Source organism: Frateuria sp., from assembly GCF_035944355.1.
GTDB lineage: Bacteria > Pseudomonadota > Gammaproteobacteria > Xanthomonadales > Rhodanobacteraceae > Frateuria_A.
The window spans coordinates 171,918-227,266 of sequence record NZ_DASZBH010000012.1; the positions used below are offsets into that span (position 1 = coordinate 171,918).

Below are 55,349 nucleotides of genomic sequence, written 5' to 3' on the forward strand. Positions count from 1 at the left end.
TGCCGGGTGGCGCTGCCCAGCGGCTGGTGAGCTCGATGGACATCCCCGGCCAGTGGTGGACCCTGTTCCGCTCGGAGCCGTTGAACGCGCTGATCGAGGAAGCACTGCGCCGCAACGCGGACGTGGAAGCGGCGCACGAAGCTCTGCGTGCGGCCTGGGAGAGCGTCTACGCACAGCGTGGCGCCTATTTCCCGCAGGTCGAGGGCAGCGTCGAGTCGACACGCCAGCACATCGCCAGCGACCTGGCCAGCCCGGCACAGTCCGGCGCCAGCCTGTACAGCCTCACGACAGCCCAGGTGAGCGTGTCCTATGCCCTGGACCTGTGGGGCGGCACGCGGCGCCAGGTGGAATCGGCCGTGGCGGCGGCGAACGTGCAACGCTTCCAGCTGGAGGCGACCTACCTCACCCTGACCAGCAACCTGGCCAACGCGGCCATCGAGGAAGCCTCGCTGCGGGCACAGATGCAGGCCACGCAGGAGATCATCCAGGCGCAGTCGAAGATCCTGGCGACCGTGCAGCGGCAGTACGCCCTGGGCGACCTGCCCGAGGCCGCCGTGGCGGCGCAGGTAACCGCGCTGGAACAGAGCCGCGCCGCCCTGCCGCCGCTGCAGAAACAGCTCGCCCAGCAGCGCGATCTGCTGGCCGCATTGAGCGGGCGTACACCCGACCAGGGTATCGACGCGCGCTTTACTCTGGACGACCTGCACCTGCCCAGCGAACTGCCGCTCAGCTTGCCTGCACGGCTGGTCGAGCAACGCCCCGACGTGCGCGCGGCGGAGGCGCAGCTGCATGCGGCCAGCGCCGAGGTGGGCGTTGCCGTCGCTGCGCGCCTGCCCAACGTGCAGATCGATGCCAGCTTCGGTCGCGCTGCGGAGGGAGCCGGCGAGCTGTTCAAGGCCGGCAGCGGCTTCTGGAACCTGGGTGCGGGCGTCACCCAGCCGCTATTCGATGCCAATTCGCTTCGGCACCGGCAGCGGGCCGCCGAAGCCGGTTACCGCCAGGCCGCCGCGCAATACCGTAGCGCCGTGCTGGCTGCCGTGCAGAACGTGGCGGACGTGCTGCAAGCGGTACAGGCCGACGCCCATGCGCTGGCCGCAACCCAACGCGCCGAACAGGCGGCCGCGCGCAGCCTGGATATCGCCCGGCGCCAGCTCGCACTAGGCGACCTCGGCGAGAGCGCGCTGCTCGAAGCGCAGCTCGCGTGGCAGCAGTCGCGCATCGCCCTGGTGCAGGCCCGGGCCGAGCGCTACAGCGACACCGTAGCGCTGTTCCAGGCGCTGGGCGGCGGCTGGTGGCATCGCGACGACACGACGGCGTCGACTGGAGGGAAGTGAAAACGGGAGCGGCATCGTGGCCGGCTGATGCTTGGCATCAGCCCGCTTAGGCGTCCTCAGTCCGCCTCCAGCCTGTCGTCGCCCACCGCCCGCGGCGATTGCCGGGCGTAGCGGCGCGCCAGCATCGCGCACACCATCAGCTGCAACTGGTGGAAGATCATCAGCGGCAGCAGCAGCGCGCCCAGGCCGCCGGCCTGCCCGGCGAACAGGATCTTCGCCATCGGCACGCCGCTGGCGAGACTCTTCTTGGAACCGCAGAACACCAGCGTGATGCGGTCGGCGCGGGCGAAGCCGAGCAGCCGCCCGATCATGCTGGTCGCCAGCAGCGCCAGCGCCAGCAGCAGCGCGCCGACGCCCAGCATGGCCAGCAGCGCCAGCGGCGCCGTGGCGCGCCACAAGCCCTCGACCACCGCCTCGCCGAAGGCCGCGTAGACCACCAGCAGGATGGTGCCACGGTCGGTCAGGCCCAGCAGCGGGCGATGCCGGTCGACCCAGCCGCCGATCCACGGCCGCAGCAGATGGCCGGCGGCGAACGGCACCAGCAGCAGCTTGACGATCTTCCAAACCCCGCCCGCGGCTGGCGCGTGCGTCACGCCGGTGGCGAGCAGCGCCTCCACCAGCAGCGGCGTGAGCACGATGCCGATCAGGCTGGAGAGCGAGGCGCTGACCACCGCCGCCGGCACGTTGCCGCCGGCGATGGAAGTGAAGGCGATGGAGGACTGCACGGTCGAGGGCAGCGTGCAGACGAACAGCATACCCAGCGCCAGCGGCGGCGTCAGCAGCCTGTCCGCCAGCGGATGCAGCAGCCAGCCCAGCAACGGGAACAGCATGAAGGTGCTGGCGAACACCGCCAGGTGCAGCCGCCAGTGCGTCATCCCGCGCACGATCGCCTCGCGCGAGAGCTTGGCGCCATGCAGGAAGAACAGCAGCATGATCGCCGCGTCGGTCAGCCGGTCCAGCCACAGCGCGGCCTCGCCCCGGCAGGGCAGCACGCTGGCCAGGCCGACCGTGCCGATCAGGGCGAGGATGAAGCCGTCCGGCAACAGCGGGCGCAGGGAGAAAGAGGGCATGGCGGGGCAAGGGAAGCGAGGCGCCGGATGGCGCGCGATTGTAGTGGCGCGTGCGTCGACGTTGGGCTCTCAGTCGTCGCTGCGGCCCGCACGGCAGCGCCGCCTCCACCACAGCCAGCCCGCGACCAGCGCCGCCACGACGGCCAGCATCCACATGCCGTGCTGGCTGCGGCCGATCCACATGGCCAGCCACTCGCGGTTGTTGGCGCCCGCGTAGCCTAGGTACACCCACACCGGCACGCTGATCAGCGCGGCCAGTCCATCGAGCAGCAGGAAGCGCAGGAACGATACGCGGTGCGTGGCGCCGGCGGTGACGTACACCGCCGTGCGCATGCCCGGCAGGAAGCGCGCCAGGAACAGCAGGCGGTTGCCGTAGCGGGCGAACTTCTCCTGCACCTTCGCGTAGCGCGCCGGCGTGAGCAGCCGCGCCACCAGCGGCCATTGCATGATGCGCGCGCCATGGCGATGGCCGAGCAGGAACATCGCCGCGTCGCCCACCAGCACGCCGACCAGCGCGATTCCAGCCATCGCGTGCACGTTGGCGTAGCCCAGCCCGGCGATCACGCCGCCGGCGATCAGGGTGATGTCCTCCGGCAGCGGCGCGCCGGCGCCACACAGCAGCAGCGCGGCGAACACTGCCGCGTAGCCGCTTTCGGCGAACAGCAGGATCAGCCGCTCAAGCAACTGCATTCGTGAGCCTGGCCTGGCACGCGCGCCGAGGGATGAGGGCGCAAGCGCGCGGTAAGGCGAACCATCGGTCAGCCCTGCGCGGCGGAAGGGCGGCGCGCCGCCAGCAGCTCGCGCAGCTCGGCCTTCTCAGCCTGGCTCAGCGTGCCTTCGCGGTGCTTGGCGGCGAGCGCCTCGCGGCGCAGCGCGGCGGCCTGGTCCTCCATCCGCGCCAGGGCATCGAGGAATTCCGCGCGTTGCGCTTCCGGCTCGCCCACCGCGGTGGCCGCCATCAGCTTCTGCAGCGAAACGTATTCGGTGCGTTCGGCGAAATGCTCCACCAGCGTGGCGGGGTGGATGCCCGGGCGCGCGCGCGCGATGTCGAGCAGTTCGGCCAGCAGGCCGACGCCGGGCCGGTCCAGGCGCAGGAAGCGGTAGGGCGGTTCGACCTGGTCGGCCAGCCCGGGCTGCGCCAGCAGCAGCGCGATCGCGCTGCGCACCAGCGAGCGCTGCACCGCCACCGGCCGCTGCACGGCCCGATGCGTGGCCGGTTCGGCCGGCACGTTGGCGCGGGCGCCGGTGCGCTTTTCCAGCTCGTCGGCCATCAGGTCGCGGAAGGCGCCGTCGGGCAGGCGCGCGATCAGCGGCCGCGCACGCTCGGCCAGCCGCGCGCGGCCGTCGAGGCTGGCGGTGTCGACGTCGCGCGCCAGTTCGCCGAAGAAATAGTCCGACAGCGGCGTGGCAGCCTTCAGCCGCTGCTCGAAGCCATCCTTGCCTTCCTTGCGCACCAGCGTGTCCGGATCCTCGCCGTCGGGCAGGAACAGGAAGTAGGCCTGGCGCCCATCGCGCAGGCGCGGCAGCGCCGCCTCCAGCGCCTTCCAGGCGGCGGCGCGGCCGGCGCGGTCGCCGTCGAAGCAGAACACCACGTCGGGCGCGGCGCGGAACAGCACCTCGGTGTGCTCGGGCGTGGTCGCGGTGCCCAGCGTGGCCACCGCGATCGGCAGGCCCGCCTGGTGCAGCGCGATCACGTCCATGTAGCCCTCGACCACCACGATGCGCTGCAGGCTCGCGTTGGCCTGCTTGACCTGCCACAGCGCGAACAATTCGCGGCCCTTGTGGAACAGCGGGGTCTCGGGCGAGTTGAGGTATTTGGGGCCGTCACTTTTGCGCGCGTCCTGCGCGCCAGAATCGAAAACCGGCGATCCCTCGCCGGGCTTTGCAAGGACTCTCCCACCGAAAGCGATGACCCTTCCCCGGCGGTCGAGGATGGGGAACATCAGCCGCTCGCGGAAGCGGTCGTAGCGATGGCCGCGCTCGCCGGTCGCCACCATGCCCGCCTCGGTCAACAGCTGCATGCGCCGGTCGCTGCCGCCCAGCGCCTTGATCAGCCCGTCGTAGCCGGCCGGCGCCCAGCCCAGGCGGAAGTGAGCGATGGTGTCGGCGTCCAGGCCGCGTTTCGCGCAGTAGGCCTGCGCCTCGGCGCTCCTGGGCAATTCGTTCTCGTACCAGCGCGCGGCGCCGTCGAGCAGTGCGTAGAGGTCGCTCTTGTCCTCGCGCGGCGCCGCCTCGCGGCCGCCCTCGCGCGGCACGGTCAGGCCGACCGACTGCGCCAGTTCTTCTACCGCGTCGGGAAACTCCAGCCGCTCGTAATCCATCAGGAACTTCACTGCGCTGCCGTGCGCGCCGCAGCCGAAGCAGTGGAAGAACTGTTTGGTCGGACTGACGTAGAACGAGGGCGTGCGTTCGTTGTGGAACGGACAGCAGGCGGTCCACTCGCGCCCGGCCTTCTTCAAGGGCACGCGCCGCTCGATCACGTCGACGATGTCGACCCGGGCAAGCAGTTCGTCGATGAAGCTGTCGGGGATACGGCCGCGCATGCGGCTAGTTTAGAGGTTGCGGGATGTCGGCGGCGCCGGAGGGTGCGGCTGGCGTTCGGCTGGACCGGCAAATGCGCCTGAGATCACCGCCAGGCATTCTCCCGCGACCGCCGCTGCCGGGGAAAAACGTGATGCCGGAAGCCGCTCCCGACGCTCGGTTCCCGTCCCGCCCGGGGCGCGGCGCCGTCGATCCATAACCTCGGTCCGGCGGCGTTCGACCAGGGTGTGCGACCGACGCGATCTGCACCACGCGTGTGATTGCGCACGGCCTCGGAGCGGGGTGCTCGGCTAGCCCTGACCCGGAAACGACGCTCGCGGCCGGCCAATCCGCAGGGCGCCGTGCCGGCGCGCCGGGGGAACGGCGCGCGCTACAGGATGTGGAACACGCCGATGACCGCCAGCAGGGCGATAAGGAACAGGATCAGGAAGATCGCGAACAGCACCTTGGCGATGGTCCCGGTGAGGCCCGAGATGCCGCCGAAACCGAGCCAGCCGGTGACCAGCGAGATGATGGCGAAGATGATGGCCCACTTGAGCATGCGGCTTCTCCCTGGTCGTGCGGCCGGGGCGGAGGCCTCCGGTCCGGCGATGCCGGGCCGTTGTAGGCGATCGGGCGTGAAAGCTGCGCATCAGCTCGCTGTGCGCTGCGTGACGTTCGTCTGCCGTTCCCTTTCCGGAGGGGCGGTGCGATGAGCGGGCTGCGGGAAACGGCTGCGGGCCGTGCTTCGATCCTCTCCCTGGGATGGAGAGGAAAGCGGAGGCGTCCGGCGCTCAGCCGCCCAGACGCGCCTTGATGCGCGCGGAGACCTGCGCCATGTCGGCGCGGCCGGCCGCCTGCTGCTTGACCGAAGCGACCACCTTGCCCATGTCGCGCGGCGAGCTGGCCCCGGTCTGCGCGATGGCGGCGTCGATCAGCGCATCGACCTCGGCCTCGGACAGCTTGGCCGGCAGGTAGGCTTCGATCACTTTCATCTCGGCGCGCTCCACGTCGGCCAGGTCGACGCGGCCGGCGGCGTCGTACTGCACGATCGAATCGCGCCGCTGCTTGAGCATCTTCTCCAGCACCGCGAGCGTCTGGGCGTCGTCGAGCTCGATACGCTCGTCCACCTCGCGCTGCTTGATCGCGGCCAGCATGAGCCGGATCACCGCCAGCCGCTCCTTCTCGCCACCGCGCATGGCGGCCTTCATGTCGTCGCTGATCCGCTGCTTGAGGCTCATGGTCTCATCTCCGGAAATGCGAAAGGCCGGCGTTGCCTCTGCGGCAACACCGGCCCTTGGGATGTGGCGGCCGTGCCGCCTGGAAGATCTCCTTGCCGCGCGCTGCGCTGCGGCGAGGTGGATCAGTACATCCGGGTCTTGCGCGAAACGTCGCGCGAGAGGCGGCGCAGGTGGCGCTTCACCGCAGCGGCACGCTTGCGCTTGCGCTCCTGGGTCGGCTTCTCGTAGAACTCGCGCTTGCGGGTCTCGGCGAGGACGCCGGCCTTTTCGCAGGTACGCTTGAAACGGCGCAGGGCAAGCTCGAACGGCTCGTTCTCGCGAACTTTTACGCTGGGCATGAAAACTCCGGGTGGTAAACTGGCCCGCCAACCTGGCGCGCCTTCAGAATAGGGCGAGCCGCGAAGTATAGCGTGCATACCAGCCAACTTTCAAACCCGCTCGGCAAGCCCGTTCTCGGCGTGGAAACCTCCTGCGACGAGACCGGCGTGGCGCTGCTGCGCTGGGAGCCCGATGAGCCCGGCCGCGGCCTGCTCGCGCACACGCTCTACAGCCAGATCAAGCTGCACGCCGACTACGGCGGCGTGGTGCCGGAGCTGGCCAGCCGCGACCACGTGCGCAAGCTGCTGCCGCTGGTACGCGAGGCGCTGGCACAGGCGGGCCTGACCCCGGCCGATCTCGGCGGCGTGGCCTATACCGCCGGGCCCGGCCTGGTCGGTGCGCTGCTGGTCGGTGCCGCCGCGGCGCGGGCAATGGCCTGGGCGCTCAACGTTCCGGCGATCGGCGTGCACCACATGGAAGGCCACCTGCTGGCGCCGCTACTGGAGGCCGATCCGCCCGAGCCGCCGTTCGTGGCGCTGCTGGTTTCCGGCGGCCACTCCATGCTGGTCGAGGTGGCCGCGATCGGCCGCTACCGCATCCTCGGCGACACCCTGGACGACGCGGCCGGGGAGGCCTTCGACAAGACCGCCAAGCTGATGGGCCTGCCTTATCCGGGCGGGCCGGCGCTGGCCAAGCTGGCCGAGCAGGGCAGGCCGGGTGCGTTCCGCTTCTCGCGCCCGATGACCGACCGGCCGGGACTGGACTTCAGCTTCTCGGGCCTGAAGACCCAGGTGCTGCTCGCCTGGCAGCACTCCGACCAGTCCGACCAGACCCGCGCCGACATCGCGCGCGGATTCGAGGAAGCCATCGTCGAGACGCTGGTGATCAAGTGCCGCCGCGCGCTGGAGGCCAGCGGTACGCAGCGGCTGGTGATCGCCGGCGGCGTCGGCGCCAACCGGCGCCTGCGCGACACGCTGGCGGCAGCCGGCCAGAAGGATGGATTCCGCACGTACTTCCCGCGGCTTCAGTTCTGCACCGACAACGGCGCCATGATCGCGCTGGCCGGCGCGATCCGGCTGGCGGCGGGGCAGGGCCAGGACGAGGCGGTGCGCGTGTCGCCGCGGTGGGACCTGCAATCCCTGCCGGGAATAGGGAATCGGGAATAGGGAATCGTTCAAAGCCGTTATCCTGCTTGCCAGGGCGAAGCGCCTTTACGATTCCCCATTCACCATTTCCTATTTGCCCTCATGGACATCGTTTTCATCGAAGACCTGCGCATCGACGCAGTGATCGGCATCTACGACTGGGAGCGGCGGGTGCGCCAGACGCTCGCCTTCGACATCGAGATGGCCTTCGACAACACCGTACCGGCGGCCAGCGACGACATCGCCCATACGCTCAATTACAAGGACGTGTCCAAGCGGCTGATCGAGTACGTCGGCGGTTCCAGCTTCGGCCTGGTGGAGACGCTGGCCGAGCGCTGCGCGGCGATCATCCGCGTGGAGTTCGGCGTGGCCTGGGTGCGGCTGAAACTCTCCAAGCCGGGCGCCGTGCGCGGCGCGCGCGCGGTGGGCGTGCGCATCGAGCGCGGCACGCGGCCGTGACGCGCGCCTATCTCAGCCTCGGTTCCAACCTGCAGCCACACCGCTATCTGCGCGCCGCGCTGGGCGAGCTGAAGGCCCGCTTCGGCGAGCTGACCGTATCGCCTACCTACCGCAGCCGCGCGGTTGGCTTCGACGGTCCGGATTTCCTCAACCTGGCGGTCGGGCTGGATACCGACCTGTCGCCCGAGGCGCTGAACGACTGGCTGCACGCGCTGGAGGATCGCCACGGCCGCCGCCGTGACGTGCCGCGCTATGCCGACCGCACGCTGGACGTGGATCTGGTGCTCTACGGCGACGCGGTGATCGAGGGGCCAGGCCACCTGCAGGTGCCGCGCGACGAACTGCGCCACGCCTTCGTGCTGCGGCCGCTGGCCGACATCGCGCCCGACGCCCGCCACCCGCGCGACGGCCGCCGCATGGCCGATCTGTGGGCCGCGTTCGCGCAGGAAAGCGAGCCGCTCACGCCCGAGCCGCTGCCCTGGCCGTAGCCGCTGCGCCACTGTCGCCGTGCCGATGCGGATGCTAGAAAGGCGCCTCGTATCCATGGATCGAGGGGGAAGGCTTATGGCAGGCAAGTTTGCGCGCAGCTGGTCGTTGATGAAGGCGAGCGCGGCGATGCTGCGCTCGGACAAGGCGCTGTTGGCTTTCCCTTTGCTGTCGGGCATCTGCTCGCTGGTGGTGGCGGCCAGTTTCTTGGTGCCGGTGGCGCTGGCGGTGCTGGCCGACGACACCCATCTGGCCGGGCAGGACCATCGCTGGTCGCCGGTCACCTGGCTGGTGTTCTTCGCCTTCTACCTGGTGCAGTACTTCGTCATCGTGTTCTTCAACACGGCGCTGGCCGGCTGTGCGCTGCGGCACCTGCGCGGCGAGCCGACCAGCCTGTCCGACGGCCTTGCCCTGGCGCGCTCGCGCTGGACCAGCATCCTGGGCTATGCCTTGATCGCCGCCACGGTGGGCCTGTTCCTGCGCGCCTTGCAGGAGCGGCTGGGTCTGATCGGGCGGCTGGTGGCCGGCCTGCTCGGCCTGGCGTGGACGGTGGCGACCTTCCTGGTGGTGCCCGTGCTGGCCAGCCAGGACATCGGACCGGTCGATGCGGTCAAGCGCAGCGTGGAGCTGCTCAAGCGCACCTGGGGCGAGAACCTGATCGGCAACGTCGGCCTGGGCGCCGCGTTCGGGCTGATGACCTTCCTCGCCTTACTGATCGGCGTCGTGCTGATCGGCGGCGCGGTGGCGTTGCATTCGCTGCCGGCGCTGGTGGTGGCGGTGGTTGTGGTGGTGGTCGCCATGGTGCTGCTCAGCCTGGTGCAGGCCTCGCTGCAGGGCATCTATGCGGCGGCGCTGTACCGCTATGCCGAGGTCGGCCAGGCGGGCGCCGGTTTCGACCAGGCGCTGCTGGAAAACGCTTTCCGCACCAAGAAGTGACGGCTAGACCGCCAGCGTACGGCCGCCGTCCACGCGGATGATCTGACCGGTGACGAAAGGCGCGTCGCGCAGCAGCCACAGCACAGCGGAGGCGACGTCCTCCGGCGTGCCGGCGCGCCCGAGAGGCGTGCGCGCCAGCAGCGCGGCGCGATCGTCGTAGTCCTTGCCCTCGGCCGGCCATAGCACCGCGCCGGGGGCGACGCCGTTGATGCGTACCTCCGGCGCCAGGTCTTGCGCCAGCGTGCGCGTCATCGCGGCCAAGGCGGCCTTGGCCATGACGTACACCGGATGGCCGGCAAGGGCGCGCTCGGCATAGATGTCGACCAGGTTGACGATCGCGCCGCGCGCCGCGCGCAGCGCGGGCAAGGCTGCCTGGACGAGAAAGAACGGCGCCTGCGCGTTGGAGGCGAACAGTTCGTTCCAGTGCGTCGGCGTGACGCTGCCGATGGGCGTGGGATAGAAGGCCGAGGCATTGTTGACCAGCGCATCGAGCCGGCCGTAGTGCGCCAGCACGTCCTCGATCAGCGCGGGCAGGCGCTCGATCGCGGCCAGGTCGGCCTGCACGCCGAGCGTGCTGCCGGGGCGTTCGCGTTCCAGTTCCGCGCGCAGCGATGCCGCCTCGCCGGCGGAATGGCGGTGATGCAGCGCGATGTCATAGCCGGCTGCGTGCAGGGTGCGAGCGATGGTCGCGCCGACGCGGCGGGCGGCGCCGGTGACCAGGGCGACGGGGCGGGCGGGCTCGGTGCTCATGCGGCGAGCTTGCCGCAAAGCGGGCGGGACGTCACCGATCCAGCGGCGACACGCCCGCGTCGGTTTCCTGCGCAGAGTCGGCCGGCGTCGCCAGCGGCTCGGTCTGCACCAGGCTGCCGCTGCCGAACAGCTCGATCGCCGTGCGTGCCACGTTGCGAGTGTCGTACCAGGCGTAGGCGCCCACGCCGGCGGCGCCGACCACCGGCAGCCAGCGCGAGATGCCGGCGCCCACCGCGCGCTGCGACAGGCTGATGCCGATGCGCCGCGCCACCCGCTCGGCCACCGTGGCGGAAAGCTGGCGGAACAGCAGCCGGTCGCCCAGGCGTACCACCAGGTCGCGGAAGGCCTGCGCGGCGGTGTGGCGGAACAGACACCAGAGCATCTGCTCGCGGCCGAGGCTGGCGTGCTGCCCGTAGGCCGCGGCGATGTCGCTGACCATCTGTGCCTGGATGCGCCAGATCGCCACCAGCTCGGGCAGCACCGTCAGCCATCCCAGCGGACCCGGCGGCAAGGCCAGCGAGCCGGCGGTCAGCGCCGCCTTGCGTGCGGCCTGGCGGGCCAGCTCCTGCGCCTTCGCTTCGGGGTGGAGACCGCGATGGACCTGGCTATCCGGAATCTGGCTGGCGAAATCGAGGATCGCCGTTGCGATCCGGCCATGATCGGCGGTTGCGGGCACGGCGGGAATCTGGATCGGCGGCTTGGCCATGGTCGGTCCTTCCAAGCGGAGAGCGCCAGTGTGGATGGGCGGACGTGAATGGGCCGGAAGGCAGCGCCCATGACTTTTGGTGCAGACCGAACGCAATGTTATAATATACTATTACAGATCTCTTTTCGCCCGACGGAGCCACGATGAACCACACCCTGCTCGCCGCCAGTCTTGCCTTGGCATTGGCCGCTCCGGCCTTCGCCGACGACACGGCGACAGCGCCCACCGCTCCCCCGCAGGTGCGCCAGCTGGGCACGGTCGACGTCAGTGCCGCGCTGGACCAGTCGCGCAACGCGCTGTCGCCCGATACCGGCTCCAGCCAGTACGTGATCGATGAGAAGGCGATCCAGCAATTGCCGCTGGGCGCGTCCACGCCGCTCAACCAGGTCGTGCTGCAGGCGCCTGGCGTGGTGCAGGATTCCTACGGCGGTTTGCACGTGCGCGGCGACCACGCCAACCTGCAGTACCGCATCAATGGCGTGATCATCCCCGAATCGATCGCCGGCTTCGGACAGGCGCTGGATGCGCGCACCGTGCAGACGGTGAAGCTGCTCGATGGTGCCCTGCCGGCGCAATACGGCCTGCGCACCGCCGCCGTGGTGGACATCACCACCAAGAGTGGCCACCAGCTCGGCGACGGCGGCAGCGTCGGCGTCACCGGCGGCTCGTTCGGCATGCTCAACCCGAACGCCTCGCTGTGGGGCAGCAACGACCGCTGGAGCTACTTCTTCACCGCCAACTACCTGCAGAGCGACGTGGGCGTGGAGAACCCCACTTCCAGCCGCAAGCCGATCCACGACCGGACCAATCAGGTGAAGGGTTTCGGTGACGTTTCCTATCTGATCGACAACGACACGCGCCTGAGCCTGCTGTTCGGGGTCAGCAACAACCGCTTCCAGATCCCGAACAATCCCGGGCAGTCGCCACAGTTCGGCTACCTGGACACCGTGTCCTTCGACTCCGCCCGGCTCGATGAGCGACAGCGCGAGAACACCCGCTTCGGCGTGCTTTCGCTGCAGGGCAAGCTGGGCGCCACCGACTACCAGGTGTCGCTGGGCCAGCGCTATTCCAGCCTCCGGTTCACCCCCGACATCGCCGGCGACCTGATGTTCAACGGCGTCGCCTCGACCATCGACCGCAGCAACCGCGCCAGCACCCTGCAGGCCGACTTCGCCACGCCGCTGGGCGACAGCCACACCCTGCGCTACGGCGTCTACGGCAGCTTCGAGCGCGCGCCGAGCCGCAATGACGCCTATGTGTTCCCGACCGACGCCACCGGCAACCAGGCGAGCACGACGCCGATCCTCATCGCGGACGGCAACCGACTGACCGCCAGGACGTGGTCGGCCTACCTGCAGGACGAGTGGAGCATCGGCGACAAGCTGACGGTGAACTACGGCCTGCGTGGCGACCGCTACCATGCGTTCCGCACCGAGAGCCAGCTCAGCCCGCGCCTGGGCCTGGTGTACCAGGCGACCGACAGCACCGTGCTGCACGCCGGCTACTCCCGCTACTTCACGCCGCCGGCGACCGAGGCGATCACTACGGCAAATATCGAGAGGTTCGATGGAACGACCAACGCCTTGCCGCACGCCGGCGACAACACGCCGCTGAGCGAGCGCAGCGATTATTTCGATGTCGGCGTGCAGCAGCGATTGGGCCCACTGACCCTGGGCCTGGACACCTATTACCGCAAGGTGCGGCGCCTGCAGGACGAAGGCCAGTTCGGCGCCGCGCTGGTGTATTCCACCTTCAACTACGCAAAAGGGCGGATCAAGGGCGTGGAGTTCACCGCCAACTACGACAGCGGCCCGTTCAGCGCCTACTTCAACCTGGCAGCCAGCCAGGCGATCGGCACCCACGTCATCACCAGCCAGTACAATTTCGACCCTAGCGATCTGGCCTACCTTGCCGACCACTACATCTTCCTCGACCACGACCAGGCGTATTCCTCCTCCGGCGGCCTGAGCTACGCGCTCTCGGACAAGACCCACGTGGGCGCCGACTACCTGTTCGGCAGCGGCCTGCGCAAGGACGGGAGCGTGCCCAACGGCGCCTCGCTGCCGGACTACTTCCAGCTCAACCTGAGCCTTTCGCACGACTTCAGCTTGGGTCACCTGGGCGACCTGCACACCCAGCTGGCGGTCATCAACGCACTGGACCGCACTTACGAGCTACGCGACGGCAGCGGTATCGGCGTGGGCGCGCCGCAGTTCGGCCCGCGGCGCGGGGTGTATCTGAGCCTGCAGAAGGATTTCTGAGCGGGAGCGCCTTCCCGCGCATGAGCCGAGGCCAGCGTGGCGTCCAAAACGGGATGCCCACGCCGCATCGGCTACCCTGTGCACCTTTTGCACTAGCCGCGACCCATGGCCTCCCGACTCCCTGATCCCGGCGCCGACGAGCGCGCGCATTCCGAACGCCTGCTGCAGCTGCTGCGCACGCAGATCGCCTCGCAGGGACCGATGCCGTTCGCGCAGTACATGGAGCGCTGCCTCTACGCACCGGGCCTGGGGTACTACAGCGCGGGCAAGACCAAGTTCGGCGCGGCGGGCGATTTCGTCACGGCGCCGGAACTCGGTGGCCTGTTCGCCCGCTGCGTGGTCAACGCGGTGCAGCCGGTCATGGCGATGCTGGGCGAGCAGGCGGATTTCCTCGAGCTCGGCGGCGGCAGCGGCGCGTTCGCCGAGGCCGCGCTGCTCGCCTTCGCCGAGGCCGGCGTGCTGCCGCGCCGCTACCTGATCCTGGAACCCAGCGCCGACCTGCGCGAACGCCAGCGCGAACGGCTCGCCGCCGCCCTGCCGGCCGGGCTCAACGCGCGCGTGGCCTGGCTGGACCGCCCGCCGGAGGATGGCTGGCGCGGCGTGCTGTTCGCCAACGAGGTCGTCGACGCCTTGCCGACCACGCGCTTCACCCTGCGCGCCGGCGAGGTCTACGAGGAACACGTGGCGCTGGATGGCGAAGGCCGGCTGATGCGCACCGACCGTCCGGCCGATGTGCTGGTCACCGGCGCCGTGCGCCACCTGGAGCGCGACCTCGGCCGGCCGTTCGAGGACGGTTACCGCTCCGAGGTGCTGCCGCAACTGCCGTACTGGATCCAGGCGGTGGCCGGCTCGCTCGAGGCGGGCGTGATGCTGTTCGTCGACTACGGCTACGTGCGCCGCGAGTACTACCTCGCCGAACGCCGGGACGGCACGCTGATGGCGCACTACCGACACCACGCGCATGCCGACCCACTCTATCTGCCCGGGCTCAACGACCTGACCGCCTCGGTCGATTTCACCGCGCTGGCGGAGGCTGGCAACAGCGCCGGTTTCGGAGTGGCGGCGTACCTGCCGCAGGCGCAGTTCCTGCTGGCCAGCGGTCTGCAAGGCGTGTTCGAGCAGGCGCACGCGCAAGCGGCCGACGATTTCGCCCGCCACCGGCTGGCGCAGGAAGTGCGCCGGCTGACGATGCCCGAACAGATGGGCGAACGCTTCCAGGCCATGCTGTTCGCGCGCGGCCTGGAGGTGCTGCCGCTGGCCGCCGAATTGCTGGCCGCCGATCGGGGCGGGCGGCTCTGACGTCGATCCCTCACGCACGCGAGGGATCGACCGCAAACGCTACGCGTCCGAATCCGGCCAGCCCTGCGCATGCCGGCGGGCCAGCGCGGCCAGGCTCGCCACCTGTTCGGGCGAATCGTTGAGCGCAGGGATGTAGCGCAACTCCTTGCCACCGGCGGCGAGGAAGAAATCGCGGTTCTGCATGGCGATTTCCTCCAGCGTTTCCAGGCAGTCCACCGCGAAGCCGGGGCAGGCCACGTCCAGCCGCCGGACGCCCTCGGTGGCGAGCTGGCGCACGGTGGCGTCCGTGTAGGGCTGCAACCACGGCTCGCGGCCCACGCGCGACTGGAAGCTGAGCAGCAACTGGCTCGGGTCCAGCCCCAGCCGCGTGCGCAGGCGGTGCGCGGTGGCCTGGCACTGGTCCAGATAGGGATCGCCCAGCCGCACGTAGCGCTCGGGGATGCCGTGGAAGGACAGCAGCAGCTTTTCCCCGCGGCCGTGCTCGTCCCACCAGCGCTCGATGCGCCGGGCCAGCGCCTCGATATGCGCCGGGTCGTCGTGGTAGTCGTTGACCAGCCGCACTTCGGGTGGCCAGCGCAGGCGTTTGAGTGCATCGGCGACGGCGTCGATCACCGATCCGGTGGAGGTGGCCGAGTATTGCGGATACAGCGGGACCACCAGCAGGCGCCGGACGCCCGCCGCCTGCAGCCGTTCGATCTGCGCCTGCACGGAAGGCGCGCCATAGCGCATCGCCAGCGCCACCTGCGCCTGTCCGTCCAGTTCGGTCGCAAGCGCCTGGGTCAGCGCCTCGCTGAGCACGCGCAGCGGCGAACCGGCCGAGGTCCAGATGCGCGCGTACGCATGCGCCGAACGGCGCGGGCGTATCGCCAGGATGACCCTGAGGATCGGCCACCAGAGCCAACGTGGATAGTCGATCACGCGCCGGTCGGACAGGAACTCGGCCAGGTAACTGCGCAGTGCGCGCGGCGTGGGCGCCTCGGGTGTGCCCAGGTTCACCAGCAGCACGCCGGTGGCCGGGGCGCCAGCCTGAACGCCGCGGTCAGGGGCGGTGCCGGCAGGGCCGGTATAGTGGCTGGGCTGTGGCATCGAACGGACCGGTGGCGCGCGGGCAGGCGGTGGAGTCTGCCACAAGCCGTCGGTACACCCTCACATCCCTGTGGAAGGAGCACCCCATGTTCAAGGCATTGCGTCGTTGCTCGCTGCTCGCACTGGCCCTGCTGCTGCCGGCGATGGCCGTGCATGCCGAGGACCCGCCGCTGGTGCGCTCGCAGAACGCCGTGCGCGTGCTGCGCGAGGTCATGCAGGCGCCGGACAAGGCGATCCCGCAGGACCTGCTGAAGAACGCCAAGGCGATCGCGGTGATTCCCGACATGGTCAAGGCAGGGTTGATCTTCGGTGGCCGGCGGGGCGAGGGGCTGATCTCGGTGAAGGGTCCGGACGGCGCCTGGTCCAACCCGAGCTTCATCACGCTCACCGGCGGCAGCGTGGGCTTCCAGGCGGGCGTGTCCTCGACCGACGTGATCCTGGTGTTCCGCACTCAGCGCGGGGTGGACTCGATCGTCAACGGCAAGTTCACCATGGGCGCCGACGCGGCCGTCGCGGCCGGCCCGGTCGGTCGTACTGCGACTGCCGCCACGGATGAGCAGATGAAGGCGGAGATCTACTCCTACTCGCGCTCGCGCGGCTTGTTCGCCGGCGTGGCGCTGGACGGCTCGGTGCTACGCATCGACTACGACGCCAACGCCGCCATCTATGGCGCGGGCGTCACGCCGCGGCGCATCTTCGAAGGCGGCGTCGCCAATGTGCCGGGGCCGGTGGTGGACTTCCGCGACCAGCTTGAGGAGTACACTTCGCGTTGATCCGCATTGCCGGCATGTTGGGCGGCAACGCTACGTTTTCGGCTCAGTCCGTCAGAGGTTCGCAGTCATGGGTCTGGACAGTTTTTGGCATTGGATCATCCTGCTGGTGGTGGTGCTGGTGATCTTCGGCACCAGCAAGCTCTCCAAGATCGGCCCTGATCTTGGCAACGCCGTGCGCGGCTTCAAGAAGGCCATGCAGGGTGACGACGAGGAGGAAGAGGCCAAGCGCAAGTCGCAGGAGCAGCTGCGCGCCGACCCGCCCGCGCCGGAGGGCGCCGCCAGCAAGGCGCGCGACACCAGCCAGACCAAGTAAGCGCGCGGTGGCGCGGCGATGATCGAGATCAGCTTCGGCAAGCTGCTGTTGCTTGCGCTCATTGCGCTGCTCGTGCTCGGGCCGGAGAAGCTGCCCGGCGCGGCGCGCACTGCCGGAGCGCTGGTGCGGCGCGTGCGCAACAGCTGGGAAAGCGTGCGCGCGGAGGTCACCCGCGAACTGGAGATCGAGGAGATCAAGCGCGCCGCGCGCGAGGCGGCCACGCGCGCCGAGGCGGCGCAGGAGCAGATGAATGCCACCGCCCGCGAAGTGCGCGAGGCGGTCGGCGCGGTGGCGGCCGTGCCGGCATCCGAGCCCGCGGATGAGCCGATGCGCCTGGCCGGCGGACCGCAGGCCGCGCAGGTCGAGGACGCACCGATCGACGAGCCGCCGCCCGAACGCGATACCCTGACCGGCGACCTGTTCGCCGACGACCCGCAACATGCCCCGGTGAAGGAACATCCGCATGGCCTCGCCTGAGCCCGAGCCGCAGCTGGATCTGCAGCAGGGCCTGTTCTCGCACCTGATCGAACTGCGCTCGCGCCTGCTCAAGGCCTGCGCGACGGTGCTCGTCGTGCTGGTGGCGCTGATTCCTTTCGCCAACCGGCTTTACTCGCTGCTGGCCGCGCCGCTGGTGGCCCGGCTGCCGCAAGGTGCGCACCTGATCGCCACCGAAGTGGCCAGCCCGTTCATCACGCCGCTGAAGCTCGCCTTCTACACCGCGCTGTTCATCAGCATGCCGGTGATCCTCTACCAGCTGTGGGCGTTCGTCAGCCCCGGCCTGTACAAGCATGAGAAGCGGTTGGCGCGGCCGCTGCTGGTGGCGGCCATGGTGCTGTTCTACATCGGCTGCGCGTTCGCTTATTTCCTGGTGCTGCCGGCGGCGTTCCGTTTCCTCACCGCGGTGACCCCCGCGGGCGTGGAGATGATGACCGACATCACGCATTACCTGGATTTCGTGATGCTGATGTTCTTCGCCTTCGGCCTGTGCTTCGAGGTGCCGGTGGCGGTGGTGATCCTCGCGGCGGTGGGCGTGGTCGACGTGGCCAAGCTGCGCAGCGTGCGCCGCTACGCGGTCGTGGGCGCGTTCGCCATCGCCGCGGTGATCACGCCGCCGGACATCACCTCGATGATCATGCTGGCCGTGCCGATGTGCCTGCTCTACGAGCTGGGCGTGCTGGCGGTGCGCTGGCTGGTGAAGCCGCGCGAGGCCGCGGACGAGTCACGCGCCTGACTCTGCCCCAGGGAGGGGAGTCCCGCGATTACTGCGCCGCACTGGCGCGATGTCCCAGTGCCAACCCCTTGAGGATGTTCAGCGCCTGCGCCAGGGTGTAGTCCTCGGTGGCGAGCTTGGCGTTGGCGGCGCTGCCGTCGTTGTCGATGTCCTTGCCGGCGCCGGCGTTCTCGTTGGCCAGATGATGCCTGAGGTCGGCCTCGGAGCTGATCGGCTCGGGGCCGTTGTCGGCGGGGTTGACGGTGAGGTCGGCCAGGGCGATGTCCGGCTTGATGCCTGCCGCCTGGATCGAGGTGCCGTTGGGCGTGTAGTAGCGGGCGGTGGTCAGCTTGACCGCGTGGTCGGCGTCCAGCGGCAGGACCGTCTGCACGACGCCCTTGCCGAAGGTGCGCCGGCCCACGATCAGCGCGCGGTGGTTGTCCTTGAGCGCGCCGGAAACGATCTCGGCCGCCGAGGCGGTGCCGTTGTCCACCAGCAGGACGATCGGCGCGCCCTTGAGCAGGTCGCCCGGGTGCGCGGCGAACTTGAGGTTCGCATCGGCCAGGCGCCCGCGCGTGGTGACGATCGTACCCGAATCGAGGAAGTCGTCGCTGACCGCCACCGCGGTGGTGAGCAGGCCGCCGGGATTGGAGCGAAGGTCCAGCACCGCGCCCTTGGGCTGGCCATGCTTGGCCGCGTAGTCGGCGAACTTCTTCTCGAGGTCGCCGGCGGTGTCTTCCTGGAACTCGCTGATGCGGATGTAGACGTAACCGGGCTCCAGCTCGCGCAGCTTCACGCTGGTCACCGAGATCTGCTCGCGCACCAGATGCATGTCGACCGGCTTGTCGCTCTTTTCGTGCAGGATGGTCAGGGTGATCTTGCTGCCCGGTTTGCCGCGCAGGAGCTTGAACATGTCGTCGACGTTGTCCGGATCGACCGCCTTGCCGTCGATCTTGACGATGGTGTCGCCAGGCTTGATGCCGGCGCGCGCCGCAGGGGTGTCATCGATCGGCGAGACGATGCGCAGCGTGCCGTCGACCTCCAGCACCTCGATCCCCAGGCCGCTGTACTGGCCGGTGGTGTCTTCCGAGAGCTGCTCCAGGCCCTGCTTGTCCAGGTACTCGCTGTGCGGGTCCAGTCCGCTCAGCATGCCGCTGATGGCGGCCTTCATCAGGGTCTTGTTGTCGACCGGCTCGACGTAGGCCTGGCGGATCACCTCGTACACGCGGCTGAAGTTGCGCACGTCATCCAGGTCGACGCGGTCGGGCGCGCTGGCGGCGGCAGCCGGCGCGCTCGCGGCGTGGGCCGGAGCCTGCTGCGCGTGCAGCGGGGCGAGCAGCAGCGCGGCGGACACGGCGCAGGCCAGGGCACGGGGGAACGGTTGCATGCGATGACTCCTGCGTCGATGGGGTTCGCCGGACGGATGGATTTCGACCGCGCGCGGGGGCGGTCGTTCAAACGCAAGCCTGCGGCCGCAGGAAGGGCGCGTCAACGCCGCTTGGCCAGCCAGGCGCGCGGATCGACCGGCTTGTTGTTGTGGCGCAGCTCGAAATACACGCCGGTGTTGACGCCGAGCAGCGGCGTGGCGGTGCCGATGGTCTGGCCGGCCTCGACCTGGTCGCCCACGCCGTGCAGCAGGCTTTCGTTGTTGCCGTACATGCTCAGCCAGCCATCGCCGTGGTTGAGGATGACCAGCAGGCCGTAACCGCGCAGGAACGCCGCGTAGACCACCCGGCCGCGCGCCACGGCATGCACCTCGCTGCCGCCCTGGGCCTTGATCAGCACGCCGTTGCCGTAACTGACCACCGCGCCGGCCGCAGGCCAGGGCAGGTTGCCGCGGATGTCGGCCTTGCCGCCGGCGCGGCTGGGCGCCGCGGGGCTGGTGCGTGCGTTGCGCTCGGCCTCGCGTGCCGCTTCGTCGATCGCCCGCTGCAACTGGTCGACCAGGTGATCGAGCGACTGCGCGTTCTGCTTCATCGCGGCCAGGCGCTGCGCCTCGTCCTTGTACTTGGCATCCGCCTGGGCGACCAGCTTCTTCTGTGCCGCGCGCTGTGCCGCCAGCGCCTCGGCCTTGCCGGCGCGCTCGGTGCGGGTGGCGGCCAGCGCCTGCTGCTCGGCGGCGATCCGGGCCTCCAACTGCTGCAGGCGGCTGAGCTCGCCCATCAGCTGCGCCACGCGCGCGGCGCGGTCCTGCTGGAAGTACCGGGAATAGGCCAGCGCGCGGGCGATCTGCGCCAGGTCCTGGTCGCCCAGCAGCAGGCGCAGGTCGGTCCCGCGGCCCAGCGTGTAGGTGGCGCGCAGCAGGTCGGCGATCGCGGCGCGCTGGCCGGACAGGCGCCGCTCCAGATCGGCGCGCTGTCCCTGCAACTGCACGAGGTCCTGCTGCTTGGCCGCCACGGCGGCATCGACCTCGCGCAGGGCGTGGGCTGCAGCGGCCAGCGCGTCGGCCTGGCGCGCCAGCTCGGCGTTGGCGCTGTCACGCCGTGCGGCGGTTTGCGCCTGCTCGCGCGCCAGCGCCTCCATCCTGCTGCGCAGTTCGGCCAGCTGCTGCCTGGCCTCGGCCTGCTTGTGGCGGGAAGACTCTTGCGCGCCGACGGGGACCGCGGCGGTCAGAGCGACGAGGGCCGTCAGGCGGATGAGGACACGAAGGGAAGGGGGGCGCATGGTGCCCGATTATCCCCGAAGCAGGCGCGCGGTAGGGCGGCCAGGCCGTGGCGGCCGGCTGGACGAGGCCACGATCGGTCCGGTCGCCGCCGGGAAAGGCCCGGGTCGGGATTTCACGCAAGATGTTCCGCCACGGCCGCCGGAGCGTGGCGGGCTCGACATTCGGACGTCTGGACGGCCACACGGCAGGGTGTCTGCAGGCGCAAAACCTTGCGCGTCAATTTGCCGGATATTGAAGTTAAGTGCTTGTAAGTGATGGCGCAAAGTGGAAGACTCCAAGCCGCAACTCCCCTCGCCCGTCGAGCTGGTGGCGTCGCATCACCCACCCCAGTCCTCGGGCGCGTTGCGCACCCATAATCCGAGGACTTGAGTCATGAAGCCTAACAAGCTCGCTTTCGCGTTGGCTGGTTTGCTGTTGACGCCTCTTGGGACCGTCTTCGCGCAGACCGCCCCAGCAACCCCCGCCGGCAACGCATCTGCCCAGAATCCGCCACCGGACCAGCAGAGCAATCCCCAACAGGCGCAGCAACTGCAGACCATCACCGTCACCGGCTCGGCCATTCCGCGTATCGACGTGGAAACGCCTTCTCCGGTCACGGTGATCACCGCTGCCCAGATCGCGCGCAGCGGACTGACGACGATATCGGACGTCGTCCGCGCGATTTCGGCCGACAACAGCGGTTCCATCCCGAACGCCTTCAGCAACGGCTTCGCCGCGGGTTCGTCGGGCGTGGCGCTGCGTGGCCTGACGGTCAATTCCACCTTGGTGGTGATCGATGGCCATCGCGTCACCAGCTATCCGGTGGCCGATGACGGGGAACGTTCCTTCGTCGACCTCAACACGATTCCGCTGGCCGCGGTCGAGCGCATCGAAGTGCTGAAGGACGGTGCCTCTTCGCTGTATGGCGCCGACGCCATCGCCGGTGTGGTCAACATCATCATGAAGCCCAGCTTCAAGGGCATCGAGGCGACCGCCGACGTGGGCACCTCGCAGCATGGCGGCGGGTTCACCCGCAAGGCCACGTTGCTCGCCGGTGGCGGCGACCTGGAGAAGGACCGCTACAACGGCTACATGAGCGTGCAGTACCAGAAGGACAATCCGATCTGGACCCGGCAGCGTTCCTTCCCGTTCAACACCGGTGACCTGAGTTCGCTCGGCGGACCGGGGCTGGGCGGCCCGGCAGCGCGGGCCGGCGGCACCAACGGCGCCATCATGCCCAGCACCGGCGGGTTGTGGCAGCCGCTGCAGGCCTGCACCTCGGGGCCGTTGGTCACCGATGCCACGGGCAGTTACTGCCGCTTCGACGCGGTCAACCTGTTCGGCCAGCTGCAGCCGGCGATGGAACAGGGCGGCGTGTCCGGACGCTTCACCATCAAGTTGAACGACACCACCCAGGCCTACCTCGAAGCCAGCTACATGGAGGCCAAGACCCAAGCTCCGGGTGGCCCGCGGCCGATCCAGAACAGCACGCCGCACAACACCAATGGGATCACCCTGCCGGTGGGCAACCCGTCCAACCCGTTCGCGGTGCCGGCGCTGATCAGCTACAGCTTCGGAGACATCCCCAGCGGCTTCAACTACAACAATCACAACGCGCGCATCGTGGGCGACGTCCGCGGCCAGTGGTCCGACTGGAACTGGGACGCTACCGCGGTGATCAACCACGCCTGGCTGGACACCACCCAGTACGGCTTCATCAGCTACCAGGGCCTGCTTGCCGCGGTGGCCAACGGCTCCTACAACTTCGTCAATCCCAGCGCCAATTCCGCTGCGGTCCGCGCGTCGCTGGCGCCGGGCTACCAGAAGACCTCCACCACCGATCTGGACTCGCTCGACCTGTCGGCCAACCGCCCGCTATGGGATCTGCCCGGCGGATCGGCCGGCCTCGCCGTGGGCGTGCAATTGCGGCATGAGGCGCAGAACGACCCCACGCTCAACCCCAACTTCGAGTTTCAGGGCCTCGGCAACGCGCAGACCAAGGGCAGCCGCGACGTGAGCGGCGCCTATGCCGAGCTGGACATGCCATTCTTCCAGCAGCTGGAAGTGGATGCCTCCGGGCGTTTCGACCATTACACCGACGTGGGCAACAACTTCTCGCCCAAGCTGGGCATCAAGTACAAGCCGTTTGACTGGGTGGCCATCCGCGGCACCTGGTCCAAGGGTTTCCGCGCCCCGGCGTTCGCCGAGAACGGTTCCAGTTCGACCCAGGGCTTCATCACCTACACGCCGCCGCCGGCCTTCCAGGCGCTGCATGGCGGCAGTACCTACGTGACCGTGCCCTACGGGCTGTCGGAGTACACCCTGGCCAACCCCAACATCAAGCCGGAGAAGTCCAGGAGCTTCACCCTGGGCGTGGTGCTGCAGCCGACCAACTGGCTCAATGCCTCGATCGACTACTACAACATCAGGAAGAGCAACCTGATCGTGCAGGCCGACACGTCGGCGGCGCTGGCCAACTACTATGCCGGCCTGCCGCAATCGCCCGGCGTGACCGTGGTGCCCGACCTGCCCGACCCGGCCAATCCGGCCGCGCAACCGCGACCCGCCGAACTGATCGGTTCCTACCTCAACGCGCAGCAGCTGAAGACCACCGGCGTCGACCTGGACCTGCAGGCCCATTTCGATTTCGCCAACGGCATGCGCTACACCACCGAGCTGACCGGCACCCAGATCTTCCAGTGGAAGCTGAGGCTGCCCGACGGCACCAGCCAGAGCTACGTGGGCACGCAGGGTCCGTACAACCTGTCCTCCGGCGCCGGCACGCCGCGCACCCGCGCCTCGTGGGCCAATACGCTGGAAGCCGGCCCGCTCACGGTCACCGGCACGCTCTACTACACCAGCGGATACAGGGAGATCGCGGCGGACGTGGGTGTGCTCGGCTTGTTCGACGGCGACTGCCTGTCCACCACGCCGGCGGGCACCAACTTCCCGGCGAGTTGCCATGTGGGCTCGTTCTACGACTTCGACCTGACCGGCAGCTACGCCTTCAACGACAAGGTCAGCCTCACCGCGTCGATCATGAACCTGTTCGATCACAAGCCGCCGTTCGACCCGGCCAACTATGCCGGCGCGGGTGCCAACTACAACCCGACCTGGTCGCAGGCGGGCGTCGTGGGCCGCTTCTACAACCTGGGCGTGAAGGTGCGCCTGTAACGACAGTCACTACGCCCGCGGCGCCGCCGCGGGCGAGGTGCTCTGGCATCATGTGCGCGCGTCGATGTCCGGCGCGCGTTTTTTTTGCCGTCGACGGGAATGCCATGTGCCTGATCGCCTTCGCCTGGCTGTCGCACCCGCGCTGGCGGCTGGTGCTGGCGGGCAACCGCGACGAATTCCATGCGCGGGCGAGCGCGCCACTTGCGCCCTGGGACGGCGTGCCGCTGATCGCCGGGCGCGACCTGGAAGGCGGCGGCACCTGGCTTGGCGTGAACACGTCGGGCCGCTGCGGCGTGGTGACCAACGTGCGCGACCCGCGCGATCCCCAGCAGGGCCTGTCGCGCGGCCTGCTGGTGACCGACTGGCTGCTCGCGTCGGTGGACGCTCCGGCGCATGCGCGCGCCCTGCACGAGGTCGCGGCCCGTTACCGGCCTTTCAACCTGCTCACCTTCGACGACCAAGCCGCCTTCTACCTGGGCAACCGGCCTGGGCCCAGCGCGCAGCCGGTGACGCCTGGCGTGCACGGTCTATCCAACGCCGACTTCAACACGGCCTGGCCGAAGACGCGCCGGCTGATGGCACGCCTGCAAACCTGGCTGGAGGAGGCCACGCCGGACGACTTCGCGGTGCTGTTCCAAGCCCTGGCCGACGAGCGTCCTGCGAGCGACGAGGAACTGCCCGACACCGGCATCGGCCGCGAGCGCGAGCGCTGGCTGTCGGCGGCGTTCATCCGCGGCGAGGCCTACGGCACCCGCGCGAGCACCGTGGTGGCGATCGATCATGCCGGCGGCGGCCGCATCATCGAGCGCCGCTTCGGCCCCGGCGGGCGCCCTCAAGGCGAGACGTCGCTGCATTGGGCGCCGTCCAAGCACGCACACCCGCCGTAGCGTGCGTCGCTGCCCAGGCGGTGTCCACGCCTGTCTGAACGCGCACGCGGCGCATCCGCGTTGCCTTACGCATCCGGTCGGCCTACCGCCCATGCGGCGCTCGGGCCTGGCGCATACCGTGGCGGAAGGATCAACCGCAGGATGCGACCGATGCGCAAGCCATGGCGATACCCGTGCGGGCTGCTGGCCGGACTCTTGCTCGCGGCGCCGTGCCCCGCCGCTTGCCCGGCATGGAACGCCCCGCGCGCCAGCCAGGAGCTGCGCGCGCTGCACGACCAGCTCGACGGCTGGAACCATGCCTATCGCACCGATGGCCGTTCGCCGGTCGACGACGCGATCTACGACCAGGCGCTGGAGCGCTACGAAGGCTGGCTCGCCTGTTTTCCCGCACAGGCGCCCGCACCCCTGGCGCACTTGGCCGACGCCACCGGACCGGTGCGCGCGCCCGTCGTGCAGACCGGTCTGGCCAAGCTGCGCGACGCCGCCGCCGTGCAGGCGTGGATGGACGCGCGCGGCGGGCGCGACCTGTGGGTGCAACCCAAGGCCGACGGCGTGGCGGTGACCTTGCTCTACGTCGATGGCCAACTGCGCCAGGCGGTGAGCCGCGGCGACGGCGTGCGCGGCTCGGACTGGACGGCCAAGGCGCAGCGCATCGCGGCGGTGCCCAAGCAACTGCCGCAGGCGCCGGGCCGCGTGGTGCTGCAAGGCGAGCTGGTGTGGCGCCTGCCCGGCCATCGGCAGGCGCAGGACGGCGGCATGCGTGCACGCGCCGATGTCGCCGGCGCATTGGCGCGCGAACCGTTCGACGAGCGGGTGGGCGAGCACATCGGCCTGTTCGTATGGGACTGGCCGAGCGGCCCGCCCGACATGCGCGCCCGCCTTGCGGGACTGCAGGCGATGGGCCTGGGCGCCAGCGCCGCGCTGACCCGGCCCGTGCGCGACATGGACGAGGTACGCCGCTGGCGCGATCGCTGGTACCGCGGGGCCTTGCCCTTCGCCACCGACGGCATCGTCCTGCGCCAGGGCGATCGCCCGCCCGCGGCGCAATGGGTCGCATCGCCGCCGGACTGGGCGGTCGCCTGGAAATATCCGCCGGCGCAAGCGCTGGCCACGGTGCGCGCGGTCGACTTCCGCCGCGGCCGGCGCGGCCGCATCAGCGTGGTGCTGGAACTGGAGCCGGTGGTGCTGGACGACCGCACGGTGCGCCGCGTGAGCGTTGGCTCGCTCGACCACTGGCGCCGGCTCGATGCGCGGCCGGGCGACCAGGTGGCGCTGTCGTTGGCAGGCCTGACCATCCCGCGCTTCGATGCGGTGGTCTGGCGCACGCGCGAGCGCGCGGCCGTGGCGATGCCGGACGAGGAAGCGCGCGATGGGCTGGACTGCTGGCATCCGCAGGCCGGTTGCCGGCGCCAGTTCCTGGCGCGGCTGGTGTGGCTGGGCGGGCGCCAGGGGCTGGCGCTGGAGGGCGTCGGCGAGGCGACCTGGAGCGCACTCATCGAGGCCGGACTGGTGCATGGCCTGCTCGACTGGATGAACCTGACCTCCGCGCAGCTGGCCACCGTGCCGGGGATCGGGCCGGGGCGCGCCGCGCAGCTGGCCCAGGCCTTCGCGCGCAGCCGCGGCAACCGCTTCACGCGTTGGCTCGCCGCGCTCGGCATGCCGCCGGCAGGCAAGGCCTCGCTGCCGGATTGGCGGTCGCTGTCGCGGCGCGATGCCGCCGCGTGGGAGAGCGAACGGGGCATCGGTCCAGGACGGGCCGCGCAGTTACAGGCGTTCTTCCAACATCCCGAAGCACAGCGGCTGGCGGATCGATTGCGCGAGGCCGGGGTCGCGGGCTTCTGAAGCGATCGTGCGGCGGCGACCGATGGCGGTACCCATGCAGCGGGCGCGGTTGCAGCCGCGGCTAGGTGAGAATCTCGCCGTCGAGGTAGTACCAGCGCCCATCCTCGCGCAGGAAGCGGCTGACCTCGTGCAGCCGTTGCGCGCGTCCGCCGCCGTAGCGCAAGCGCGCGATGAACTCCACCTCCGCCTCGATGGCCCCGTCCTCGTGGCGCTTGACCGACAGCCCCAGCCAGCTCGGCGCCGGCTGTTGCGCGGCCAGCTTCAGGTGGGCCGGCCGCGTGCTCGGATGCCAGGTCGCCAGCAAGTAGTCCTCGCGCTTGAGCACGTAGGCGCTGTAGCGGGAGCGCATCAACGCCTCGGCAGAGGAGGCGGGCCGGCCTTCGTGCAGCGGGCCGCAGCAGCGCGCGTAACCGCTGGCATTGCCGCAAGGGCAGGGCGTGAGGGTGTCGACGGCGCGCACGTGGTAAGGAAGTCCGCAGCAAGGGAGCAAGGCCATCCTGCCCCGTCGCGGAAAAATTGCAATGCGTGTGCGCTCAATCCACGCGGCGGTTGGGAACGATCAGCGGCGCCAGGTCGTAACCCATGCGCCGCGCGGTGGACTTGAGGTCCTCCAGCAGGTGGTAGTCCATGCGCGCCTCGCGGCCGAGGATCCACAGGTAGCGCCGACGTGGTTCGCCCACGACCGCCCAGCGGTAGTCGTGGTCCAGCCCGATCACCCAATGCTCGCTCCAGGCCAGCCGCAGCCCCAGCCGCGCCAGGCCGGCGCGAAGCGAAGCTGCAGTTTGGCCGGGTCGCGCCGGGGTCCGGGCTGGCGCGCCACGCCGTGGGCTTCGCTCAGTCGCCCGTTCTCGGCGCGGCAGGTGCGGGTCACCGCGATCAGGCCGTCGTCGCGCATCGCATAGTCGAGCACCAGTTCACCCGCGCATCGCCGCTGGAACGGCAGCGGCAGCCAGGCGGCGCCGTGCCAGCGGCCAAGGTAGCGCTCCAGGTCGAGCCATGGCACGGCTTCGACCTGGCGTGTGGCGATATCGGTGGCTTGGTTCTGTCGCCGCGGCGACCGTCTGTCGGGGCGTTGCTGCATGGCGCGCGCTGGGAGATCGGGGTTGCTTCCATCAGGCACGCGTGCCGATCAACCCCGCGTCAAGCGCGGGTCCGCGACATGCCAGGGGATGCTCAGGCGGGACGGCCGCGCAGCACGCGCGCCGGAAGCAACAGCAATGCGGCGAGGAGGGCGAACACGGCGTGCAGCGTGATGCCGACCAGCCGGAACGGCAGCGAAACCAGCCACACGATCGGGTAGAGCACCAACGCCAGCAGCGCGAGCGGCCAACAGAACACGAGCAGCAGCAGCCAGAGCAGGAAACCGACCATGACCGTTCCTCGGGCGTGGGGAATGCCGCGACTCTAGCGCGCTACGGGGGCGTCGCGTAGATGACTCCCGGCACCCGTGCGCGCCGCCTGTCGAACCTCGCTAGTGCATGCCCGCCATCGGATCGACGCCGATCAGCCAGCCGTGCAGCCAGAACGCGAACACCACCCAGGCGACGATGCCGGCCACCAGCGCGCAGCCGATCATAGGATGCCGCCGGCGATGTCGTGTTACGGCTCGCTTTCCCGCTGGCGGGCCCGCGCCGCCGTTGCCGCGATTCAACCCGCGCGGTGCGCCTGCACGGCGAGGGCCACACTCAGCGGTGCCAGCACGATGTGCGAAGGCGCCTCGTCCTGCCGTCGCCAGATGTCGCCTGCCTGCAGCGTCTGGCCATCCAGCACGAGCGTGCCGCGGGCGAGGTAGACCAGCACCGTGTCCGGGTGGATCGCCGCATCCGCCGGCGCGCGCCACACCGTGACCCGGCCGCGCGCGCGGCCGCGCCGCGTCATCAGGTTGAAGTCGCGGGTGGGGCCGCCGGCCAAGGTCACGTTCACCTTCGCCTCGCCAGGGAAATCGAACGGTGCGAACGGCTCGGTCAGGTCGTGGCTGCGGCCGTCGTCCAGTTGCATGCGGAAACCCTCCCCTTCGAGCAGCACGATGCTGCGGTCGACGCCGGGAAAGGCCGAGAACGGAGCCGCGCTGTCCACCTCCGCGATGCTGGCGCGCCAGAGGAAGTCCTCCATGCCGGCACCCGGCGGCTCGACAGCGAGCTCGCGCGTGCGGCCCAGGCCGTTTTTCCAGGGTTGGGCGGGGCAGTCGTGCAGGTGCAGGATCGACATGGTGGTTTAGCCGGCGGTGGCGGCAGGATTGTAGGGGTGATTTTCGACCATCGACGGGAGCGCAGCCCGATTCTTCGCCTTCGCGGGGGCAGCTCATCGTGGCTTACGAGGTGCCCGAAGGGCGATGGGGAGGGCTTGCTGGAGTCGCCACCTGGTCATCCCGCCCAAAAAAACGCCCCATCCGCCTGCCGGCACCTTCCACCGCGTCCGCGGGAAGGATCGTTCGATGGCGTCGCGCGACGATGATCCCCCGCGTTCAGTGGCGGAGGATTCATGCGATCACCCGCTCGAACGGCGGCAGCGCGCGCAGCATGCCGGCGCCGTAGCGCTTGGTGACCACGCGGCGGTCCAGCAGCACGATGCGCCCGCGGTCGGTCTCGCTGCGGATCAGGCGGCCGCAGTATTGCGTCAGCAGGCGCGTAGCCTCCGGAATGCTCACTTCCAGGAACGGGTTGCGTCCGCGCGATTCCAGCCATTCGGCATAGGTGGCGCCGACCGGATCGGTCGGCACGGCAAAGGGAAGCTGGGTGATCACCACCGTCTCGCACAGCTTGCCGGGCAGGTCCAGGCCTTCGCCGAAGCTGGCCAGGCCGAACAGCGTGCTGCCCTTGCCGGCCTCGATGTCGGCGGCGTGTTCGGCGATCAGTTGCGCCTTGCCCAGCGAGCCCTGTGCGCGCACCTTGCGCACCTTGTCGATCGGCAGGCGCTGCAGCACGCGGTCGAGCTTGGCGCGCGAAGTGAACAGCACCAGGTTGCCGGCGTCCCAGTCCAGGTGCCCGGCCAGCCAGTCGCAGATCGCCTGGGCGTGCTCCTCGCGCGCGTCGGGCAGCGCGTCGATGGCGGGCACCTCCAGCCGCGCCTGGCGCTTAAGGTCGAACGGCGAGGGCAGGCTCAGCGTGACCGCCTCGTCCGGCAGACCCACCGCGTCGGCATAGCCGCGGAAGTTGCCGCCCGCGCTCAAGGTGGCCGAGGTCAGCACCACGCCGCTGGCGTTGTTCCACAGCACGTGGCGCAGCAGGCCGCCAGCGGAAACGGACGAGGCGTGGCAGACCAGTTGCTGGTCGCCGGCGAGGGTGACCCAGCGCGCCAGCGGCGGCGCGTGCTCGGCGTCCTCGCCGGACCAGGCGCGCCAGGTGCGCTCCTGCCGGTCCAGCCGCTCCAGCGCCATGCCGAGCTCGCGCGCCAACGCCTCCTGGGTCGGGCCGCCGTCGGTCATCTCCACCACGGCGCGGCGCACGGCGGTGAGCCAGCGCTGGATCTCGGCGGTCTGCGCATGCAGCGCCTGCGCCTGCATCACCCAGCCGTCCGGCAGCTGGCCGAGCGAGCCGCGGTACATCGGCTCCTTCTCGCCGGGATCGGGCAGCCAGGCCAGGCGGATCGCCTTTTCCAGTTCCTCCAGGCCGTCGCTCAACTCCTGCAGCTTGGCGTCGCCCGCATCGAGGCTGAGCTTGCCCAGCGATTCCTTGTCGGTGAGCGAGTAGGCCGCGTGCACCTGGCGCGCCAGGCGGCTCAGCTGGCGCACGCTGGCGCCCAGGTACACCTCGGCGGCGCCGCGGTCGATCGCCTTGGCCGGCACGTGGTGCGCCTCGTCGAACACGTACAGCGTCTCGGCCGGCTTGGGCAGGATCACGCCGCCCCAGCCCTCGTCCTCGCCGGGCATGGTGAGGTCGGCCAGCACCAGGTCCTGGTTGGCGACGATCAGCTCGGCGTCGGCCACCGCGCGGCGCGCGGCGAAGAACGGGCAGTTCATGAAGTGGATGCACTTGCGAGCGGTGCAGCCGCCGGCGCTGGTGGTGAGCATCGGGCGCAGCACGTCGCCTACCGGCTCGGGCGCGGCGTCCATGTCGCCGTTCCACTCGCCGCGCTCGAAGGCGTCGGCGAGCTTGGACAGCGCCTGCTTGTCACGTTCGGCCGGCGGCTTGGACCACAGCGCGAGGTCCGCATCGAAGCCCAGGCCCAGCTGGCCGGCCTCGGCGCCCACGCTCTGGCGCGCCATCGCCAGGTTGCGCGGGCACAGATAGCGGCCGCGGCCCTTGGCGAGCGCGACCTTGGCCTGGTGCCCGGCGAGTTTCAGGTATAGCGGGATGTCGCGCTCGACCAACTGCTCCTGCAGCGCCACGGTGGCGGTGGCGATCAGGAGCTTCTTCTTCTGTGCGCGGGCCACTTCCATGCCGGCGATCAGGTAGGCCATCGACTTGCCGGTGCCGGTCGGCGCCTCGATCGCCGCGGCGCCACCCTCGCTGGCCAGCGCCCTGGCCACCTCGGCGATCATCCGCCCCTGCGCGGCGCGTGGGCGGAAGCCGGGCAAGCCTTCCTTCAGGCGTGCGTAAGCGGCGCGGATCGCGTCCTTGGTGGGGTCGGTGAGCATCGGCCGATTCTAGCCGGGCGCGTGCTGCAGCGCCCCTCGCGCGCTCGCGACGCGGCTCAAGATATGGTCGTGGCGGCCGATCCGGTGATGACCGATGATGACTTGCGCGCGAGGACAGTACGGTAGTCGCATGAAGGGGCATGGCTTGGACCCGCATGCCTGCGGGTACGGGCGACTGAACCGGCGAGGACGGCTCGCATGAACGTTTCACGCGATACACCGACGTCATCGGCGGAAACCGGACAACTGGCCTGGCTCAGGCGGCTGGTCGCGGCCACCACGCCGGTGACCGTAGCCGCGACCATCGCCGCCTTCGCGCGCGCGCAAGGCGGTTGCGCCGATGCGGCCGTCGCCTGGATCGGTTCGGGCATGCCCTTTGCCTGCAGCGCGAGCGGCCGCCCTCCCGATACCGAGCAGATCGCGCGGTCGCGCACGATGCTGGAGGCATCCGCCGCCCACTTCGTGGCTGCCGGCTGCCACCTGGCGATCCGCCTGTTGCCGCAGCAGCGCGCGATGCTGCTGCTGACGCTCAAGGAGGGCCAGAAACCCGAGCCGCTGATGGCATCGCTGGGGGCGTTCCTCGAACTGGCCAGCCAGCATCTGCAACGCGTGCTGCAACTGACCGACCTGCAGGACTCGCACAAGCAGCTGGCACGCTCCGAGGCGCTGCAGCGCGCGCTGTTCGCCATCGCCGACCTGGCCGGCTCCGAACTGGACATGCCGGAGATGTTGCGCGGCATCCACGGCATCATCAGCTCGCTGATGTACGCGGAGAACTTCTTCATCGTACGCAGCGACCCGCAACACGGCACCATGCGGTTCCTCTACTACGTCGACGTGGAGGACACCGACGCACCCGATACCAGCCACGACGTGCCGCTGGAGCGCCTGCGCAATTCGCTCACCTGGCATCTGCTCACCGGCGGCGAGGCGCTGATGGGCAGCCTGGAAGAGATCGGCCGCAAGGTCACCGGCGCCTTTGCCCCGTCCGGGCCGGCCGCCATCGACTGGCTGGGCGTGCCGATGCTGCGCGACGGCCAGGTGCATGGCGCGCTGGTGGTGCAGAGCTATCGGCCGGGCATCGGCTTTTCCGAGGATGACCGCGCATTGCTGGAGTTCGTGGGAAGCCACGTGCTGACCGCGCTCGAACGCAAGCAGAGCAAGGACGAACTGGAAGAGCGCGTGCGCCGCCGCACGCAGGAGCTGGCGGCGGCCAACCGCGGCCTGCAGCAGGAGGTGCTCGAACGCCAGCGCGCCGAGCGCCTGCAGGCGGCGCTGTTCCACCTGGCGCAGCTGGCCACCGCCGACATCGACAAGAACGAGTTCTACGAGCGCACCCATGCGGTGGTCAACGAGTTGATCAACGCGGACAACTTCTTCATCGCGCTGCTCTCGGACGACCGCCAGCGGCTGGTGTTCCCCTATTACGTCGACGCCGGCGTGCGCAAGGCGCAGGAGCGCGCGCTCGGTCGCGGCCTCTCCGAATACGTGCTGCGCACCGGACGGCCGCTGCTGGCCTTCCAGGATGACACGCTCGCGCTGGCCCGCCAGGGCGAGGTGGACCTGCAGCGTGTCGGGCGGCCGGCGGTGTGCTGGCTCGGGGTGCCGCTGCGGGTCGCGGAGGAGGCGATCGGCCTGGTCGCGGTGCAGAGCTATACGCCCTCGGTCGACTACGACCAGGCCGATCAGGAGCTGCTCACCTTCGCCGCGTTGCAGATCGCCAACAGCATCCATCGTCGCCGCGCGGCAGCATCGCTGCAGCGCGCCTATGAGGAGCTGGAACTGCGCGTGCAGGAGCGCACCTTCGAGCTGCGCCAGGAGATCGCCGAACGCGAGCGCGTCCAGGATCAGCTCAAGCACGAGGTGATGCACGATGCGCTCACCGGCCTGCCCAACCGCGGCTTCCTGCGCGAGCGCCTCGAGCGCGCGCTCGCGATCCTGCAGCGCGAGCCCGGCCGGCGTTGCGCATTGCTGTACCTGGACGTGGACCGCTTCAAGGTGATCAACGACAGCCTGGGACACCTCGCCGGCGACGCCTTTCTCAAGGAGATCGCACACCGCCTGCAAATCTGCATGCGCGAGCCTGACGTGGTGGCGCGGCTGTCCGGCGACGAGTTCGCGATCCTGCTGGAGAACGTGGAGGTGCCCGCCGCTGCGTTGGCGGTCGCCCAGCGCGTGCTCGATGCGCTCAGTGTGCCGATGCAGGTCGCCGGCCGCGAACTGGCGCCGTCGGCCAGCATGGGCATCGCCGTTGGCGACAGCACCTACCTGACCGCCGACGAACTGTTGCGCGACGCCGACATCGCGCTCTACCGCGCCAAGGAGCAGGGCCGCAACCGCTACGAACTGTTCGACGAAACACTGGCCAAGAACGCGGTCGACGTGCTGACGATGGAAGGCGAACTGCGCCAGGCCCTGCAGCGCGACGAATTCGAGCCCTACCTGCAGCCGTTCTGCCGGCTCGACGACAACAGGGTGGTCGGCTACGAGGCGCTGCTGCGCTGGAACCATCCGGTGCTGGGCGTGCTCGGGCCGGCCGACTTCCTCAAGGTGGCGCAGGACAGCGGGCACATCGAGACCATCGATTGGCGGTTGTTCGAGCGCAGCTGCGAGCGCTTCCTGCAGCTTTCCGACACCGACACCTTCCTTACCTTCAACGTCTCGGCGCTGCACCTGCGCCACGGCGACTTCGACGTCCGGCTGGTGCGCCTGCTCGAGCGCATGAAGCTGCCGCCCTGGCGGCTGATCGTGGAGGTCACCGAGGGCTCGCTGCTGGACAACCCCGAGCAGGTGCGCTCGATGCTCGAGCGCCTGCGCGCGATCGGCGTGGGCGCCGCGCTGGATGATTTCGGCACCGGCTACTCGTCGCTGAGCTATCTGCACTCGCTGCCGCTGCGCATGCTCAAGATCGACCGCGCGTTCGTGCACGCGCTGGGCGAGGACGAGCACAGCACCGCGACCACCGTCGTGGCCGCGATCCTGGCGCTGGCCCGGGCGCTCAACATCCAGGTGATCGCCGAAGGCATCGAGACGCCGGCCCAGCGCCAGGCGCTGCTGGACATGGGATGCGAGCTAGGGCAGGGCTACCTGCTGGGGCGCCCGGCGCCGGTCGGGCAATGGCTGCGGGACGAGGGGTAGTTCCCGGCTCGGCGGCCGCGGCGCGCGCTACCGCCCGACGATATCCCGCGCCACCGCCTCGGCCACGCGGATCCCGTCCACCGCAGCGGAAAGGATCCCGCCCGCATACCCCGCGCCTTCGCCCGCGGGAAACAGCCCGCGCGTGTTGAGGCTCTGGTAGTCGTCCTCGTTGCGCCGGATCCGCACGGGCGAAGAGGTGCGCGTCTCCACGCCGGTCAGCATCGCATCGTGCATGGCGAAGCCGCGGATCTGCCGGTCGAACATCGGCAGCGCCTCGCGGATCGCGCCGATGGCGTAGTCCGGCAACGCGCTGGAGAGATCGGTCAGGTGCACGCCGGGCTTGTACGAAGGCAGCACGTCGCCGAAGGCCTGCGAGGGGCGGCCGGCGACGAAGTCACCCACGCGCTGGGCCGGCGCGCTGTAGTCGCCGCCGCCGATGGCGAAGGCGCGCGACTCCCAGTGCCGCTGCAGCGCGATGCCGGCCAGCGGCCCTTCGCCGTAGGGCGCGAAATCCTCCGGCGTGATGCCGCAGACGATCGCCGCGTTGGCGTTGCGTTCGTTGCGCGAGTACTGGCTCATGCCGTTGGTGACCACGCGGCCCGGCTCGGAGGTGGCGGCCACCACCGTGCCGCCGGGGCACATGCAGAAGCTGTACACCGAGCGCCCGCTCTGGCCGGCTTTGTTGCCGTGGTGGACCAGCTTGTAGTCGGCCGCGCCCAGGATCGGGTGCCCGGCCTGCGGGCCGAAGCGCGCGCGGTCGATCACCGATTGCGGATGCTCGATGCGGAAGCCGATCGAAAACGGCTTGGCCTCCAGGTGGACGCCGCGGGCGTGCAGCATCTGAAAGGTGTCGCGGGCGCTGTGGCCGACGGCCAGCACCACGTGGTCCGAACGCAGTTCGGCGCCGTCGGCCAGCCGCACGCCGCGCATGTGGCGCGTGCCGTCGGCATCGGTCTCCACCAGCAGGTCGTCCACCCGTTGATCGAAGCGGATCTCGCCACCCAGCGCCTGGATCGTGGCGCGCATGTTCTCCACCATCGTCACCAGGCGGAAGGTGCCGATGTGCGGCTTGCTGACGTAGAGGATCTCCTCCGGCGCGCCGGCCTTGACGAACTCGGTCAGCACCTTGCGGCCGTGATGGTGCGGGTCGGAGATCTGGCTGTGCAGCTTGCCGTCGGAAAAGGTGCCGGCGCCGCCCTCGCCGAACTGCACGTTCGACTCCGGATGCAGGTTGCGCTTGCGCCACAGGTCCCAGGTGTCCTTGGTGCGCTCGCGCACCGCCTTGCCGCGGTCGAGCACGATCGGCGCCAGGCCCAGCTCGGCCAGGATCAGCGCGGCGAAGATGCCGCACGGGCCGAAGCCGATCACGAGCGGGCGGTGTTCGTGCCGGACGGGCGCCGGCGCGACCGGGCGGTAGCTCGTGTCGGGCGTGGGTTGCACGTGGCGGTCGTCGGCGAAGCGCGCGAGCACCGCGGCCTCGTCGGCCACCTCCACGTCCAGCGTATAGATCAGCGCGATCGCGCCGCGCTTGCGCGCGTCGTAGCCGCGGCGGAACACGCTGTAGCCGCGCAAGGCACCGGCGGAAATGTGCAGCCGCTCGCGGATGGCGCGGTCCAGCGCTTCGGACGGATGGTCGAGCGGAAGCTTGAGGTCGGTCAGTCGCAGCATGGCGCCGGCAGGGTGGTGGCCGGGACCGGGATCGGTCCGTCGCGCCAGGCTGCGTATTGTCCTTGCGAGGGGCGGGCGGGGACAAGACGAGCCGGCGGGTGACGCATCGGGACAGGCCTTGCCCTCAGGTGTTCAACGCAGGCGCATCCCGGTCCCTGCGGGCATTCGCCTCAGGCGGCAAGAATGGTCAGGAACTGCGCGCCGGTGGCCCGCGGGTGCAACAGCACGACGCGCGAGCCGTACTTGCGCGCGGCCGGCGTGCACAGCTCGCCGTCATCGGTGACCACGGCCAGCGGCGTGGAACGGACGGTATCCAGCGAGCGCCGGTAGACCAGCCCGTGCTGCGGGCCGCCGGCGATGATGCAGTCGACGAAGTTTTCCATGGGTCTGCTCGAGTGGGGATCGCGCAGGAGTAAGCAGAAGGCGGGCCAGCGGCCGTCGGCCAACGTGAAGCCCATCACGTTTCGCGACATGCAAGAGATCGGCATGCCCCAAGGTTCAGCCGGGCGCGACGGCAAACCCGCCGCGCCCGCTGGAGCCTTACTGCTGGGAGCCGGCGATGAAGTCGGTCTTGCCCAGGTCCGCGCCGGCCTCGCGCAGGATCACGTAGGTGGTGGTGCAGTGGAAATACAGGTTCGGGACGACGAAGGTGAGCAGGTACTCCTGCCCAGTGAACTTCAGCTCGCCGCTGCGCATCTTCAGCTCGATGGCGCGCGTTTCGCTGCCGTCGATCTGTGCGGGCGTGAAGCCCTTGACGTAGGCGATGACTTTTTCGATGCGAGCGTAGAGCTGCTCCAGCGTCGTCTCGTTGTCCTCGAACGAGGCCGGCTCCACGCCGGCGAGACGGGCGGCGCCGCGTGCGGCCATGTCGCAGGCGATCTGCACCTGCTTGGTCAGCGGCAGCATGTCCGGGATCAGGCGGGTGCCCAGCAGCACTTCGTCGGTCACGCCCTTGGCCTTCGCGTGCGCCTCGCCTTTCTTCAGCACATGGAGGAGGTTGGACAGCGCACGCTCGAACACGGGTACGGAAGCCTGGTACATCGAAAGCGTCATGGAGAACTCCAGCGTCAGTGGGTCGGATCGTGCGGCAGCGCGCTCGAAGGTCCCACCGTGGGGTCGGGCGGGGCGCTTGCCAAGGGGGCGGTGTGTGCGGTCACGCGCGCGGCGATGACGGCGCCGACGGCCAGCAGCAGCGCCGACAGCACGAAGGCCAGGCCGGGCAGATGCAACGGCGAGCCGGGCGCGATCGAGAAGGCGAACACCTGCGCGAACAGGTACGGGCCGAAGATGCCGGCGAAGCTGCCCAGGCTGGTGATCGCTCCCTGCAGCCGCCCCTGTCCGGAAGGGTCGACCTGATGCGTCATGATCGCCTGGATCGGCGGCCCGGCCAGGCTCCACAGCGCCATCAGCGGGATGCCGGCTAGGAACAGCCAGCCCTGGCTCGCCACGCCCATCAGCAGGAACGCGCCGATGCCGAACAGCATGCCCGCCAGCAGCACGCGCCGCTCGCCGAAGCGCGGCGTCAGCCTGCCCGTGAGGAAGGCCTGCACCGAACCGTCGCAGGCGCCCACCAGCATCAGCACGAAACCGACCGCCTGCGGGCCCCAGCCGTAGCGGTAGTCCGCGTACAGCACGAAGGTGGTCTGCAGCACGTAGTGCGCCAGGTACACCAGGAACATCACCACGCCCAGCCCGAGCACCTGCGGGTGGCGCCGCAGCAGCTTGAGCGAGCCCAGCGGATGGGCGCTGTGCAGTTCGAAGCGCGGGGTGCGCCGCTCTTTCGGCAGCGACTCGGGCAGGACGAAGAAGCCGTACAGGAAGTTGCACGCCGCCAGCCCCGCGGCGACCCAGAACGGCAGCCGCAGCGAGATGCCGCCGAGGAAGCCGCCCAGCCCCGGCCCCAGGATGAAGCCCAGCCCGAAGGCGCCGCCCAGCACGCCGTAGGCCGCCGCGCGCTTCTCCTTCGGCGTGATGTCGGCGATGTAGGCGTTGGCGGTGGTGAAGCTGGCTGCCGTCATGCCCAGCAGCGTGCGGCTGACGAACAGCAGCCACAGCGTGGGCGCGAGCGCGAGCACCACGAAGTCGATCGACAGCCCCAGGTTGGAGATGAGGATCACCGGCCGGCGCCCGAAGCGGTCCGACAGCGCACCCTGCACGGGCGAAAACGCGAACTGCACCACCGCGAACACGGTGGAGAACACGCCCACCCACCACGCGGCTTTCGCGATGCCGCCACCGGCCAGTTGCTCGATCAGGTGCGGCAGCACCGGAATGACGATGCCGAAGGCCAGAATGTCCAGGAACACCGTGACGAAGATGAAGGCCACCGCGGCGCGGCGGCGCGTGTCGCTCAGGGCGGTGTGGGTCGAGTCCATGCGCGCGGGCCGGGCCGGTGAAGCGCGCACGATAGCGCAAAGGCGCGCCGGCATTACTGCGGCGCAGGCAATGGCCCGTTGCCTGCGCTCGCGGGCGGCCACACCCGCTCTCGAACCCTGCGCCGCGGCTCGCGGCTCGGCTTCAACCAGCCCCTCAGCGTGGCGGCTGGGCCAGCTCCTGCGCGCTCAGGAAACCGTCGTGGTTGCGGTCCAGCCGGTGGAACTGCGCGCGCAGGTCGGCCTGGAAGGCGGCCAGCGTGCGCGGCGTGCGGCGTGGTCCGGGCGGCAGCTCGTCCGCCTCGAGCACGCCATCGCCGTTGGTATCCATCGCGGCGAAGCCGGCACTGAGATAGTCCACGTATTCCTGTTCGCTGACGCGCCCGTCGCCGTTGCGGTCGAAGCGCGCCAGGTAGGCGGCGGCGGAGGCCGGGTAGTCCTGCGCCTGGGCATGCGCACAGAGCAGGGCAAAAAGTGGGAGCAGGCGTCGCATCGGCGCATTGGAGCAGGCGTCCGTCGGCGATGGCAAGCGCCTGCGGCAGCGCGCTCAGGCCGTGCGAGGCGGAGCGGCGACGCGGTTGCGCCCGGCCCGCTTGGCTTCGTAGAGGGTGCGGTCGGCCCGGCGGATCAGCGTATCGGCGTCCGCGTCGGCGGCCTCGCGCAACGCGACGCCGATCGACACGGTGATGGTCTGCGCCTGCCCGTCCAGCTGCAGCGGCAACGCGGCCACGTGCGCGCGCAGATCCTCGGCCAAGGCGATCGCCGCGGCAAGGTTGGTGCGCGGCAGCAGCACCACGAACTCCTCGCCGCCCACGCGCCCGAACACGTCGCCCGGCCGCAACCGCGCGCCGATGCCACGGGCCAGCGAGGCCAGCACGCGGTCGCCGCCGGCATGCCCGTGGCGGTCGTTGATCGCCTTGAAATGGTCCGCGTCGAGCATCAGCACCGCCAGGCCGGGCGCGCCGCCGCCCTGGTCGAACAGCCGCCGGGCCTCCTCGTCCAGCGCCAGGCGGTTGAGCGTGCCGGTGAGCGGGTCGGTACGCGCCAGCCGGCGCAGGTCCGCCTGTGCCGTCTCGTTGTACATCAGCAGAAAGGCGATGCTGGCGAACACCGGCTCGATCGCGCCGTAGATCACGTTGACGAGGTTGCCCGGCGTCGCCACCAGCAGTCCGGGCGGCGCCGGTCCCGTGAACAGCTCATGCAGGCGCAGGCCCCAGGCCACCGCGGCCGACAGGATCACCAGCATCATCACCCGCTGCGCGACCGATCCGCCCGGGCGCAGCGCGTGGCGCAGGGGCCAGAACAGCAGCGCCGAATAGCACGCGACCATCAAGGCGGCGACGTACACGCGCATGCGGTAGTCCGGCTGCACCAGGCCGAACCAGCCGACGCCCAGCCAGATCGCCAGGCCGATCGCAGCGAGCAGCGCCCGGCGCTGCGGTACGCCCAGCAGCAGGCGCAGCGCCCGCGTGGTCTCGGCGAAGGAGGCGATCAACACGCCGTTGGCCAGCACGATCGAGAACCAGTCGCTGACCTGTCCGCGCAGGCTCGCCAGCACCCAACCCAATGCCTGCAGCAACAACACCACGCCCCAGATGCGCAGGCTGGTGCGAGCCACGCCGGCATAGGCGCGCGTGGCAACCAGCAGCAGCGGCGCGAGCAGCAGGGCCTGCAGTGCGCCCAGCAGGCTCAGAGTGGCTAGATCGAGATGCACGCGTGGGAGGGCCGGAGCGCCGGACTGGCGACGCGGCGTTTATCGGCCACTCCGGCGGGAACTTCAGCGTGCGCCGTGGATGCCGATGAACTGCAGGAACTCCGCGCGCGTGCGCGCGTCGTCGCGGAACGCGCCCAGCATCTGGCTGGTGACCATCGACACGCCGCGCTTGTGCACGCCGCGCGTGGTCATGCACTCGTGGCTGGCATCGACCACCACCGCCACGCCGAGCGGCTTCAGGTGTTCCTGGATGCAGTGCGCGATCTGCGCGGTGAGCTTCTCCTGCACCTGGAAGCGGCGCGCGTAGCCCTCCACCACGCGGGCGAGCTTGCTGATGCCGACCACGCGGTGGGTCGGCAGGTAGCCCACGTGGGCGCGGCCGATGATCGGCGCCATGTGGTGCTCGCAGTGGCTTTCGAACTCGATGTCGCGCAGCACCACCATCTCGTCGTAGCCCTCGACTTCCTTGAAGGTGCGCTTGAGGAACTCGGACGGATCGTCGGCGTAGCCGGAGAACCAGTCGCGGTAGGCCTTGACCACGCGCCGCGGGGTGTCCAGCAGCCCCTCGCGGGAAGGGTCGTCGCCGGCCCAGCGCAGCAGCGTGCGTACGGCTTCCTCGGCCTGGGCCTGGGTGACGTCGTTGGGGTTGGGGGAGTCGCTCATGCGGGTGCCTTGGCTTGCGGACGCGTCAGTTTAGCGTCCGCTGCCGTGCGCTGCCGTCCGGATATGTGTAAAGCGCCCACGCCCTGAGCCCCTCCCGTCCTTGATCAAACTGGGGTGAGGGAGCAGATCGCCTCAGACCGTGTCTTCCTCGACGTCGTCGTCCAGCTCGGGCACCGTACCCAGCAGCTGCTGCGTGACCTCGCCCGAGAGCGTCTCCACGCCGCGCAGCCTGCGTTCGATGGCACGCGTGCGCACGCCGGTGGCGTCGATGTGCTTGCCGGCTTCGTCCAGTTTCTTCTTCACCTTGTCCAGCACGTCGCCGAACTTGCCGAACTCGGTCTTCACCGCGCCCAGGATGCTCCACACCTCCGAGCTGCGCTTGGCGATCGCCAGCGTGCGGAAGCCCATCTGCAGGCTGTTGAGCAGCGCGCTCAGCGTGGTCGGGCCGGCCACCACCACGCGGTGCTCGCGCTGCAGCAGCTCGAACAGGCCGGGGCGGCGGATCACCTCGGCATAAAGCCCCTCGGTGGGCAGGAACAGCACGGCGAAGTCGGTGGTGTGCGGCACCGCCACGTACTTGGCCTTGATGCGCTTGGCTTCCTCGCGCACGCGCAGTTCCAGCGCCCGGCCGGCCAGCGCCGCGGCCTCGGCGTCGGCGGCGTCCTGCGCCTCCAGCAGGCGCTGGTAGTCCTCGACCGGGAACTTGGCGTCGATCGGCAGGTAGAGCGCGCCGCCATCCTGCTGGCCGGGCATGCGGATGGCGAATTCCACGCGCTCGCTGCTGCCGGGCACGGTGGCCACGTTCGATTCGTACTGCTCGGCCGTCATCAGCTGCTCGAGCAGGGCGGCCAGCTGTACCTCGCCGAGAATGCCACGGCTCTTGACGTTGGAGAGCACGCGCTTCAAGTCGCCCACGCCGCTGGCCAGGCTCTGCATCTCGCCCAGGCCGCGGTGCACCTGCTCCAGCCGCTCGGACACCAGCTGGAAGGACTGGCCCAGGCGCGTCTCCAGCGTGCTCTGCAGCTTTTCGTCCACGGTGGCGCGCATCTGCTCGAGCCTGGCGGCGTTGTCGTCCTGGATCGCCTTGAGCTTGGTCTCCAGCGTGGCGCGCACTTCGGCCAGGCGCTTCTCGTTGTCGGCGGTGAGCGCGGCCAGCTGCTGGCGCTGCTGTTCGCCGGCGCGGGCGAGGGTGAGGGTCAATTCTTCGCGGCTCTTGCGGGCGTCGTCCGCCAGGCGCTGGGCCAGCGCCTGCAGGCCGGCGTCGGTGCTGGCGGTGAGGGCGTCCAGACGCTGCGCGAAGCCGTCGATGCGTTCGGCCTGGTGGCGCGACACGCCCGACAGCTGCTCGCCGACGTGGCTGCGAAAACGGTCGAAGCCCTGCTGCAGTTCCCCGCGACCGGCCCGCTGCTCCTCGCGCATCGTGCGCTCCAGACGCTCGCCGTCCTGTTTTAGCGCGTCCAGGCGCGCCACCAGCGCGCCATCGGAGCGGCCACGGCGCAGCAGCACCACCTGAAGTGCCAGGGTGGCGATGGCGGCGAGCAGCAGGAGGAAGAGGAGGACGTCGGCGAGGGGCATGGCAGGATTCCGGCAGCTACTCGCGCAGTTTACGCGCAGCCGTCTCAGCCGCCGCGACGACGCTTCGGTTGGAGCCGTCGCCGCAGGAAGCGCAGCGTGGCCCGTTCGAGCTGCCGCGGTTGCCCGGCACAGGCCGGGCTGATCGCGCGATGCAGGCTGCCATCCTGCCAGCCCTCGAATATCTCCGGATGGATGTAGGACTTGCGGCAGACGGCCGGCGTATTGCCCAGCACCTCGGCCACCTGCTTGACCGCTTCCACCAGCTCGTGGCGGCACGCGCGTTCGCCGCCCGTTTCGGGCAGCGGCGTGCACGCCAGCACGCCGGCGGCATAAGCGGTGCCGCCCCAGGTGCGGAAGTCCTTGGCGCTGAAGTCCTCGCCGCAGGCATCGCGCAGGTAGTCGTTGACCATGCCCGAGTCGACCGGCTGGCGCTCGCCGGCGTCGTCCAGGTACTGGAACAGCCGCTGGCCCGGCAGTTGCTGCACGCGGCGCACGATGCGCGCCAGGCGCTGGTCGTCCAGTTCGATCTCCTGCTCCTGGCCGCTCTTGCCGCGGAAGCAGAAGCGCAGCCGGCCGCGCACCACGCGCAAGTGGCGCGAGCGCAGCGTGGTCAGGCCGTAGCTGTCGTTGTCCCGCGCATAGGCCTCGTTGCCGACGCGGATCAGCGTTTCGTCCAGCAGGCGCACCAGCAAGGCCAGCACCTTCTCGCGGGGCAGGCCGGCGAGCGCCAGGTCCTGGCGGGTACGCCGCCGCAGTCTGGGCAGGGCGGCGCCGAAGGCCAGGACGCGATCGAACTTGCCGTGGTCGCGCAGCGCGTGCCAGTCCGGGTGGTAGCGGTACTGCTTGCGCCCGCGCGCATCGCGACCGGTGGCCTGCAGGTGGCCATCGGGATGGGCGCAGATCCACACCTCCTCGTAGGCCGGCGGGATGGCCAGTGCGCGGATGCGCGCCAGTTCGGCGCGGTCGGTCACCGGCCGGCCGTCGGCGTCGCGGTAGCCGAAGCCCTTGCCCCGGCGCAGCCGGCGGATGCCCGGCTGCGTGTCGCTGACGTAGACCAGGCCGGCCGCGCGCACCTCGGCGCGCAATGCCGGATCGACTCCACTGGGGCAGGTGTTCATCGACCCGCAGTGTGGCGGCTGCATCGATCAAGGCCATGTGCACGGGCTTTGCGCCCGGCGTCTCCCCAACGGGCGCATCCCGCACGATGGTTGAACGCTGGAATCCTTCGCCTGGCGAGGCGCGCCGGCGGCGCTCACTCCACCCGGCAGAATACCGCCTTGAGGTAGCGCCCTTCCGGCACCTCGGCCTGGAACGGGTGGTCGGCGCCGGCGCCGCGCACGTCCAGCACCTGGATCGCGCGGCCGGCGTTGAGCGCCACGCGGCGCAGCATCTCCAGGAACGCGGCCTCCTCGACCAGGCCGGTGCAGGAGCAGGTCAGCAGCAGGCCGCCGGGCGGTATCACGTCCAGTGCCAGGCGGTTCATGGCGAAGTATTTCTTCAGCGCGTCGGTGACGCGGTTGCGGTCGCGGGTGAGCTTGGCCGGATCCAGCACCACTGCGTCGTAGCGTTCGCCACGTGCAACCGCCGCGCGCAGCCAGTCGAAGATGTCGGCCTGCTGGAAATCCACCGCCAGCTGGTTGGCCGCCGCGTTGGCGCGCGCGATTTCCAGGATGCCCGGGTCCATGTCCACGCCGGTCGCCTCGCGCGCGCCGGCGGCCATCGCGTGCACGGCGAAGCCGCCGGCGTTGCAGCACAGGTCGAGCACGCGCCGGCCTTTGGCGAGCGCAGCGAAACGGCGGCGGTTCTCGCGCTGGTCGGCGAAGAAGCCGGTCTTGTGGCCATAGCCCGGCGCGGCGTGGAAGGCCAGGCCGTGCTCGTGCACCTGGACCGGCGCGGGCGGCTCGGGGCTGCGGCAATCGAAGGATTCCTGCTTCTGCACGTGGCTCTCGGCGAACCAGTACAGCCGCGCGCCGGGAAAGTGCTCGAGCAACGCGGCGTGGATCGCCTCGCGGAACTTCCACATGCCGGCGGCGAAATATTCGACCACCAGGATGTCGGCGTAGCGGTCGACCACCAGGCCGGAGAGGCCGTCACCCTCGCTGTGCACCACGCGCCAGGCGTCGCTGGCCTGGTCCAGCTGCAGCAGCTCGCGGCGCAGCGTCACCGCCTCGCCGATGCGCGCGGCGATCCAGGCTGCGTCGATCGCTTCGGTAGGATCGCGGCTGAGCAGCCGCAGCGCGATGCGCGCATGGCCGTTCCAGAAGCCGCGGCCGACGAAGCGGTCCTTGCTGTCGATCACCTCCACCACGCTGCCCGGCGGCAGCCGGCCTTCGGGCTTGTGCACCTGCGCGGACCACACCCAGGGGTGGCCTGGGGCACGGTCGGACTTGAGGCGGACGATGGGGAGTTCGGCGGGCGTGGTCATCCGCCCATGATAGCCGCTGGCGTCAACGCAGCCGGAGCAGCAGCCAGGACAGCACCGCGAGCAGGTTGGCGCCGAAGCGCGCCGTCGAGGGCCCCGCGATCGCCAGCACGAAGCCCTGCGTGCCGAAGCTCCATTCCAGCCACGGCCGCGCCAGGTGCACCGTGGTGTAGACGTTGAGGAAGGCGCCGGCATGCAGGCCGTAGCTGAAGACCGGCGTGGCGATCAGCGGCAGCTGCAGCAGCTGGGCGACGCGGGAGAACGCCACGCCGCGCTCGCTGCCCTCGACCAGCAGCACGCCCGCCACCAGCACGAAGCCGAAGGCGACCAGCGCGAGCGCCGCGTGCAGGGTGTCGTAGGTCGAGCCCATGCGCAGCAGGCGATGCAGGGCACCCGCGGCGCCGTACAGGCCACCGGCGATTTCGAGGATGCCGATCAGGCGGAAGAGGAAACTGCGCATTCGTAGGTTCCGGGACGGTGGGCAGGCGCGGAGTGTGCCGGTTTTGCGGCGCGCCGTCTGCGCTCAGTCCAGCGTGTCGGCCAGTTCGTGCAGATCGGCCACGTGCTGCTCCCACCAGCGCGGCTCCGCGGCGAACGGGAACGCGGAAGGAAAGGCGGGATCGGCCCAGCGCTGCGCGATCCAGCCGGCGTGGTGGACCTGCCGCATCGCGCGCAGGGCGGGGACCAGGGCGAGTTCGGCCGGGTCGAAGTCGCGCATCGAGCCGTAGCCTTCCAGCAAGGCGTCCATGGCGGCCGGGTCGTGGGCGAGCATCCACAGGTCCTGCACGGCCGGGCCGGTGCGCGCGTCGTCCAGGTCGACGAAATGGGGACCGGCGTCGGTCCACAGCAGGTTGCCTGGATGGCAGTCGCCGTGCAGGCGCAGGCTGCGCACCGGGCCGACGGCGTCCAGCCGCGCCGCGACCGCGGCATCGAGCCGGCGCATGGCTTCACGGTAGCGATCGGCCAGCTCGGCCGGCAACAGGGGCGAGGCCAGCACGGCCTGCGCGGGGCGTTCGATCAGCGTGGCGCGGTCGACGCGCTCGCGGTGGCGGAAGGCTTCGCGCGAGCCGACCGCGTGCAGGCGCGCGATCAGGCGGCCGAGCCATTGCAGTTGCTCGGCCGATTCGAGCGTGGGCGCGCGCCCGCCGTGGCGCGGGTAGACCGCATAGCGGTAGCCGCCGTGCGCGAGCAGGGTGCGCCCCTCGAAGGCGAGCGGCGCGACCACCGGGAGCTCGGCCGCGGCCAGCGCGTTCGCAAAGGCGTGCTCCTCGGCGATCGCCGCGTCGCTCCAGCGGCCGGGCCGGTAGAACTTGGCGACCACCGGCGCGGCATCCTCGATGCCGACCTGCCAGACGCGGTTCTCGTAGCTGTTGAGCGCGAGCAGCCGCCCGTCCGGCCACAGGCCGCAGGCGCCGATCGCGTCGAGCACGAGGTCGGGAGTGAGGTTGGCGTAGGGGGTCGCGCTCATGCGCTCAACGCACCACCGCCCTGGTTGGCACCACCGCCATGGTCAGCCGCGAGATGCACACCAGCGCGCCCTCCTCGTTCTCGATACGGATCTCCCACACCTGCGTGGAGCGCCCCAGATGCAGCGCCTTGGCGGTGCCGGTGACGACGCCCGCGCGCACGCCGCGCACGTGGTTGGCGTTGATGTCCAGTCCCACCGCCACCTCCTGCTCCGGATCGAGCGTCAGCAGCGCGGCGGTGCTGCCCAGCGTCTCGGCCAGCGCCACCGAGGCGCCGCCGTGCAGCAGGCCGAACGGCTGGTGCGTGCGCGCATCCACCGGCATGGTGCCGGCGAGCCAGTCCTCGCCGATGGCGGTCATGCGGATGTCCAGCGCCTGCATCAGCGTGTTCCGGCTCCAGACGTTGATGCGCTCGAGGTCGGGTGCCTGCTTCCAGATCGCCATGGGGTGAGCCGTCGGGGGAAAGCCTGCATTGTCCGTCCACGGCCCTCGCGGCGACAATGTGCGGGTGTACACCATCTCCCTTTCCGGCTCCGGCCGCCGCTTCCAGGCGGCGCCGGGCGAAACCGTGCTCGAGGCGGCCCAGCGCGCCGGCATTGCGCTGCCGTATTCCTGCCGTGCGGGCGTGTGCGGCAGTTGCAAGGCCACGCTCATCTCCGGCCGCTGCGACTACCCGCGCAACCCGCCGGTGGCGCTGGGCGCCCAGGCGGCGGGGCACGCGATCCTGATGTGCCAGGCGGTGCCGGCCAGCGACCTGGTGATCGCCGCGCGCGAGGTGGCGTCGGTGGAGGACATCGCGCGCCGCCGGCTCGTCGTCGAAGTGGTCGCCAAGCAGCCGCTGGCGGCGGACGCCACCGGCCTGATGCTGCGGCCCGCGCCGGGCGAAGCGCCGCTGAAGTGGTTGCCCGGCCAGTACCTGGACGTCCTGCTGGAGGCGGGCAAGCGCCGGCCGTTCTCGATCGCCAGCGGTCCGCGCACGGACGGCCTGATCGAGCTGCACGTGCGCCACGTGGCCGGCGGCGGCTTCACCTCGTGGGTGTACGAGGGGCTGAAGACCGGCGACCGCCTGCAGATCGAGGCGCCGCTGGGCACCTTCGTGCCGCGCGAGGATTCGGAACGGCCGATGGTGTTCATGGCCGGCGGCACCGGCTTCGCGCCGGTCAAGGCGATCGTCGAGCACTTCCTCGCACTGGGCACGCGTCGGCCGATCGCGCTGTACTGGGGCGCGCGCAGCGCGGGCGACCTGTACCTGCGCGCGCTGGCCGAGCGCTGGGCGCGCGAGGCGCCGAACCTCAGCTTCCATCCGGTGCTGTCCGACCCGGAACAGGCCGCGGCGGCCAGCCTGCGCGCCGGCCTGGTGCACGAGGCGGTGCTGGAGGACGTGCCGAACCTGTCCGGCCACGAGGTCTACATGAGCGGCCCGCCGGCGATGGTCGATGCCGGCCGGCGCCTGTTCACCGAGGCCGGCCTGCCCGAAGAGCGGCTGTACTTCGATTCGTTCGACTACGCGCCGGACGTGCTGGCGCAGATCCTGGCCGGCCGTGCCGGCATCGACGGTTAGCGGGCTGCTTGCCGCCCCTTATTTGCTTCCCTTGGCCAGCGGCAGTTGCGCCTGCTGCCAGGCCAGCACGCCGCCGCCCAGGGTATAGACCTTGGTGAAGCCGGCCTTGACCAGCCGCTGCGCGGCCTTGTCCGAGCCGCGGCCGTCCTTGTCCATCACCACCACCGGCAGGTCCTTGGCCTTGGCCAGGTCCTTGTGTTCGGGATCGAACTGGCTGGGCAGCACGTGGCGCGCGCCGGGCACGTGCATCTTCTCGAAGTCGGCGCGGGCGGACAGGTCCACCAGCAGCGGGCTCTCGCGGTTGATCAGCAGGGTGAGCCCGGCGGGCGTCAACTCCTTGTACTTGCGCAGCAGGCGGCCGAACTCCAGCGCCACCAGCGCCAGCAGGATGACCACGAACAGCGCCGACAGCGCCAGGTGGTTGCCGACGAAGGTCGGCAGCTTGTGCAGGAAATCGTTCATCGGTCGCTGGCCCGGCATGTGCGCAAACCGGCGATTATCCGGGACGGTGACGACGGGCGCAAAGGTATGTCGCAGCCCCTCAGCGCCTACCTCACCGACCGAGTGCAATGAACGTCCCAGGCTCCGTTTGCCGAGATTTGCCGCCCATCGGGTCCCGACGAGAAAGACCAGGCATCAATCCTGCGTGATGTCCGGCAGGCCGCTGGTCAGCCACCAGCGCTTCTTTTCCGGGTCGTAGCGCCAGGTTTGGTGGTCGATCACCGTGCGCTCGGCCTGCGTGTTGAGGTTGACCAGGCCGATCTGCACCACCTGGCGCACCTGGTTCTCGCCGTCGGGCACGGGGCCGGCGCCTTCGTCGTAGCCGGTCACGCGCACCTGCTGGTAGCGCGCCAGGTCCAGCGGGGTGGGCATGTGCGTCGCGCGCGCCTTGGGGTCGATGAACTGCAGCGCGCTCTGGAAATCACCCCAGCGCAAGGTGCCGGCGTAGGCATTGAGCGTGGTGATCAGCGCCTGGTTGCGCTGGTCGGTGGCGCAGCCTGCGCACAGCATGGCGGCGAGCGCGAGCAGCGGAAGCAAGTAGCGGCGCATGGGCTAGGGTCCCCGGATGGCGAAGCTTCATTGTGCCTCAAGCGCGCCGCTTGGCGACGAAGCGCGCCTGCAGCGTGGCGGCCGCGCGACACGCGTCACCCGGCACCGTGCAGAGCACCTCGATGCGCGCCTTGCCGCGCGCGCCGAGTGTGTCGAAGAACGTGTCCCAGTCGGCGTCGTCCGCCAGCTGCGCCTGCGCCTTGAAGTCGCCCCATACCGGCTCGAGATAGCGCACGGTCGACTCGCCGACGAACACGTCGCAGTCCTCGCCACGTTCCTGCAGCTGGAGTTCCACCAGCGCCCAGCCGGCCAGCGTCATCAGGCTGGTCAGGCTGCCGCCAAAGGCGCAGCCCTTGTCGTTGACGTTGGGCGCGAGCGGCGCGGCCAGGGCGAGGCTGTCGCGCGAGTAGTGATGCAGGCGCAGGTCCATCGCGCGGGCGAGCGGAATCTTGGAGCGGATGAAGTCGAGCAGATCGACGGCGAGCTGTTGCGGATCGGTCACGAGGCGGGGCGTCGAAGGAAGGACGGCCATTGTAGCGGGCTACACTGGCGTCCTCTTTCCGCAGGAGCCCAAGCAGTGGCGCATGCCCGCACCGAGGAACTGAGGGGCCGGACGATCGTGATCACCCGGCCTGCCGGCACCGGCTCGGCGTTCGCGCGCCAGGTGCGCGCGCACGGCGGCCTGCCGCTGCTGCTGCCCGGACTGGCGCTGCGCGCGGCGGCAGACGAAGCGCTTGCAGGCGCGCAATTGCGCGAAGCGCTGCGTTGCGATCCGTTGCTGCTGTTCACCAGTCCGGCCGCGGTGCGCTTCTCGGCGGCGCTGGCGCCGCTGCGCACGCGCGCGACGGTGCTGGCGGTCGGGCAGGGCACGGCCGCCGCGCTGCGCCGGCATGGCCTCGCCGTGCAGGCGCCCACCCGGCGGCAGGACAGCGAGGGCCTGCTCGACCTGCCCGCGCTGCGCGACGTGCGCGGACGTGGCGTCGCGCTGGTCGGCGCGGCCGGCGGGCGTGGCCTGCTGCAGCAGCGGCTGGTCGAGGGCGGCGCGCGATTGCGCGAAGTGCAGGTGTACCGGCGCGCCGCGCCACGGCTGGACCGCCGCCATGTCGAAGCGGCGGCGCAGCTGCCGACCAGCGCCCGCGTGCTGTTCTCCAGCGCGCAGGCGCTGGCGAACCTGCGCGAAGGTCTGCCGGCGCCGGCCTGGGCGCGCCTGTGCAGGGCCGTCGCGGTCGCCAGCAGCGAACGCCTGGAAGCCGCCGCCCGCGAAGCCGGTTTCGGCCGCGTCCGCCGCGCGGCTTCGGCGATGATCGCCGATCTGCTCGCCGCGGCACGCTGAGACGCGGCGCGGGCGACCGATGCCCGCGCGAGCGGGGCGCCGCGGTCCGGCTTCACGCCTGCCATGCGAAGCCCCGCATGCGGGCTGCTAGCATGACGCGCATGAGCCAAGACGACCTCGACGCCGATCGTCCCGCCGCGCCGGCTCCGGCCGCCGCGCCCGCCCCCCGCCGCCCCGTGCCTGCGAGCGCGCCGCGCCGCGGCGGCGCGCTCGCGCTGGCCCTGCTGCTGGCCCTGCTCGCGCTGGTGCTGGCCGGTTACGTGGCCTGGCGCCAGTGGCAGCAGGCGCAGGGCACGGCCAGCGACAGCCGCACGCTCAACGGCCTGGACGAGCGCGTCGGCCATCTGGAAAGCACGCTCGCCGGCATGGGCGACGAACGCACTCTGCTGCGCCAGCGCCTGGGCGACGCCGAGCAGGTGAACCGCGGCCTGCGCGAGGAACTGCTGGGCCAGTCCGAGCGCCTGCGCAATCTCGAGGACGCGGTCGCCAAGCTCTCGGAAAAGAGCCTGTCCGGCCACGACGCCATGCTGCTGGACGAGACCGAAACGCTGCTGCGCATGGGCCAGCAACGCTACGCGCTGTTCCATGACGCGCAAGGCGCCGCGGCCGCCTACGGGCTGGCCGACCAGGCGCTGGCGGCGGTCAACGACGGCGCCTTCTCCGGCGTGCGCCAGAGCATCGCCGCCGAGCGCGAGGCGCTGGAGCAAAGCCAGCCGCGCACGAACGCCATCGATACCCTGCAGCAGTTGCGCGGGACGCTGCAGACGCTGCCGCTCAAGCCGCAGGACATGCCGGCCGCCAGCGCCAGTCCCGGCGCCTGGGAGCGCATCCGCCATGCCTTGGCGAGCTTGGTCAGCGTGCAGCGCGACAGCGGTGCGCCGCTGGCGGTCGCCGACGCGCGCTTCGCCCGCGAGCTGACCGCGCTGGATCTGGCGCAGGCCCAGGCCGCGCTGCTGGCGGCCGACGTCGAGGCGACGCACGCGGCGATCGCGCGCGCGCAGGCGGCCCTGGCCGCGCAGTTCGACACCGCCGACGCGGCGGTCGCGCACGTGCAGGCACAGCTGGCCGCGCTGGCGCAGTCGCTCAAGCCGACCGCCCCGGTGCAGCTGGGCGCCGCGCTGACCGAACTGCGCAACCTGCGCGCGGTGCACGCGCTCAAGGCGGTCGACGCCGCGCCCGCGCGCGCCGCCAGCACGGGGCGCCGACCGTGAAGCTGTGGCGCTGGCTGTTGCTGCTGATCATCGTGGCGGCGCTCGCCGCGTTCGGCTGGCACGGGGTCGCCGACGACCCCGGCTACGTGCTGGTGCGCCTGCGCGGCTGGCGCGTGGAGACCACCGTGGTGGTCGCGCTGGTGATCGTGCTGCTGGCCTGGGCCGTTCTCACCGGCCTGTGGCGCCTGCTGCGCTGGCCCTTCGGCGCGATGACGCGGCGGCACCGGCGGATCAGCCGCCAGCGCCTGGACAGCGGCCTGGTCGCGCTGATGGAAGGCCGCCACGGCGATGCGGAGCGTGACCTGGAACGCGCCGCGCGCCTGGACGCGCTGCGCGGCCCGGCCCTGCTCGCTTCGGCCGAAGCGGCCTCCCGCCGCGGTGAACCGGCGCGCGCGCTGGAGGCGCTCAACCGCGCCGGCCAGGTCGCGCCGCAGGCGGCCCGCGTGGTGCGCGCCCGCGTGCTGCGCCGCGACGGCAAGCCGGCCGAAGCGCTCGCACTGCTCACGCCGGAGGCCGACAGCGGCAGCCTGACGCCCGGCGGCTGGTACGAACTGGCGCTGGCCGCGCTCGCCACCGGGGATCCGCGCCGCGCCATGACCGCATTGGAGCCGCTGCAGAAAAGCGGCGCGCTGGGCACGCAGCGCTACGCCGCGCTGGAAGCGCAGGTGCTCGTCGCCGCGATCGACGCCGCGCCGGACGGCCAGGCGCTCAACGCGCTGTGGTCGCAGCTGGGCAAGGGCCAGCGCCGCGCGGGCGCCGTCGTCGACGCCTATGCCCGCCGCGCCGCCGCCTTCGGGCTGGTGCTGCCGGCGATGGACGAACTCGAATCGGCGCTGCGCCGCGAATGGTCCTCGCAGCTGGCGCAGACCTGGGGTGCGCTCGGCGGCGACGACCTCGACGCCCGCCTGCGCCGCGCCGAAGCCTGGCTCGACGCCCACCCCAACGACCCGGGCCTGCTGCTCGCGCTCGGCCGCATGTGCGTACGCCAGCAACTGTGGGGCAAGGCGCGCGGCTACCTCGAGCGCTCGCTCGCCATCGCCCCCAGCCCCGGCGCGTGGGAAGCGCTGGGCGATACCTGCGTCGGCCAGGGCGACATCCCGCTCGCCCAGCGCTGCTACCGCAATGCGCTGGCGCTCACCCGCGGCGAGGCCGCCGTCGAGTTGCCCCGCGAGAGCCGCCTGTCGCATCCGGACACGCGTTCGCTGGCGGTGGAAGAGCGCGACCAGCACGGCGTGCCGAGGCTGCGCGAGTAGCGCGGCCGTCCGGCCATTCCGCCTCGGCACGGCTAGCCCATCGGCGCATCCGCCACGGGCCGCGCCATGATCAGGTCGCGCTGCGGATCGCTGCCCAGCGCGAACACGTGATCGCCCACCGGAACGAACCCGGACTTGCGGTAGAACGCGATCGCCCGCGGGTTGTGCTCCCAGACGCCCAGCCAGACGACGTCCGAACCGCGCGTCCGCATCGTCTCGATGCAGGCGCGCATGAGCTCCTGCGCCACGCCCCGGCCGTACCAATCGCGGGCGACGTACAGCCGCTGGATTTCCCCCGGTGCCCGTGCCGCCACGCAGCCGGGCGCATCCGGCCAGCGAAGCTGCGCGAAGCCGGCCAACTGCCCGTCCTGCTCACCGAGCAGGGTCACCCTCGCCGGATCGGCGATTTCGCGCGCCTGGATCGCCTCGCCGTAGCTGTCGCGGCAATGCAGGTCCATGTCCGCGGCGGTATTCGCGGAGCCGAAGGTGTCGCGGAAGCTTGCCTCGGCGAGCCGCGAGAGGGCCAGGGCATCGGCTGGGTTGGCCTTGCGTATCGTGATCACGGGTGGTCCAGGTGGTCTGGTGAGCGGGTCTTTAGCGCGGATGCGAGGACCTGCGCCAGCCATCCGCGTGCCGGGCCGATCGGTCAGCCTTCCTTGTCGAGCGATAAGCGAACGGCCTGTTCCTCGCCAGGCGCATGACTGGGTGAACCCTGTCAGTAGCGTTTAGAGCGCAGAGCGCCGCGGAACGCAACCAAAGACGAATAGGACGGCCGAGTACGGCAGCGCCGGCTCCGAATGCGCCGCGGCGGGTGACTTCGGATATATGGGTGACGCCGCCCTACAGCGGCGTGAGGTTGGCGTAGGCCGCCACCAGCCATTTGCTGCCGGCGCCTTCGAAGTTGACGTGCAGGCGCGTGTGCGCGCCGCTGCCCTCGGCGCTGATCACCACGCCTTCGCCGAAGCTCGGGTGGCTCACGCGCTGGCCGAGCTTGATCGGCAAGTCTTCCTGCAAGGAGGTGGCTGCCGTGTGGCGGCCGCCGTAGAGCGGGCGGCTGACCTGCACGCGCGGGCGCACCTCGTCGATCAGCTCGGGCGGCATCTCGGCGAGGAAGCGCGAGGGGCGCGCGAGCATCTCGGTGCCGTGCATGCGGCGCGATTCGGCGTGGGTGACGACCAGCCGCTCGCGTGCGCGGGTGATGCCGACGTAGGCCAGGCGGCGTTCCTCCTCCAGCCGGCTCTCGTCCTCGGTGGAGCGCTGGCTGGGAAACAGACCTTCCTCCATGCCGACCAGGAACACCAGCGGGAACTCCAGGCCCTTGGCCGAATGCAACGTCATCAGCTGCACGCAGTCGTCCCAGGCCTCGCCCTGGCCTTCGCCGGCCTCGAGCGCGGCGTGCGACAGGAACGCGGAAAGTTCGTTGAGGCCCGCCTCGATGTCTTCCGGCGTCATGGCGAAGCGGCTGGCGACGTTGACCAGTTCGTCCAGGTTCTCCACGCGCGCCTCGCCGTTGCCGCGGCTGTCCTTCTCATAGTGGTCGCGCAGCCCGGTATGGGTGATGGCGTGGTCGACCTGTTCGGCCAGCGTCAGGCTCTCGTGATGCCGAGCCCTCTCCCCCGAGTGAGAAGAAGGATGGGGGAGAGGGTTGGGTGAGGGGCTGGGCTGGCCTGAAATCTCCGCTACGGGCAGCCCCTCACCCCAGCCCTCTCCCCCATCCTCGATAAAGGACGGGGGAGAGGGAGCAAAGTCGCGGGCCATCTGGTCGATCAGGGACAGGAAGCCTTTCACCGCGTTCTTCGCGCGGCCGGCCAGCTCGCGCCCGTCGGTGAGCTCGCCCAGCGCCGCCTCCCACAGCGAGCTGCCTTCGGACCGCGCGCGCCGGCGCAGCACGTCCAGCGTGCGGTCGCCGATGCCGCGCGGCGGCGTGTTCACGGCGCGCTCGAAGGCGGCGTCGTCGTGGCGGTTGGCGTTCAGGCGCAGGTAGGCCAGCGCATCCTTGATCTCGGCGCGTTCGAAGAAGCGCAGGCCGCCGTACACGCGGTAAGGAATGCTGCGCTGGCTGAGCTGTTCCTCGAAGTTGCGCGACTGTGCGTTGGAGCGGTAGAGGATCGCGCAATCTTTCGCATTGCCGTGCTCGGCGACGTACTCGCGGATGCGCTCGATGACGAAACGCGCCTCGTCCTGCTCGTTGTAGGCGGCGTACAAGGCGATGCGCTCGCCGGCTTCGCCCGCGGTCCACAACTGCTTGCCAAGACGTCCGCCGTTGCGCGCGATCACGCTGTTGGCGGCCTTGAGGATGGTGGCGGTGGAGCGGTAGTTCTGCTCCAGCTTGATCGTGCGGGCGCCGGGAAAATCACGCAGGAACTGCTGCATGTTCTCCACCCTGGCGCCACGCCAGCCGTAGATCGACTGGTCGTCGTCGCCCACGGCGAAGACTTTGCCCACGTTGCCGGCCAGCACGCGGATCCACGCGTACTGCAGCGCGTTGGTGTCCTGGAACTCGTCGATCAGCAGATGCCGCCAGCGATTCTGGTAATGCTCCAGCACGGCCGGGTTGGAAAGCCACAGCTCGTGCGCACGCAGCAGCAGCTCGGCGAAGTCGACCAGGCCGGCGCGGCGGCAGGCCTCCTCGTAGGCGGCGTAGATCTGCACCAGCGTGCGGGTGACCGGGTGGTTGCCGTGCTCGATGGCGTCCGGGCGCTTGCCCTCGTCCTTCCAGCCGTTGATCTGCCAGGTCGCCTGGCGCGGCGGGAAGCGCGCCTCGTCGAGGCCCAGCCCGGCCACCACGCGCTTGACCAGCCTCTGCTGGTCGTCGGCGTCGAGGATCTGGAAGCCTTCCGGCAGCCCCGCCTCGCGCCAGTGCCGGCGCAGCAGGCGGTGGGCGATGCCGTGG

Annotated in this window: 50 protein-coding genes and 5 pseudogenes (2 of these 55 cut by a window edge); 21 read left to right on the plus strand and 34 right to left on the minus strand. The window is 70.4% G+C overall.

Annotation, left to right across the window (positions count from 1 at the left end; all coding sequences use genetic code 11):
- Positions 1-1,334: the 3' portion of an efflux transporter outer membrane subunit gene (locus VGU03_RS09690; RefSeq protein ID WP_327480174.1), read on the plus strand. It extends 163 nt beyond the left edge of the window; only the last 1,334 of its 1,497 coding nucleotides appear in the window; the start codon falls outside the window, past its left edge; its stop codon occupies positions 1,332-1,334.
- Positions 1,335-1,390: 56 nt separating this feature from the next.
- Here the strand turns inward: VGU03_RS09690 and VGU03_RS09695 are convergent, their stop codons facing one another.
- From VGU03_RS09695 to rpsU, 6 genes are all read right to left on the minus strand, one after another.
- The gene (locus VGU03_RS09695; RefSeq protein ID WP_327480175.1) at positions 1,391-2,404 is read right to left on the minus strand and encodes a bile acid:sodium symporter family protein; all 1,014 of its coding nucleotides are present in this window, start codon (positions 2,402-2,404) and stop codon (positions 1,391-1,393) included.
- A gap of 69 nt (positions 2,405-2,473) precedes the next feature.
- On the minus strand, positions 2,474-3,094 hold the full coding sequence (locus VGU03_RS09700) for a DedA family protein (protein ID WP_327480176.1): 621 nt from the start codon (positions 3,092-3,094) through the stop codon (positions 2,474-2,476).
- 68 nt (positions 3,095-3,162) lie between these two features.
- Entirely contained in the window at positions 3,163-4,947 is a 1,785-nt protein-coding gene (gene dnaG, locus VGU03_RS09705; protein WP_327480177.1) for a DNA primase, read from the minus strand.
- Between the two features lie 368 nt (positions 4,948-5,315).
- Positions 5,316-5,486: a DUF1328 domain-containing protein gene (locus VGU03_RS09710; protein WP_327480178.1), complete on the minus strand. Its 171-nt coding sequence runs from the start codon at positions 5,484-5,486 to the stop codon at positions 5,316-5,318.
- 232 nt (positions 5,487-5,718) lie between these two features.
- Positions 5,719-6,165, minus strand: a complete 447-nt coding sequence (locus VGU03_RS09715; RefSeq protein WP_327480179.1) for a GatB/YqeY domain-containing protein — start codon at positions 6,163-6,165, stop codon at positions 5,719-5,721.
- 122 nt (positions 6,166-6,287) lie between these two features.
- Complete coding sequence (gene rpsU / locus VGU03_RS09720; protein ID WP_055999514.1) at positions 6,288-6,503, minus strand: 30S ribosomal protein S21; 216 nt, start codon at positions 6,501-6,503, stop codon at positions 6,288-6,290.
- 72 nt (positions 6,504-6,575) lie between these two features.
- Here rpsU and tsaD point away from each other — a divergent pair, with 72 nt between their 5' ends.
- The 4 genes from tsaD to VGU03_RS09740 all read left to right on the plus strand — a co-directional run bounded on the left by tsaD (position 6,576) and on the right by VGU03_RS09740 (position 9,509).
- A complete protein-coding gene (tsaD, locus tag VGU03_RS09725; protein WP_327480180.1) occupies positions 6,576-7,649 on the plus strand; it encodes a tRNA (adenosine(37)-N6)-threonylcarbamoyltransferase complex transferase subunit TsaD in 1,074 nt (357 codons plus the stop codon).
- Between the two features lie 81 nt (positions 7,650-7,730).
- Complete coding sequence (gene folB / locus VGU03_RS09730) at positions 7,731-8,087, plus strand: dihydroneopterin aldolase (RefSeq protein WP_327480181.1); 357 nt, start codon at positions 7,731-7,733, stop codon at positions 8,085-8,087.
- Complete coding sequence (gene folK / locus VGU03_RS09735; protein ID WP_327480182.1) at positions 8,084-8,575, plus strand: 2-amino-4-hydroxy-6-hydroxymethyldihydropteridine diphosphokinase; 492 nt, start codon at positions 8,084-8,086, stop codon at positions 8,573-8,575. Before folB ends, folK begins: the two co-directional genes overlap by 4 nt.
- Positions 8,576-8,651: 76 nt before the next feature.
- Entirely contained in the window at positions 8,652-9,509 is an 858-nt protein-coding gene (locus VGU03_RS09740) for a DUF6159 family protein (protein WP_327480183.1), read from the plus strand.
- A 3-nt stretch (positions 9,510-9,512) separates the two neighbouring features.
- Here VGU03_RS09740 and VGU03_RS09745 read toward each other — a convergent pair whose 3' ends face one another.
- Both VGU03_RS09745 and VGU03_RS09750 read right to left on the minus strand, forming a co-directional pair.
- Positions 9,513-10,259 carry a pteridine reductase gene (locus tag VGU03_RS09745; RefSeq protein WP_327480184.1) on the minus strand — a complete coding sequence of 249 codons (747 nt, stop codon included), beginning with the start codon at positions 10,257-10,259 and terminating at the stop codon, positions 9,513-9,515.
- Between the two features lie 31 nt (positions 10,260-10,290).
- A complete protein-coding gene (locus tag VGU03_RS09750; protein ID WP_327480185.1) occupies positions 10,291-10,965 on the minus strand; it encodes a hypothetical protein in 675 nt (224 codons plus the stop codon).
- Positions 10,966-11,108: 143 nt separating this feature from the next.
- On the opposite strand from VGU03_RS09750, the gene VGU03_RS09755 reads away from it, so the two are divergent.
- Together VGU03_RS09755 and VGU03_RS09760 are read left to right on the plus strand one after the other, a co-directional pair.
- A complete protein-coding gene (locus VGU03_RS09755; RefSeq protein WP_327480186.1) occupies positions 11,109-13,226 on the plus strand; it encodes a TonB-dependent receptor in 2,118 nt (705 codons plus the stop codon).
- A gap of 105 nt (positions 13,227-13,331) precedes the next feature.
- Positions 13,332-14,525: a class I SAM-dependent methyltransferase gene (locus VGU03_RS09760; RefSeq protein ID WP_327480187.1), complete on the plus strand. Its 1,194-nt coding sequence runs from the start codon at positions 13,332-13,334 to the stop codon at positions 14,523-14,525.
- A gap of 39 nt (positions 14,526-14,564) precedes the next feature.
- Here VGU03_RS09760 and hemH read toward each other — a convergent pair whose 3' ends face one another.
- Positions 14,565-15,611, minus strand: coding sequence for a ferrochelatase (hemH, locus tag VGU03_RS09765; protein WP_327480188.1), 1,047 nt, complete (start codon positions 15,609-15,611; stop codon positions 14,565-14,567).
- Between the two features lie 98 nt (positions 15,612-15,709).
- On the opposite strand from hemH, the pseudogene VGU03_RS09770 reads away from it, so the two are divergent.
- From VGU03_RS09770 to tatC, 4 genes and pseudogenes are all read left to right on the plus strand, one after another.
- Positions 15,710-16,381: pseudogene (locus VGU03_RS09770) on the plus strand (lipid-binding SYLF domain-containing protein); the annotation flags it as partial.
- Positions 16,382-16,451: 70 nt separating this feature from the next.
- A complete protein-coding gene (gene tatA, locus VGU03_RS09775) occupies positions 16,452-16,697 on the plus strand; it encodes a twin-arginine translocase TatA/TatE family subunit (protein WP_327480190.1) in 246 nt (81 codons plus the stop codon).
- An 18-nt stretch (positions 16,698-16,715) separates the two neighbouring features.
- Positions 16,716-17,174, plus strand: a complete 459-nt coding sequence (gene tatB / locus VGU03_RS09780) for a Sec-independent protein translocase protein TatB (protein WP_327480191.1) — start codon at positions 16,716-16,718, stop codon at positions 17,172-17,174.
- A complete protein-coding gene (gene tatC, locus VGU03_RS09785; RefSeq protein ID WP_327480192.1) occupies positions 17,161-17,928 on the plus strand; it encodes a twin-arginine translocase subunit TatC in 768 nt (255 codons plus the stop codon). The genes tatB and tatC overlap by 14 nt, the downstream gene beginning before the upstream one ends.
- Before the next feature lie 28 nt (positions 17,929-17,956).
- Here the strand turns inward: tatC and VGU03_RS09790 are convergent, their stop codons facing one another.
- Positions 17,957-19,294 carry a S41 family peptidase gene (locus VGU03_RS09790; RefSeq protein WP_327480193.1) on the minus strand — a complete coding sequence of 446 codons (1,338 nt, stop codon included), beginning with the start codon at positions 19,292-19,294 and terminating at the stop codon, positions 17,957-17,959.
- A 101-nt stretch (positions 19,295-19,395) separates the two neighbouring features.
- Entirely contained in the window at positions 19,396-20,571 is a 1,176-nt protein-coding gene (locus VGU03_RS09795) for a murein hydrolase activator EnvC family protein (protein ID WP_327480194.1), read from the minus strand.
- A 373-nt stretch (positions 20,572-20,944) separates the two neighbouring features.
- Between VGU03_RS09795 and VGU03_RS09800 the strand changes: the two genes are divergently transcribed.
- The 3 genes from VGU03_RS09800 to ligB all read left to right on the plus strand — a co-directional run bounded on the left by VGU03_RS09800 (position 20,945) and on the right by ligB (position 26,454).
- Entirely contained in the window at positions 20,945-23,725 is a 2,781-nt protein-coding gene (locus VGU03_RS09800; RefSeq protein ID WP_327480195.1) for a TonB-dependent receptor, read from the plus strand.
- A 104-nt stretch (positions 23,726-23,829) separates the two neighbouring features.
- On the plus strand, positions 23,830-24,612 hold the full coding sequence (locus VGU03_RS09805; RefSeq protein ID WP_327480196.1) for an NRDE family protein: 783 nt from the start codon (positions 23,830-23,832) through the stop codon (positions 24,610-24,612).
- A gap of 150 nt (positions 24,613-24,762) precedes the next feature.
- Positions 24,763-26,454 (plus strand): NAD-dependent DNA ligase LigB, encoded by a 1,692-nt coding sequence (gene ligB / locus VGU03_RS09810; protein ID WP_327480197.1) that lies wholly within the window; start codon positions 24,763-24,765, stop codon positions 26,452-26,454.
- Between the two features lie 61 nt (positions 26,455-26,515).
- Here the strand turns inward: ligB and VGU03_RS09815 are convergent, their stop codons facing one another.
- From VGU03_RS09815 to dinG, 5 genes and pseudogenes are all read right to left on the minus strand, one after another.
- A complete protein-coding gene (locus VGU03_RS09815) occupies positions 26,516-26,914 on the minus strand; it encodes a YchJ family protein (RefSeq protein ID WP_414655958.1) in 399 nt (132 codons plus the stop codon).
- Positions 26,915-26,987: 73 nt separating this feature from the next.
- Positions 26,988-27,535 (minus strand): annotated as a pseudogene (locus VGU03_RS09820) (lipocalin family protein).
- 92 nt (positions 27,536-27,627) lie between these two features.
- The gene (locus VGU03_RS09825) at positions 27,628-27,825 is read right to left on the minus strand and encodes a hypothetical protein (protein WP_327480199.1); all 198 of its coding nucleotides are present in this window, start codon (positions 27,823-27,825) and stop codon (positions 27,628-27,630) included.
- 276 nt (positions 27,826-28,101) lie between these two features.
- Positions 28,102-28,662 carry a HutD family protein gene (locus VGU03_RS09830; RefSeq protein ID WP_327480200.1) on the minus strand — a complete coding sequence of 187 codons (561 nt, stop codon included), beginning with the start codon at positions 28,660-28,662 and terminating at the stop codon, positions 28,102-28,104.
- A 271-nt stretch (positions 28,663-28,933) separates the two neighbouring features.
- On the minus strand, positions 28,934-31,030 hold the full coding sequence (gene dinG, locus VGU03_RS09835; RefSeq protein ID WP_327480201.1) for an ATP-dependent DNA helicase DinG: 2,097 nt from the start codon (positions 31,028-31,030) through the stop codon (positions 28,934-28,936).
- Positions 31,031-31,747: 717 nt separating this feature from the next.
- Between dinG and VGU03_RS15650 the strand changes: the two are divergent.
- The 3 pseudogenes from VGU03_RS15650 to VGU03_RS15660 form a co-directional block, all read left to right on the plus strand.
- Positions 31,748-32,749, plus strand: a pseudogene (locus VGU03_RS15650) (GAF domain-containing protein); the annotation flags it as partial.
- A 144-nt stretch (positions 32,750-32,893) separates the two neighbouring features.
- A pseudogene (locus VGU03_RS15655) lies at positions 32,894-33,367 on the plus strand (diguanylate cyclase domain-containing protein); the annotation flags it as partial.
- A 75-nt stretch (positions 33,368-33,442) separates the two neighbouring features.
- A pseudogene (locus tag VGU03_RS15660) lies at positions 33,443-34,168 on the plus strand (EAL domain-containing protein); the annotation flags it as partial.
- A gap of 27 nt (positions 34,169-34,195) precedes the next feature.
- Here VGU03_RS15660 and VGU03_RS09845 read toward each other — a convergent pair.
- The 13 genes from VGU03_RS09845 to VGU03_RS09905 all read right to left on the minus strand — a co-directional run bounded on the left by VGU03_RS09845 (position 34,196) and on the right by VGU03_RS09905 (position 46,492).
- A complete protein-coding gene (locus VGU03_RS09845; RefSeq protein WP_327480203.1) occupies positions 34,196-35,836 on the minus strand; it encodes an NAD(P)/FAD-dependent oxidoreductase in 1,641 nt (546 codons plus the stop codon).
- A gap of 170 nt (positions 35,837-36,006) precedes the next feature.
- Positions 36,007-36,219, minus strand: a complete 213-nt coding sequence (locus tag VGU03_RS09850) for a hypothetical protein (protein ID WP_327480204.1) — start codon at positions 36,217-36,219, stop codon at positions 36,007-36,009.
- Between the two features lie 157 nt (positions 36,220-36,376).
- The gene (locus VGU03_RS09855; RefSeq protein WP_327480205.1) at positions 36,377-36,889 is read right to left on the minus strand and encodes a DUF1993 domain-containing protein; all 513 of its coding nucleotides are present in this window, start codon (positions 36,887-36,889) and stop codon (positions 36,377-36,379) included.
- 14 nt (positions 36,890-36,903) lie between these two features.
- Complete coding sequence (locus VGU03_RS09860; protein WP_327480206.1) at positions 36,904-38,211, minus strand: TCR/Tet family MFS transporter; 1,308 nt, start codon at positions 38,209-38,211, stop codon at positions 36,904-36,906.
- 154 nt (positions 38,212-38,365) lie between these two features.
- Positions 38,366-38,701 carry a hypothetical protein gene (locus VGU03_RS09865; RefSeq protein ID WP_327480207.1) on the minus strand — a complete coding sequence of 112 codons (336 nt, stop codon included), beginning with the start codon at positions 38,699-38,701 and terminating at the stop codon, positions 38,366-38,368.
- A 54-nt stretch (positions 38,702-38,755) separates the two neighbouring features.
- Positions 38,756-39,922: a diguanylate cyclase gene (locus VGU03_RS09870; RefSeq protein ID WP_327480208.1), complete on the minus strand. Its 1,167-nt coding sequence runs from the start codon at positions 39,920-39,922 to the stop codon at positions 38,756-38,758.
- Between the two features lie 63 nt (positions 39,923-39,985).
- On the minus strand, positions 39,986-40,585 hold the full coding sequence (gene folE, locus VGU03_RS09875) for a GTP cyclohydrolase I FolE (RefSeq protein ID WP_327480209.1): 600 nt from the start codon (positions 40,583-40,585) through the stop codon (positions 39,986-39,988).
- 132 nt (positions 40,586-40,717) lie between these two features.
- The gene (gene rmuC, locus VGU03_RS09880; RefSeq protein ID WP_327480210.1) at positions 40,718-42,160 is read right to left on the minus strand and encodes a DNA recombination protein RmuC; all 1,443 of its coding nucleotides are present in this window, start codon (positions 42,158-42,160) and stop codon (positions 40,718-40,720) included.
- Between the two features lie 44 nt (positions 42,161-42,204).
- Positions 42,205-43,278 (minus strand): DNA topoisomerase IB, encoded by a 1,074-nt coding sequence (locus VGU03_RS09885; RefSeq protein WP_327480211.1) that lies wholly within the window; start codon positions 43,276-43,278, stop codon positions 42,205-42,207.
- A gap of 134 nt (positions 43,279-43,412) precedes the next feature.
- Positions 43,413-44,585: a class I SAM-dependent rRNA methyltransferase gene (locus tag VGU03_RS09890; RefSeq protein ID WP_327480212.1), complete on the minus strand. Its 1,173-nt coding sequence runs from the start codon at positions 44,583-44,585 to the stop codon at positions 43,413-43,415.
- A gap of 22 nt (positions 44,586-44,607) precedes the next feature.
- Positions 44,608-45,042 (minus strand): hypothetical protein, encoded by a 435-nt coding sequence (locus tag VGU03_RS09895; RefSeq protein WP_327480213.1) that lies wholly within the window; start codon positions 45,040-45,042, stop codon positions 44,608-44,610.
- 63 nt (positions 45,043-45,105) lie between these two features.
- Positions 45,106-46,050, minus strand: a complete 945-nt coding sequence (locus VGU03_RS09900) for a serine/threonine protein kinase (RefSeq protein WP_327480214.1) — start codon at positions 46,048-46,050, stop codon at positions 45,106-45,108.
- 4 nt (positions 46,051-46,054) lie between these two features.
- Complete coding sequence (locus VGU03_RS09905) at positions 46,055-46,492, minus strand: hotdog fold thioesterase (RefSeq protein ID WP_327480215.1); 438 nt, start codon at positions 46,490-46,492, stop codon at positions 46,055-46,057.
- Positions 46,493-46,556: 64 nt separating this feature from the next.
- Between VGU03_RS09905 and VGU03_RS09910 the strand changes: the two genes are divergently transcribed.
- Entirely contained in the window at positions 46,557-47,609 is a 1,053-nt protein-coding gene (locus VGU03_RS09910) for a 2Fe-2S iron-sulfur cluster-binding protein (RefSeq protein WP_327480216.1), read from the plus strand.
- An 18-nt stretch (positions 47,610-47,627) separates the two neighbouring features.
- Here the strand turns inward: VGU03_RS09910 and VGU03_RS09915 are convergent, their stop codons facing one another.
- The 3 genes from VGU03_RS09915 to VGU03_RS09925 form a co-directional block, all read right to left on the minus strand.
- On the minus strand, positions 47,628-48,071 hold the full coding sequence (locus VGU03_RS09915; RefSeq protein WP_327480217.1) for a rhodanese-like domain-containing protein: 444 nt from the start codon (positions 48,069-48,071) through the stop codon (positions 47,628-47,630).
- A gap of 174 nt (positions 48,072-48,245) precedes the next feature.
- The gene (locus VGU03_RS09920) at positions 48,246-48,659 is read right to left on the minus strand and encodes a hypothetical protein (protein ID WP_327480218.1); all 414 of its coding nucleotides are present in this window, start codon (positions 48,657-48,659) and stop codon (positions 48,246-48,248) included.
- 37 nt (positions 48,660-48,696) lie between these two features.
- The gene (locus tag VGU03_RS09925; protein WP_414655959.1) at positions 48,697-49,191 is read right to left on the minus strand and encodes a YiiD C-terminal domain-containing protein; all 495 of its coding nucleotides are present in this window, start codon (positions 49,189-49,191) and stop codon (positions 48,697-48,699) included.
- A gap of 45 nt (positions 49,192-49,236) precedes the next feature.
- Here VGU03_RS09925 and VGU03_RS09930 point away from each other — a divergent pair, with 45 nt between their 5' ends.
- The 3 genes from VGU03_RS09930 to VGU03_RS09940 all read left to right on the plus strand — a co-directional run bounded on the left by VGU03_RS09930 (position 49,237) and on the right by VGU03_RS09940 (position 52,456).
- Positions 49,237-49,992, plus strand: a complete 756-nt coding sequence (locus VGU03_RS09930; RefSeq protein WP_327480220.1) for a uroporphyrinogen-III synthase — start codon at positions 49,237-49,239, stop codon at positions 49,990-49,992.
- A gap of 101 nt (positions 49,993-50,093) precedes the next feature.
- Positions 50,094-51,203: a uroporphyrinogen-III C-methyltransferase gene (locus VGU03_RS09935; RefSeq protein ID WP_327480221.1), complete on the plus strand. Its 1,110-nt coding sequence runs from the start codon at positions 50,094-50,096 to the stop codon at positions 51,201-51,203.
- On the plus strand, positions 51,200-52,456 hold the full coding sequence (locus tag VGU03_RS09940) for a heme biosynthesis HemY N-terminal domain-containing protein (RefSeq protein WP_327480222.1): 1,257 nt from the start codon (positions 51,200-51,202) through the stop codon (positions 52,454-52,456). The genes VGU03_RS09935 and VGU03_RS09940 overlap by 4 nt, the downstream gene beginning before the upstream one ends.
- 32 nt (positions 52,457-52,488) lie before the next feature.
- On the opposite strand, the gene VGU03_RS09945 is transcribed toward VGU03_RS09940, so the two are convergent.
- Both VGU03_RS09945 and VGU03_RS09950 read right to left on the minus strand, forming a co-directional pair.
- Positions 52,489-53,019: a GNAT family N-acetyltransferase gene (locus VGU03_RS09945; RefSeq protein WP_327480223.1), complete on the minus strand. Its 531-nt coding sequence runs from the start codon at positions 53,017-53,019 to the stop codon at positions 52,489-52,491.
- A 277-nt stretch (positions 53,020-53,296) separates the two neighbouring features.
- Positions 53,297-55,349: the 3' portion of a 3'-5' exonuclease gene (locus VGU03_RS09950; RefSeq protein WP_327480224.1), read on the minus strand. 269 nt of this gene lie beyond the right edge of the window; the window shows 2,053 of its 2,322 coding nt (coding positions 270-2,322); its start codon lies beyond the right edge, outside the window; the stop codon is at positions 53,297-53,299.

Bases quoted from the DNA above. Each gene is read 5' to 3' on its own strand.
- VGU03_RS09695 (WP_327480175.1), bottom strand. From the start codon at position 2,404: ATGCCCTCTTTCTCCCTGCGCCCGCTGTTGCCGGACGGCTTCATCCTC.
- VGU03_RS09700 (WP_327480176.1), bottom strand. From the start codon at position 3,094: ATGCAGTTGCTTGAGCGGCTGATCCTGCTGTTCGCCGAAAGCGGCTAC.
- dnaG (WP_327480177.1), bottom strand. From the start codon at position 4,947: ATGCGCGGCCGTATCCCCGACAGCTTCATCGACGAACTGCTTGCCCGG.
- VGU03_RS09710 (WP_327480178.1), bottom strand. From the start codon at position 5,486: ATGCTCAAGTGGGCCATCATCTTCGCCATCATCTCGCTGGTCACCGGC.
- VGU03_RS09715 (WP_327480179.1), bottom strand. From the start codon at position 6,165: ATGAGCCTCAAGCAGCGGATCAGCGACGACATGAAGGCCGCCATGCGC.
- rpsU (WP_055999514.1), bottom strand. From the start codon at position 6,503: ATGCCCAGCGTAAAAGTTCGCGAGAACGAGCCGTTCGAGCTTGCCCTG.
- folB (WP_327480181.1), top strand. From the start codon at position 7,731: ATGGACATCGTTTTCATCGAAGACCTGCGCATCGACGCAGTGATCGGC.
- VGU03_RS09740 (WP_327480183.1), top strand. From the start codon at position 8,652: ATGGCAGGCAAGTTTGCGCGCAGCTGGTCGTTGATGAAGGCGAGCGCG.
- VGU03_RS09745 (WP_327480184.1), bottom strand. From the start codon at position 10,259: ATGAGCACCGAGCCCGCCCGCCCCGTCGCCCTGGTCACCGGCGCCGCC.
- VGU03_RS09750 (WP_327480185.1), bottom strand. From the start codon at position 10,965: ATGGCCAAGCCGCCGATCCAGATTCCCGCCGTGCCCGCAACCGCCGAT.
- VGU03_RS09755 (WP_327480186.1), top strand. From the start codon at position 11,109: ATGAACCACACCCTGCTCGCCGCCAGTCTTGCCTTGGCATTGGCCGCT.
- VGU03_RS09760 (WP_327480187.1), top strand. From the start codon at position 13,332: ATGGCCTCCCGACTCCCTGATCCCGGCGCCGACGAGCGCGCGCATTCC.
- hemH (WP_327480188.1), bottom strand. From the start codon at position 15,611: ATGCCACAGCCCAGCCACTATACCGGCCCTGCCGGCACCGCCCCTGAC.
- tatA (WP_327480190.1), top strand. From the start codon at position 16,452: ATGGGTCTGGACAGTTTTTGGCATTGGATCATCCTGCTGGTGGTGGTG.
- tatB (WP_327480191.1), top strand. From the start codon at position 16,716: ATGATCGAGATCAGCTTCGGCAAGCTGCTGTTGCTTGCGCTCATTGCG.
- tatC (WP_327480192.1), top strand. From the start codon at position 17,161: ATGGCCTCGCCTGAGCCCGAGCCGCAGCTGGATCTGCAGCAGGGCCTG.
- VGU03_RS09790 (WP_327480193.1), bottom strand. From the start codon at position 19,294: ATGCAACCGTTCCCCCGTGCCCTGGCCTGCGCCGTGTCCGCCGCGCTG.
- VGU03_RS09795 (WP_327480194.1), bottom strand. From the start codon at position 20,571: ATGCGCCCCCCTTCCCTTCGTGTCCTCATCCGCCTGACGGCCCTCGTC.
- VGU03_RS09800 (WP_327480195.1), top strand. From the start codon at position 20,945: ATGAAGCCTAACAAGCTCGCTTTCGCGTTGGCTGGTTTGCTGTTGACG.
- VGU03_RS09805 (WP_327480196.1), top strand. From the start codon at position 23,830: ATGTGCCTGATCGCCTTCGCCTGGCTGTCGCACCCGCGCTGGCGGCTG.
- ligB (WP_327480197.1), top strand. From the start codon at position 24,763: ATGCGCAAGCCATGGCGATACCCGTGCGGGCTGCTGGCCGGACTCTTG.
- VGU03_RS09825 (WP_327480199.1), bottom strand. From the start codon at position 27,825: ATGGTCGGTTTCCTGCTCTGGCTGCTGCTGCTCGTGTTCTGTTGGCCG.
- VGU03_RS09830 (WP_327480200.1), bottom strand. From the start codon at position 28,662: ATGTCGATCCTGCACCTGCACGACTGCCCCGCCCAACCCTGGAAAAAC.
- dinG (WP_327480201.1), bottom strand. From the start codon at position 31,030: ATGCTCACCGACCCCACCAAGGACGCGATCCGCGCCGCTTACGCACGC.
- VGU03_RS09845 (WP_327480203.1), bottom strand. From the start codon at position 35,836: ATGCTGCGACTGACCGACCTCAAGCTTCCGCTCGACCATCCGTCCGAA.
- VGU03_RS09850 (WP_327480204.1), bottom strand. From the start codon at position 36,219: ATGGAAAACTTCGTCGACTGCATCATCGCCGGCGGCCCGCAGCACGGG.
- VGU03_RS09855 (WP_327480205.1), bottom strand. From the start codon at position 36,889: ATGACGCTTTCGATGTACCAGGCTTCCGTACCCGTGTTCGAGCGTGCG.
- VGU03_RS09860 (WP_327480206.1), bottom strand. From the start codon at position 38,211: ATGGACTCGACCCACACCGCCCTGAGCGACACGCGCCGCCGCGCCGCG.
- VGU03_RS09865 (WP_327480207.1), bottom strand. From the start codon at position 38,701: ATGCGACGCCTGCTCCCACTTTTTGCCCTGCTCTGTGCGCATGCCCAG.
- folE (WP_327480209.1), bottom strand. From the start codon at position 40,585: ATGAGCGACTCCCCCAACCCCAACGACGTCACCCAGGCCCAGGCCGAG.
- rmuC (WP_327480210.1), bottom strand. From the start codon at position 42,160: ATGCCCCTCGCCGACGTCCTCCTCTTCCTCCTGCTGCTCGCCGCCATC.
- VGU03_RS09885 (WP_327480211.1), bottom strand. From the start codon at position 43,278: ATGAACACCTGCCCCAGTGGAGTCGATCCGGCATTGCGCGCCGAGGTG.
- VGU03_RS09890 (WP_327480212.1), bottom strand. From the start codon at position 44,585: ATGACCACGCCCGCCGAACTCCCCATCGTCCGCCTCAAGTCCGACCGT.
- VGU03_RS09895 (WP_327480213.1), bottom strand. From the start codon at position 45,042: ATGCGCAGTTTCCTCTTCCGCCTGATCGGCATCCTCGAAATCGCCGGT.
- VGU03_RS09900 (WP_327480214.1), bottom strand. From the start codon at position 46,050: ATGAGCGCGACCCCCTACGCCAACCTCACTCCCGACCTCGTGCTCGAC.
- VGU03_RS09905 (WP_327480215.1), bottom strand. From the start codon at position 46,492: ATGGCGATCTGGAAGCAGGCACCCGACCTCGAGCGCATCAACGTCTGG.
- VGU03_RS09915 (WP_327480217.1), bottom strand. From the start codon at position 48,071: ATGAACGATTTCCTGCACAAGCTGCCGACCTTCGTCGGCAACCACCTG.
- VGU03_RS09920 (WP_327480218.1), bottom strand. From the start codon at position 48,659: ATGCGCCGCTACTTGCTTCCGCTGCTCGCGCTCGCCGCCATGCTGTGC.
- VGU03_RS09925 (WP_414655959.1), bottom strand. From the start codon at position 49,191: ATGGCCGTCCTTCCTTCGACGCCCCGCCTCGTGACCGATCCGCAACAG.
- VGU03_RS09935 (WP_327480221.1), top strand. From the start codon at position 50,094: ATGAGCCAAGACGACCTCGACGCCGATCGTCCCGCCGCGCCGGCTCCG.